The organism is Vannielia sp. ABF1_015 (genome assembly GCF_056160745.1).
In genome coordinates, this window is the sequence record NZ_JBSWXT010000003.1 from 269,674 (window position 1) to 325,334 (window position 55,661).

The window sequence follows — 55,661 nt, forward strand, 5'->3', positions numbered from 1 at the left end:
GTGGAAACGGCGGAAGATCTGGTGAATGACTTCCGCCTGCTCCGTGTCGCCCTCGGGGCCTTTGGCCTGTCGGATGATATCGGCAACAAATACTTCATCCAGAAGGTGCTTGAAGAGGGCACATCAGACCCTGCGGCACTGGCCAACCGCCTCTCCGACACCCGCTACCTGAATCTCGCCGAAGCCTTCGGCTTTGGCGCTTATGGAACGCCCAACAACGGCTTCGCCGCCGTCGAGGCCCAAATCCGCGCAGGCACCGATACTCTGCCGCCCAACCAACGGCAGGAGGCTGGCGATCAGGCCATGCAGCTTGTCGACCGGCTCAAAGCCCTGTCCGACGAGATGAGCAGCGCGCCGGGCTCCAATGAGGTGGCCGCGCTGCGCGACGAGGTTGATGCGCTTTGGCCGGAGGTCATGGGCAACCGCAGGATGCGCAAAGCGATGCTCTCTGCCTTCAACGTGGCCGAGGGATTTGACGCGCTCGATCAAGGTGTGCAGATTGAGGTGATGCGCCAGCAGGTCTTCGGCCTCTTCGAAGACAGGCCAACCGAGCAGCTCACCGCCTTTATCGACCGGATCAAGCAAAACTATACCTCGCGGCAGTTTGAGGTGGCAGTTGGCGAGCAGGCCTCCGAGCTGCGCATCGCCCTCAATCTTGAGCGCGAACTGCCCGCCATCGCCGCCGATCCGGACGACAGCAATGATACCAGCTGGCTCAAGATCATGGGCAGCGCCGCCCTCCGCGAGGTGTTCGACAAGGCCTTTGGCCTACCCACAGCCTTCGCCGCCCTCGATCTTGATCGCCAGTTGGAAACCTACAAGGCCCGCGCCACTTCGCTCTTCGGGTCTGACGAGGTTTCCCAATTCGCTGATCCGGAGCAGCGAGAAAATCTGATCCGCCGCTACCTCGTGCAAACCGAGCTGAGCGGCGAGGCTTCGGGCGCAACCTCCACCAATGCGGCGCTCACCATCCTCAGCGGCGTCAACAGCAACAACCTGTTCAGCCTGCTGACCTGACTGCCACCGCCCGAGGGTTAGCTCCCAAGCGCTACAATCCTCTGGCTATAAGCCGCCCGAAGGCAGGGCACGCTGGCCCCACAGCCATTGCGCTGTGCCAGCCAATCCCTCTGCCCCGCATCAAGTTGCCGTTTCCCGGCAGCGCTCAAGCGCCCGCGACGGCTGTAAAATAGCGAGGCCATCCGCTTGTCGAGATCGGCCAGTTCGACGCTGCCGCAAATGGCATATTCGGTTGGCGTGCCTGCCCGGTCGCAATTGAAGCTCGGGTCAGGGTCGCGCCCAGTGATCCGCGGATCCGGGTCGGGCACGGGCGCCGGGTCTGGTTCGGCGGCCACACGTGGCTCCGTCACAGGCACCCGCGGCGTGGCCTCAAGCCGGGGCGCGGGCGGTTCTGCCAAGCCCGGCAAGGCAGCGTATCCCTCAAGCTCTGGCCCGAAGGTCGAAAAAGTTTCAATCCCGCTGTCGCGCAGCTCATCGGGCGGAAACCAGTAAATCCGGTCATTCGGCGTTTCCAGCATCCGCACCATGAACAGGCTCGGCACATCGTATTCCTTGAGGTAGTCGAAGATCTGCGCCGCAACCGATTGCGCATCGGCCTCCGCCGCCGGCCCCGTCACCGCGCCGCCCGAGGTGAATTGGTGCACCCCCAGCCGCCCATAGGCCCGCCGCGCCTTGCCTGCCACAAAGAGGAAGGAGCAGGCCGAAGCGCAATCGGCCTCCGGCGGGATCACCGTCGAAAGCGCCCGGTCAAAGACAATCGCCGAAAGCTCCAGCCCCTGATGCACATTCCCACCCGGCGAGGTCAAAAACAGGGTGTCCACCTCGCCATGCTCACGCAGCGCCTTGCGCAAATCGAAGGTCGCGCCGCGTTTGATCTGGCCATTGAGCACCAGCACATTTGGCAGTGCAGGCGCGTGGCGAAACGCGCCGTAGGTCTTGACCTCTTGCGCCACACCCGGGGCCGCGAGAGCCAAGAGCCCCGCGACGATGCCAGCAAAGGTCAAAACCCGGCGCATCTCTTCTTCCCCCCTCAGCCCTGCTGCGCGCGCCGCAGCTGATACACCCCTTCGGGCAGGTCCAGTGCCGCCGCAAGATCGCGGAGCTGGCTCAACGACAGGGTGATTTTCTGCACCTCGTCCTGCCGCGGATCGAGTTGCTCGATGGTCACGCAATCCTCAAAGGCCTGAATGGTCACATCTTCCTGCAAATGTGGGCCCGGCTCATCGACCAGCGTTATCACCGTCGCGTCAAAATCGTGTTCGATGGTAAACATGCCCCCAGCCTAGCCCGCCGCCCTGCCCCTGTCAGCCGCGAAACGCGCAGGCACCCTCTCTGGGCATCAAGGGGCTACAGCGCAGTGCAACGGCCTGCTATTCTGCCCGGCGAAAGAGCAGTCAGGCAGAGTCAGAGGCCCATGATTAAACATCTATGCGCAATTTTAGCGCTGGCATCCCTCACCGCATGTGTCGAGGTGCCCTCCGAGCCACAGCAGCCCCCAAGCCAACCCACACCCTCCGCCGCGCCCGCCAGCCTCGACGCCAACCGCGCGGCGCGCAACTTTGTCACCGTCGTCAAACGTGTGGAGCCGGTGGCTGAGCGCGAGTGCCGCGCCCGCCTGCCCCGCGCCGACTGCGATTTCCTCATCATCGTCGATGACCGGCGCGGCCAGCCCGCCAACGCCTACCAGACCGAAGACAAAAACGGCCGCCCGGTAATCGCCTTCACACTCGCGCTGATTGCAGATGCCCGCAATCAGGATGAGCTGGCCTTTATCCTCGGCCACGAGGCCGCGCACCACATCAAGGAGCACATCCCCCGCACCCGCGAAAGCGCCACCTTCGGTGCGCTGGTGCTGGGCACGCTGGTCGGCGTGGGCGGCGGCGGCGATGCTGCGGTGGAGGCCGCCACGCGAGTTGGTGCAGGCATCGGCGCGCGGCGGTTCTCCAAGGAATTCGAGCTGGAAGCCGATGCGCTCGGCACGATCATCGCCAAGAAAGCGGGCTTCAACCCGGTGCGCGGCGCGCAGTATTTCACCCGCATTCCCGACCCGGGAGATGTGTTTCTCGGCAGCCACCCGCCCAACGCCTCGCGGATCGAAACCGTGCGCCGGACCGCCGCCAACATGTAGCGCCCTCGCGCCACCACCTGCCCCATTTGCAGCCCTATGCTGCGGCAGGCTTCAAAAACCGCGCCTCCGCCGCTATCTGAAAGCAGGGGCGAGAGGTCAGACGAGGGCAGCGGATGTTCAAGCAGCAAGTGAAGCGGATCTGGCTCCGCGCCAAATGGTCGTGGGAGGGCTTCGCCCACGTCTGGAGCACCGAGCATTCCCTCAAGCAATGGATCGTCACCTACCTCGCCTCTTCCCTGATGGCACTGATCCTTCCAATCTCGGCCGGGGAGAAGGCCCTGCTGCTGATGGGCGGCATCCTCGTCTTTGCTTTCGAGTGCCTCAACACGGCCATCGAGCGCACCGTTGATCACATCTCGATGGAGCGTCACCCGCTGGCCAAACAGGCTAAAGACACCGCCTCCGCCGCCGTCGCCCTCGCAGCCATCGCCGTGGGGCTGGCCTGGCTGGTGATTCTACTCGGGCTTGCTTTTTAAAGCACGTCGCGGGCAAGCTTAGAGGCATTTAGCCCCAAGCCCTCAGGAAAAAGCCCATGTTCACACGCTCCACCGCTTTCGCCACCGCCAGCCTCCTCTGCCTCGCCCTACCCGCCTTCGCCGAAGGCCTCTCTGGCCGCTACGCCGTGGCCGGGATGAACCCCGATGGCAGCAAGTACACCGGCACTGTCGATCTGGTCGAAAATGGCGGCGCCGTCAGCATGACCTGGCAGGTTGCGGGCAGCAATTACGCCGGTGCAGGCCCGGTGGACGGCAAGGTCATCACCATCCGCTGGGGCGATCCGGAGCCGGTGTATTACGTCATCACCCCAACGGGCGAACTCCACGGCACATGGGCCGGCGGCACCGCGCTGGAAAAACTCACGCCCCTGCCCTGATACCCCGGTTTGACCTGAGTCAAAGACGGTCGCCGCCCGTTTTGCAAAACCTGTCCTGCGAACCGGAACAAGGACAGGCCGCGATGAAACCTCTCGGAGACGAACGCACCCACTACCTGCTGGCCATGGGCATGGCCAAGGCCACCCGCACCGATCTGGCGCAGGCGATGGAAGAGGGCGCGCTCGACAGCGAGGCATGGTCCGCCATGGTTACCCGCTGCCGCGGTTGCGGCTGGGCCGAAGACTGCGGCAAATGGCTCGACACCGCCATCGAAGACGGGGCCTCTTGCCCCCCCACCTGCGTCAATCAGCGCCGCTTCCTTGAGTTGCGTAAAAAGTCCGAGAAGGCCCGAAGAGACTCTGGCATGGCCGTCGATCGCGCCAGCCAGGCACTGGCCCGCGTGAAGGCGCTGCGCCAAAGCCGTTAAACTTTAACTCAGAGACATGCCGGCAGGGAGAGAGAGGCGGGACAGGGACCCGCTTCGCCGGCATCGCGAGGGGTCGGTGACTGGGGAGCCACCGACCCCGTTACCTTCCTCTAGCACGGCATTCGGCACGATGGACTTGGCAGAAAACCAGCCAGCGGAGCCCGGTGATGCGCCCGGGCCTCGCCCTCCGCGCTGCGAAGTTTTACTTGAGCCGAATCTTTGCGTCCTGTCACTCTGACAATGACAGCGGAGGACGGTTGCGATGGACCATGTGTGGGAAATCTTTCAGGAAAGTCACGCGGTGCAGTCCGCCTTCACCGGCAGCCTCACCCGCACCCGGCAATTCGTGGAGGATCACGGGGAGGATGCGCTCGTGGCCATGCGGGGCGTCGTGACGCAGGCGCCCCTGCCCGAGCGCTTCGGCACGATGTCCGACGCGGGCGATGCTGTCGATGCGCTCGCGTTGCTTGCCGCCGCCCCTCACGGCAGCCGCGCCCGTCCGCGTGACCCCGACAAGATCGACCTTGCGATCTCCGAGCCCGATCCGCGCGTCGACAACCTCATCGGCTGGTGGGCCGCCACCTTCGGAGCCTTCGAAAAGACCGGACGCACCTCCAAGGTGCTCGTCTACGTCCCGGTTATCGACTACGAGGCCCATGAGGATGTCGAGAAGGCGCTGAGCATCGAGGTCGACTTCCGCCGCAGCGAGGCCCAGAACGGCAAGCTCAGCCTGAAGCTGCACAACGTCGGCCTTACGGCCAACGCCGGCACGAGCCTGACAGTCGACATGCACATGGCCCCCCGTTACGGCCGCTTTCAGGTGGCCGTGCCCGTCGAGATGGACTTGATCGAATACAGGGATCAGGCCACCGGCGATCTGCGCCACAGCGCGCAGGTCACGCATTACTCCCCGCCGACAGTGCTGACGCCCGAGGACGGCCGCGCCTTCGTCACCGTCGCGCCACGCGCCAAGCCGCTCCTGCCGGTGCTCTTCCTGGGCGGCGCGGAGCCCGACAGCACGTCGCTCAGTATCGAGGAGACGCGCGGACTGGAGGCGACGGCGGAGCACAGCCTGGGTGAAAAGATCAAGCTGGAACTGGAGTACAAGGTCACCGCCGATAGCCGGGTTTCCGTGAAGGCCCTGAAGAACAAAGAGCGCGACGACCGGCTCCAGCTGCATCAATGGGCCGACTCCGCCGGTTACTTCCGGGTTTCCGCCGCCACCTGAGGCGGGCGACCGCCGGTTACGAGCTGGCCCCAGAGGTCGTATTCGCTGGCCTCGTCCACATCGACCGTCACGATATCACCGGGGCTCAGCCCTTCCGCGCCCTCGTCGATAAAGAGGTTGCCATCTATCTCCGGCGCATCCGCCTTGGTCCGGCAGGTCGCCACGCCGTCCGCGTCCACCTCGTCCACGATCACATCCATCCGCTGGCCGACCTTCGCCGCCAGCTTGGCCTCGCTGATCGCTTGCGCCTTCTCCATGAACCGCGCCCAGCGCTCTTCCTTCACCTCGGCGGGCACATGATCGGGCAGGTCGTTGGAGCGCGCCCCGGCGACATTCTCGTATTGAAAACACCCAACACGATCCAGCTGCGCCTCATCCAGCCAATCCAGCAAGTGAGCAAACTCTTCCTCGGTCTCACCCGGGTAGCCCACAATAAAGGTGCTGCGCAGGGTGATATCGGGGCAAATGCTCCGCCACTCCGCAATCCGCTCCAGCGTCTTCTCGCCATGCGCCGGCCGGGCCATGCGCTTCAGCGTCTCGGGGTGGGAGTGCTGGAAGGGGATATCAAGGTAGGGCAGCACCAGCCCGTCCGCCATCAGCGGAATGACCTGCCGCACATGCGGATAGGGGTAAACGTAATGCAGCCGCACCCAAGCGCCGAGGCTGCCCAGATCGCGCGCCAGATCGGTGATATGCGCCCGGTGCCCGCGCTCTTCGGCGTGCTTGATGTCCACGCCATAGGCCGAGGTGTCTTGGCTGATGACCAGAAGCTCCTTTACCCCTGCCTCCACCAGCCGCTCCGCCTCGCGCACCACCGCATGCGCCGGACGGCTCACCAGCCGGCCGCGCATGTCGGGGATGATGCAGAACTTGCACTTGTGATTACAGCCCTCCGAAATCTTCAGGTAGCTGTAGTGGCGCGGCGTCAGGCTCACGCCGCTCGCAGGCAGCAAATCCACAAACGGGTCGGGCGCGGGGGGCACCGCCGAATGCACCGCATCTAGCACCTGCTCGTATTGGTGCGGCCCGGTCACCGCCAGCACCTTCGGATGCGCCCCGGTGATGTATTCCGGCTCCGCGCCAAGGCAGCCCGTCACGATCACCCGCCCATTGGCCGCCATCGCCTCACCAATCGCATCGAGGCTCTCGGCCTTGGCCGAGTCGAGAAAGCCGCAGGTGTTCACAATCACCGCATCGGCCCCGGAGTAGTCGGGCGAAATCCCGTAGCCCTCGGCTCGCAGCCGGGTCAAAATCCGCTCGCTGTCCACCAGCGCCTTCGGGCACCCGAGCGAGACCATGCCAATGCGCGGCTGCCCCTCACGGGGCGCCTCACCGAATTTCGGGCGTGGGGCAAGGTCGGGGCGCAGGTCGGGCGGATTGCTGGACATGGAGCGCGCTATACAGGCGCTTGCCCCTTGGCGGAAGGGGGCACGACGCGGCGAAAGGTGATCGAGGTCGGCCTGTCGTAGCCTTCATGCGCCGTGCGGGCGACCTCCTCAAAGCCCAGCGCCGCAAAGGTGGCGTGGTTTTCCACCAGTTCCACCCGGCTCTGCAATTCCAGCGCCTCAAAGCCGCCGTCCCGCGCCATCTCCTCGGCCAGCGCCACCATCTGCCGCAACAGCCCGCGCCCGCGCAGCTGTTCGGTCACCGCCAGCTTGCCAAGATAAAGCACCGGGCGACGCGGCGCGGCAAAGCCGCAGGCCACCACGCGGGCGCCGTAGCGCACCAGCATCAGCACCTCCCGCTCCGCCTTTTCCGCCAGCCCCTCCGGGGTGAGCGCAGCAAGCGAGGAAGGCGGGTCAATCCGCCCCTCCATGAAGGCAAAACTCTCCACCAGCAGCCGGTGCACCCCAGCCCAATCGGCAAAATCCTGCCCAGCCACCTCGGCCCGCATCTTCAAATCGCGCCTCCGCATCCCCATATCATTCCTGCGCAGCGGAAATTCAGGCCGCACTCGCGCTTCAAGTCATAGCAATCGCCCCGCTTCGGGCGAACCCAATTGAGAGAGATGTTAAAATGTCTTTGATACAAGACGTCGATCGCGCGATCTCGACAGCTGCCATGCAGCACCTCCGCTTCACCGTAGCCGGTCGCAACGTGACCCCCGCCATCTACCAGCCCGTCCGCGACAAGATCGCCGATAACACAATCACCGCACGGCGGGCCGGCCCGGCTGGCGTTTGCGGCGTTTACCGCTTCGGGCCCAACAGGTTTGATCTCGGCTTCACCGCGGTGGACGGAGACCCGTTCAGGGCCGCGCTGGTGGTGCATGAGTCCACCCATGCCGCCTTCGACTACATCGCCCAACCAATGCCGGTGAAGGTCTCCGAGGCGCTCGCCTACATTGCCCAAGCGCTCTACTTCTATCATTCCAATCGGCAGGCCATCGAAGAGTCAGACGAGCTGACCCTCTCCGAGCCGCTCAACACCGCCTACGCCGTCTCAGAACCCGCCCGCAGCGAGGCGCACACCTTCACCGATGAAGAGTTGGCCCCGCTCTACGAGGCGATTGATGCCGATTCGCACTACCACGGGCGCGGCGACGACGATGAAGGGATAGACGGGATCGAATGATCCTGTCTCAGCGCGCGGGCCGCCCGTCCTCCCCCAGCGGCCCGCGCCTATAATTCACGGCTTGATGCGCCAGCCGGTCTTGAAGATCGCATAGATCGCCACGAGGCAGACCACAAAGAAGCCCGCCACCGCCACCAGCGATATGCCCACCGGCACATCGGAGATGCCAAAGAAGCTCCAGCGGAAGCCGCTGACAAGGTAGAGCACCGGGTTGAAGTGGCTCACCGTCGCCCAAGCTGGCGGCAGCATCGAGATCGAGTAGAACGACCCACCAAGAAACACGAGCGGCGTGACCACCAGCAGCGGAATGAGCTGCAGCTGCTCGAAGTTCTTCGCCCAGATCCCGATGATGAAGCCCAGCAGGGCAAAGCTCACCGCCGTCATCACCAGAAAGGCCAGCATCCACACCGGATGCAGAATGTTCAGCTCAACAAAGAAGCTCGCCGTAATCATGATGATCCCCGCGATAAACAGCGCCTTGGTCGCCGCCGCGCCAACATAGCCGAGAACCACCTCGATAAAGCTCATTGGCGCGCTCAGAAGCTCGAAGATCGTGCCGATGAACTTCGGAAAGTAGATGCCAAAGCTCGCGTTGCTGATCGACTGTTGCAGCAGCGTCAGCATCACCAGCCCCGGCACGATGAAGGCGCCGTAGCTCACCCCCTCCACGCTCTCGATCCGCCCGCCAATGGCCGAGCCGAAGACCACGAAGTAGAGCACCGTCGAAAGCACCGGCGACACGATGCTCTGGGTCACGGTCCTGAAGAACCGCGTCATCTCAAATCGGTAGATCGCCGCAATCGCCCGCCAGTTCATTGCGCGGCCTCCTTCTGGTCCTGGTTCTCTTCGACCAGCGAAAGGAACACATCCTCAAGGCTCGACTGGCGGGTGGAGAGATCGGTAAATTTCAGCCCGGCAGAGGCTAGATCGGCCATCAGCCGCGTCACCCCGGTCGACCCGGCGGTGGTGTCGAAGGTATAGGTCAGCCGCGTGCCGTCCAGCTCAAGGTCATAGCCCTGCAGGCTGTCAGGCAGCGCCGCGGGCGCTTCTGCCAGTTCCAGAACCAGCTCCTTACGGCCAAGGCTCTTCATCAGCTTGTCCTTGTCTTCCACAAGCAGCAGCCGGCCCTTGTCGATCACCCCGATCCGGTCGGCCATCTCCTCGGCCTCTTCGATGTAATGGGTGGTCAGGATGATGGTCACGCCCTCGCTGCGCAGCTCGCGCACCAGCGCCCACATGTCCTTGCGCAGGTTCACATCCACGCCCGCCGTCGGCTCGTCGAGGAACAGCACGCGCGGCTCGTGGCTGAGCGCCTTGGCAATCAGCACCCGCCGCTTCATCCCGCCCGAAAGCTCGTTGTTGCGGCTGTCCTTCTTGTCCCAAAGGCTCAGGCTCTTCAGCACCTTTTCCAGATGCGCCTCGTCCTTCTTCTTGCCGAACAGCCCGCGCGAAAAGCGCACCGTGTTCAGCACCTTCTCGAAGGGCTCAATCGAAATTTCCTGAGGCACCAGCCCGATCATCTCGCGCGCCGCGCGGTAATCGGTTGCAATGTCATGCCCGCCCACCGTCACGCTGCCGCCCGTGGGCGTCACCAGCCCGCAGACTGCCGAGATCAGCGTGGTCTTGCCCGCGCCATTGGGCCCGAGCAGCGCAAGAATCTCACCTTCTTCGATATCCAGATCGACGCCATGCAACGCGGTGAACCCGTCGTCATAGGTCTTTTGCAATCCCTTGATGGAAATGATCGGGGCCATGATGCGGCCTCCTTCCCTCGTTATGTCAGGGGGAAAGGTGTAGCGCCGAAAGCCCCCACGGCAAGACCGACCGGTTCAGTTTCTTGCGCCCTGCTGACAAGGGACTGTCAGCATTCCGCCAACAGGGCGGTGCTTTCCGGCATATGTTTCAGCGTCTTGTCGATCAGCGCACACCATTTCGGCCCACCGGCCCGCGCCTCGTCCCAAGCCTCCGCCAACTCGCCCGGCCGGTCCTCCGCCAGCGCCGCGATCAGCAGCGCCGCCTGCGCGCGGTCCTTGCGCGCCTTGATCGCATCCCGCCCCTCCCGCCGGGCCGCGACGATAAGCTTGTGAATCGCAAAGGCCTCGGGTCGCGGGATCTGCACCAGCACGCCCGAGCGGTAGAGCCCAACCGCAGGGATGGGCCGCGCCAAGAGGAAGTTCAGGTAATGCAGCGATTGTGCCGATACGCCGAGAGAAGGCAGCGGCTTAAGCCCCTCGTCCGCCTCGAAGGACGGCGTGAGGAACTCCACCATGGTGCTCTTGTCCGTCTGGCGCCACTTCCAGACCTTGCCCTTGTTCAGCGACGGCACGGGATCAAACGACAGGTCAGAAAGAACCTTTGCCATCGGTTCGGAAACCGTGTCGGCCACCGCGACCGAAAGCCGTTCGAAACTGGCGATATCCACATCGCCCGTCATCGCGGCAGCGTCGGTGCCGACCCTCAGGCCAAGTTCGCCCTCATAAAGCCGGAACGCCATTGTGCCTACCAGCGTTCCGCCAAGGCGAAACACCCCGATCCGGGCCATCGCGGCCAGTAGGCTTCCGGTGCCCGCATCCATCTGGGTCAGGCCCTCGGCCCTGAGCAAACGCACGAGACGGATGCGCTCCTTGTCACGTGCCGCAGCCTCGGCCTTGATCTCTGAAAGACGCTCCAGACGGGTGCGAAGGTCTTCGGTGTCTTCCCCGATATAGGCGTGCTTCATCTGATTACCGACGCGGTAACTGTCGTACCAGAAGGACTTTCCGCCCCGCACATGCTGGGTCGCCTTCCCCTTCAACTCCGCAACCGCATCGTCACGATGCAACCGAAGCAGGTCGTGGTAGGCAACATTTGCAGTGGCAGAAGTTCGGATCAGAGCAGCCATGCATAGCAAAATACATTTTTGATATGCAAAGCGTCAACGGCTTTGCATATCAAATTCTATTTTTGCTATGCAAGCGCCCGTCAGCGGCGGCGGTCCCGGCGCGAGCTCATCGGCTGGAAGGCCACACCAACGTGGGCTTCGCAGTAGGGCTTGCCCTGTTGCACAGAAAGCCCGCAAAACCAGAAGTCTTCAGTCGCCGGGTCGCCGATCGGCCATTTACAGGTCCGCTCGGTCAGCTCCATCAGGCTGAGTTTCTTGGCCTTCTTCTCAACCTCGCGCACCGAGGCCAGCGCCTCGGGGCTGATCTCGTTGGCCGAGGGCTGTGGCGGCAGCGGCTGGCCTGCGGGGATGATCGCCTTGCGCGCGGCACTCATCGGAGGCGCGGCGCTCTGGGTTGCAGGCTCTTCCTTGGCGGGCTTTTCCTTGGCCGGTTCAGCAGCCTTCTGCGGCTTGGCCTTCGCCTTCGGCTTTGCAGCCGCCGGCTTTTCCTTCGCGGCGGGTTTTGCCGCCGGCGCGGGCGAAGCCCCCGTCGCACGGTTCGAAAGCCCAAGCCGGTGCACCTTGCCAATCACGGCATTGCGGGTCACCCCGCCCAGCTCCTTGGCAATCTGGCTGGCCGACTGGCCTTCGCCCCACATCCGTTTCAGGGTTTCCACGCGCTCATCGGTCCACGACATTGGCCCGTCATCCTTTCAACTGAAAAGCGGCCCGCCACCGGGCCGCTTGTTTCCCTTATTTTACTACGCCAGCGCCCGGGTGCAACCCAACCGGGCGCTTTCTACCTTCTCTCCAGGCCAGCAGTAGCGCGCCCGCCACGATCACGCCCGCGCCAAGGTAGCTCACCCAGCCGGGCAAAACGCCAAAGACCACCGCATCGAAGATCGCGGCAAAGACCAGCGTGCCGTAGGTGAACGGAGCGGCAAAGGAGGCTTCGGCCCGCGCCATCCCGTTGATAAAGAGAGTCTGGGTCAGCGCCATCGTTACCCCAACCCCCGCCGCCGCGCCCCATTGCAGCCCGGTCGGCATCTGCCATCCCGCTGCCACGGCAGCCACCGAGGCAATCACCACGCCGATGCAATTGTTCACCAGCAGAATTTGCAGCCGCCCCTCCCGCCCGGTGAGCTTCTTGATCCAAATCGCCTCCAACCCCATCGAAACCGCCGCCCCCATCGCCAGCAGCGCCGCAGGCTGAAAACTCGCCGGGGTGGGCCGCAGCAGAATGGTCGCGCCGGTCAGGGCAATCGCCACCGCGCCCCAGCGCACCCAGCCCACCCGCTCACCCAGCAACAGCACCGCAAAGATCAGCGTAAAGACAGGGCTGGTGAAGGTGAGCGCCGTGGCGTCGGCCATCGGTATATAGGCCACCGCCGCGAACATTAAAGTCACCCCGCCCCAACCGCAGCCGGTGCGGGCGACATGCAGCCCCATATGCGGGCGCGTCAGCCGCGGCCGCATCACCGCCGCCGCCATCGCAAACACCATCAGCGCAAAGACAAAGCGCCCCTGGCTCACCTGAAAGGGCGAAAGTGCCGGGCCAAGCGCGTCGGTCGTCAGCGACTTGGCAAACAGCGTGGAAAGCGCAATGAAACAGGTCGAGGCCACGATGCAGATCGCCGCAATCAGGTTGTCCGGCTTGACCGGGATAAAGGTGGCGTCACGCATCAGGGATCCGGGGGTTTTATGCTCCCCGCATAGATCGTGCTTCCCAAGGCCGCGTCAATGCGCTATCTGCCCCGCCATGACCACTTGCGCCAATATCCGACGCCGACGCCGCGCCTGATTATTCTCGGGCCGCTCCGCCGTGCCCGCCCGCAACCCGGTCCAAACCCCAAAAATCGTTGACGAAAGCCCTTCTCTGAGCCATTTCGGGGCTTCATTCCAGAAAGGACGATCCGATGATCCCCTCCATCCTGCCGACCTACAATCGCGCACCCCTCACCTTCGTGAAGGGCGAAGGCGCCTGGCTGGTGGAGCAGGATGGCCGACGCTTCCTGGATCTCGGCTCCGGCATCGCCGTGAATGCCCTCGGCCACGCCGCGCCCGAGCTGGTGCAGGTGCTCACCGAGCAGGCCGGCAAGCTCTGGCACGTGTCCAACCTCTACACCGTGGCCGAGCAGAAGGCGCTGGCAGACAAGCTGGTGGAGGTGAGCTTTGCCGATACCGTCTTCTTCACCAACTCCGGCACCGAAACCTGCGAGCTGGCCGTCAAAATGGCCCGCAAGTTCCACCACGCGGCGGGCAACCCCGAGCGCATCGAGATCCTCACCTTCGACGGCTGCTTCCACGGCCGCTCCTCCGCCGCCATCGCCGCCTCGGGCTCCGAAAAGATGGTCGGCGGCTTCGGCCCCGTCCTCCCCGGCTTCCGCCACCTCGCATGGGGCGACATGGAGCAATTCGAGGCCGAGGTCGCCAAGCCCGATGTGGCGGCGGTTCTGATCGAGCCAGTGCAGGGCGAGGGCGGCATCCGCGTGCTGCCCGACGACCAGCTCAAGGCCATCCGCGCCGCCTGCACCGCGCATGGCGTGCTGCTGATCGCGGATGAGGTGCAATGCGGCATTGGCCGCACCGGCAAGTTCTTCGGCTTTGAATGGGCCGGGATCGCGCCCGATATCGCCATGTCCGCCAAGGGCATCGGCGGCGGCTTCCCCCTCGGCGCGGTGCTGGCCACCGAGGCCGCTGCGGCGGGCATGGTCGCAGGCACCCACGGCTCCACCTACGGCGGCAACCCGCTGGGCTGCGCCGTGGGCAAGGCGGTGGTCGATGTGGTCTCCGACCCGGCGTTTCTCGACGCGGTCAACCGCAAGTCCGGCCTCCTGCGGCAAAAGCTGGAGGGGCTGATCGACGCCCACCCCGAGGTTTTCGAAAGCGTCCGCGGGCAAGGCCTCATGCTCGGCATCAAGTGCAAGGCCCCGGTGGCCGACGTGGTGAAGGCGGGCTATGACGCCCTCGTCATCACCGTGCCTGCGGCCGATAACGTGGCACGCCTGCTGCCGCCCCTGAACATCACCGAGGAAGAAATTTCCGAGGCCATCACCCGGCTCGACGCCGCCGCAACTGCCGTGGAGACCGCGCAATGAACCACTTCCTCGACATCAACAAAACCGACATCACCGACCTTCGCGCGATGATCGACAATGCCGCCGCCATGAAAAAGGCCCGCGCTGGCCGCCTCAAGGGCCTGCCCGATGACGAGCAGCCGCTGGCGGGCCATATCGTTGCGCTGGTGTTTGAAAAACCCTCCACCCGCACCCGCGTCAGCTTCGACGTGGGCGTGCGCCAGATGGGCGGGCAAACCATGGTGCTCTCGGGTGGTGAAATGCAGCTCGGCCACGGCGAAACCATCGCCGACACCGCCCGCGTGCTGTCGCGCTACGTTGATCTCATCATGCTGCGCACCTTCGCCGAAGATACCCTGCTTGAGATGGCCGAGCACGCCTCGGTGCCCGTCATCAACGGGCTGACCGACCGGACCCACCCCTGCCAGATCATGGCAGACGTGATGACCTATGAGGAGCATCGCGGCCCGATTGCGGGCAAAAAGGTCGTCTGGGCGGGCGATGGCAATAACGTCTGCGCCAGCTTCCTGCATGCGGCAGGCAAATTTGGCTTCGATGTCACCTTCTGCGGCCCCGAACAGCTTGATCCCGAGCGGGTGTTCGTCGACGAGGCCCGCGCCGCAGGCTCCAAGGTCGAGTTCGACCGCGATATCTGGTCCGCCGTCGAAGGCGCCGATCTGATCGTGGCCGATACATGGGTGTCGATGCACGATGCCCAAAGCACCCGCGAACGCCGCCACAACCTGCTGCGCCCCTATCAGGTGAACGAGGACGTAATGGCCGCCGCAGGCGAGCAGGCGCTGTTCATGCACTGCCTGCCCGCGCACCGGGGCGAAGAGGTCACAAGCGCGGTGATGGATGGCCCCCAGTCGGTGATCTTCGATGAGGCCGAGAACCGCCTGCACGCACAAAAGGCCGTTCTGCGCTGGTGCCTCAGCGCCTGAGGCAAGGCAACTCATCAAGACCCTCCGGGCCTTTCTTCGCAGCTGCAAGGAGGGCTCAAACGGCCAGCGCGCCACCCCGAAAACGCAACCACCGGCCGCCTGTTCTTGGAAACGGGGGGCCGGTGGCTTTGGGGGCGTGACTGGTTATTCTGCTTACTCTTTCGCCCTTCGGATGTGCTGTCTCAGCCGGCTGGTATCGTCAGCCGCTGGCCCGCACGGATCTTGTCGGGGCTTAAAAGCGCTTCCCGATTTGCTTCGAAGATCATCGTGTAACGGCTGGTCACGCCGTAGAAGCGATAGGCAATCGCCGCAAGGCTGTCGCCCCGCTTCACGGTGTAGGTCACCGGCGCGTCAAGCTGGCGGACCACGGGGCGCTGCACCGGCGTTGGCACTGCGGCTGCGGCACCGTTTGCGGCCTGTTGGCGCGCACCCGCCTCGGCCCCGGCCCGTGCCGTGGAGGCACTGACCAGCGCGTTCAGCACCAGCGCCGAGTCCACCTGCCCGTCGGGCCGCAACAGGGCCGCCGGCGCGTCAAGCTGCCCGGATGCCGAAAGCCGGTCGATCAGCTCGATCAGGTCTTCATCCGACCGACCCTCTTCGATCGCCTGCGCAATCACGTCTTCCAGCGCCACCACAGGCCCGGCCCCGTTGCCCGCATCCGCCTCTTGTGAAAACTCGGCCCCGAGCCCGTTCAGCACATAGGCTGTCGACCACTCTTGCGCGTCTTCCAGTGCCGATGTCACCTTGCGCGGCCCTTGGCCAAGGCCGATCAACACGTAATCCGTCGTCCAAGAGGCTGCGTCTCTCAGGGCCCGGTCGGATGACGCGCGGGACTTCGTGCTGCGCTCCACGTTCACCAGCGGGCCGCCCATGGCCTCCGGATCGGGGGTGGACGCCACATCGGCAGCGGGCTGCTCCTCTGGCAGCTCATGGCCTAGCCCGGCCAGCACACCCCGGCTGAGCGCTTCCACATCGACGCTTGCGCCCGGCGCCGTGTCTTCGATTGCAGGGGCCGAGAGGGCCACTGCCGCCGCAAGGGCATTCTCATCCGCGAGCGGCCCCTGTTCTTCGGCCGCCACGGTGGCAACCTGCGCCACCTCCAGCGGCTGCACCTCGGGCTCCGGCATCACCGCCGCAGCCTCAACCGGCTCTGCGGCCACATCCTCGGCCCCGCTCGCAAGCTCACCGCTCCGCAGCATCTCGCCGGTGCTTACAGCCTCCGCCGCGCCGCTGTTGCGCCCGATCCCGGGCATGAAGAGCACCGCCGCAAGGGTCGCCGTCAGCAACGCAGAGGCCACAACCAGAGCTCTGAACATGTTATCCTGCCCCCGCATCGCCATCAGGGTTGTGCCACGTTCAGGCCAAGCATCTGCCAAACCTGAATCCCACCACGGTAGTAATGCAGCTTCTCTGCCGGGTAGCCCGCCGAAGAGAGGCTGGCGATGGATTTGGCGGTCTGGTCGCAGCCGGGCCCGGCGCAAAACAGCGTCAGCTCCATTGCGCCATCAAAGTTCCAATTGCCACCGTTCTCCTTGGCCCCCAGCGCCCTCAGAATATCCTTGCGATAGGGATTTTCGGGATCGAGCGTGGTGTAGGGCACGTTCACCGCGCCGGGGATGGTGCCGTTGATGAATACGTCAGGCATCCGGCTGTCGAGCAGCAAGCCCTTGCCGCTGGCCACCGTGTTTTCGAGAAAGGCGATAACCTCCAGCTCGCCCACGGTTTCCACGCCTTCAGCCACATAGACGGGCTGGATGCAGGCGGGCGGGCAGTTCTGCGCCCCCGCGGCTTCGTCTTGCGTTCTTTCAATGGTGATCGCTTCGCCCTTCAGGTCGAAGCTCTTTGAAAGCATGTCTTCCGTAATCCGGATCGGCTCCGCCGCGAGGCTCGAAGCCCCTGTGGCAAATGCCGCCGCAATCGCAACCGCGATCATGCGCATAATATGTCCCCCAACAGCCGGAGCGCCCTTGATTATGGAAATGGCAGACGGACGCGCCTATCCTATACACCGCAAAATGTAGCGAAGTTTCGCCTATGCGGTCAATATAAAGTGTAGCTTTCAAGATACGGTGGCTCGCCCGTCGGCGAGTTTGCGAGTCGTTCCAAGGGGTTACCAGACGCCTAAATTTCAACCGGCTCCGGCAAACTCCCGCCATGGCAGCCACGCGGGCTGATTGCGCGGCTCAGGCCCGCCCGCCGAGCACCGCACCCGCAAGGTAGAGCGAGCCGCAAATCACCACCCGCGCCTCGGGAGAGGTGGCTGCAATTCGCGCAAGAGCCCCCGCCAGATCCGGGGCGATCTCGGCCTGCAACCCCAAAGCTGCCGCCGACTGCGCCACAGCCTCGGGCGGGTGGGCCTTTTCCTCTCCGGGGATCGGCACGGCCACCACTCGGCCCGCCACCTCGGCCAACGGCGCGAGAAACGTCTCGACCGGTCGGTTGGCCAGCATCCCGACCACCAACACCGTCTCCCGGGCATGCAGGTCCGCCAGCCCGGCAGCGAGCACCTGCGCAGCGGCGGGGTTGTGGCCACCATCGAGCCACAGCTCCAGCCCCTCGCGCGGCTCCAACCGCTGCATCCGCGCGGGCCACTCGGCCCGGCTCATCGCCGCTTCCAGCGCCTCTTCGCCCTGGCCCAGTGCCCGCAGCGCCACCACGGCAACGCCCGCATTGGCCACTTGATGCGGCCCACGCAGCACCGGCAGCGGCAGATCCACAAGGCCCGTCTCATCCTGCACCACCAGCCGCCCGCGCTCTAGCGCGCCGTGCCAGTGCTGGCCCTCAACCAACAGCGGTGCGTCCACCCGTGCAGCCGCCCGCTCAATGGCCTCTTCCGCCTCTTCGGCCTGTCGCGCCACCACGGCCCGGATGCCGCGCTTCAATATCCCGGCCTTCTCGCCCGCAATCTCACCCAGCGTCTCGCCCAGATATTCCTGATGATCCAGCGCCACCGGGGTAACGACGCAAAGCGCCGGGCTGTCGATCACATTGGTCGCATCCAACCGACCACCAAGGCCCACCTCCAGCAGGCACCAATCGGCAGGCTCGCGTGCCATGGCAACAAAGGCCGCCGCTGTCGTCGCCTCAAAAAAGGTGATCTCCTCGCCCGCGTTGGCCTCGATCACCTCTTCCAGCACGCCACATAGCGCCTCTTCCGAAATCTCGTGGCCCGCCAGCCTTATCCGCTCGTGGAACCGCACCAGATGCGGCGAGGTATAGGCATGCACCCTCTGCCCGGCCCCCTCCAGCCCGGCCCGCAGCATCGCCTGCACCGAGCCCTTGCCGTTGGTGCCCGCGATATGCACCACGGGCGGCAACTGTCGCTCGGGGTTGCCGAGGGCCGCGAGAAGCCGGTGCATCCGGCCCAATGTCAGGTCAATCTCCGCCGGGTGGAGCCACATCAGCCGCTCCAGCAGGGCCGCGCTTGTCACTTCTTCTGCTCTTCCATCGGCGCAGCCTCATCGCCCGCCGCAGCCTGCGAGGGCTCTGGCTGCTCCGGTGCGGGCAGTTCAGGCTCGGGCGGCGGTGCAGGCAGATCGCCCACCACCGGCGGCTCCATCCCCATCAGCATCCGGCAGAGCGAAACCAGCTCTTCCTTCATCTTCTTGCGATGGGTCACCCGGTCCAGCATCCCGTGATCCAGCAGGTACTCGGCCCGCTGAAAGCCCTCGGGCAGTTGCTCACGAATGGTCTGCTCAATCACCCGCGTGCCAGCAAAGCCGATCAGCGCATTCGGCTCAGCAATGTGGATATCGCCCAGCATCGCGTAAGAGGCCGTCACCCCGCCCGTCGTCGGGTGGGTGAGCACCACGATGTAGGGCAGGCCCGCCTCTTTCAGCATCTGGATCGCCACGGTGGTGCGCGGCATCTGCATCAGGGCCAGAATGCCCTCCTGCATCCGGGCACCGCCAGCGGCGGAAAATACGATATAGGGCCGCTTCATCTTCACCGCGCGCTCCGCGCCCGCGATGAAGGCATTGCCCACATACATGCTCATCGAACCGCCGATGAAGCTAAAATCCTGCGCCGCCGCCACAACCGGCGTGCGCCCCATCTCGCCCTCGACCACCAGCATCGCCTCATGCTCACCAGTCGTCCGCTGGGCCGCCTTCAGCCGGTCCGGATAGCGCTTCTGGTCCCGAAACTGCAGCGGGTCCGCCACTGGCTCGGGCACCTTCACCTCGGTAAAGATCCCGCCGTCAAACAGCGCCGTGAACCGCTCGCGCGGGGTGAGATGCATGTGATGGTCACAGCTTGTGCAGACGTTCAGATTGTCGCTCAACTCCCGGTGGAACAGCATCGTGCCGCACTCGGGGCACTTCTTCCACAGGTTCTCGGGCACCTCTCGGCGCGAGAAGAGCGAGTTGATCTTCGGGCGAACGTAGTTGGAAATCCAGTTCATCGCACCTTTCCGAGGCTGCCTGCTGCTGCTTCGTGAGATAGGCCGAGCGCGGGGGAATTGCAATCAACCCCGCTGATGAGCCACCACGGCGGTGCCGAGCGCTCCGAGCGCGAGCGCAAGCAGGGCACCAAGCAGGGCCACCGGCGTTGGGCTCACCGCCACCAACGCGCCAATGCCCGCCGTCACCACCGCACCCACCGCCACCGTCAGCGCGCCCAGCAGGCCCGAGGCCGAGCCTGCCAAGCCTTCCACCGCCGCCGTCGCGCCCGCGTTGGCCGAAGGCATGGTCAGGCCATTGCCGAGCCCGATGAAAAGCACCGAGGCCACCACTCCCGTGGCCGAGAGCGGCCCGATCGCCAACGCCCAGAGCAGCCCTCCCGCAAGCCCGGTCACGGCGCAGAGCCGCCCCGCCAGCATTATCCGCGTCAGCCCTATGCGTTCCACCCAACGGGCCGAAAGGAAGGCCCCAGCCATGAACCCGCCGGTGATCGCCCCCAGCGCCGCGCCCGTCGCCGCTTCCCCCAACCCGAACCGGGCCTCCGAGACGGCGGGGAAGCCCGCGATATAGCCGTAAAAGCACGCGGTCGAGAGCGCGGTGCAGCTGGCAAAGGCCCAAAAGCCCCGGTCGCCCAGCAGGCGGCGGGCGCTGTGCCGGAGTGGCTCGCGCGGGGCGTTCTCCCGGGTTTCGCTGAAGTCGTGCCAGCACTGCAGCAGCAGCGCCGCGCCCAGAGCTGCATAAAGCCCAAAGATCGCCCGCCAACCCAGCACCTGCGCCACCGCGCCGCCCAGCAGCGGGCCGAGCAGCGGAGCCAGCGCCATTGCGCCCGAGATTGTGCCCATGATCCCCGCCGCCTTGCCCGGCGCTGCAGTGTCGCGCACCACGGCGAGGGTCACCACCCAGCCCGCCGTGATCGCCGCCATCGGCATCCGCCAGCCCAGAAAGCCTGTCGCGCTGCCCGAAAGCGCCACACCCGCCGAGGCCAGCACATAAAGCGCCAGTGCCCCCAGCATCACCGGGCGGCGCCCCAACCTGTCGGCCAGCGGCCCCATCACCACCTGCGCCACCGCCGTCACCGCCAGATAGCCCGCAATCGCAAGGTTCACCGTGGCATAGCTCGTGCCCAGCTCCGCCGCGATGGCGGGCAGTGCCGGGACAAACATGTTCAGCGATACGGTCGAAAGGCCGGTGAGCAGGATCAACGTGATGAGCCGTGGCGGGCTGCGCATGGCCATGGCTCCTTCTGGCCGAGAAAAAGCCCGGCACAGAACGGGCTGGCCGGGCGCTCCGGAAGGCGGCGAGCCGCGCTCCCACGGCAAAGTTTAGGTCTTCTCACCTTTATGGCTCATTCTACATCGCGGCCCGAATCCGCGCAAGCCTCAGCGATCGAGCAAGCCCTTGATGATCCACCAGTTGCCAAACACAAGCACGATCGAAACCACCAGCCCGAGCGAAACCACGCCCTCCTCCGCAAGGCCCCACGGCGTTACGTAAAGCGCAAGGCCGGTGATGGTGCCCTCGATGCTCAGGATGAAGAGCGCGAGCAGGTTGTTGGCGAAGTGAAAGCCCATCGCCGCGCCCAGCGAGCCGGTGCGCTCGGTCAGATCGGCAGCGACGAGGCCGAAGGCGAAGGCCGAGAGCAGCACCAGCGGCAGGTTGCGCCCCGCTTCCGGATCCCAGTGCAGCAGGCCAAAGGCCAGCGCAGGCAGGGTGAACCAGATCCAGCGAGCCGCAAAGCGGGCGGCGAACTGTTGCATGAGATACCCGCGAAACAGGATCTCCTCCGCCGCGATCTGCAAAAACAGCAGCGGCAGCGCAAGCGGCATCCACATCAGCCAGCGGCCCATCTCGAGGTTCGCCACCGGCGGCCAAATCGCAGCACTGGCCACCACCAGCCCGCCAAAGACGAGGGCGACAACCCCAAAGGCGGTGACAAACCCGCGCCACCAGTCTCCCCACGGCCCGAAGATCGTGCTCGGCCCCCTGAAGTGCAGCGCCGCCGCCGCCAGCACCGGGCCCAGCGCCATGCCGCCGAAGGTCAGCAGCAGCAGGGCCACAGATCCGGGGTAACGGCCAGCCTGAAGCTCTTGGAAAAACGGCATCACGCCCCAAAGGCCCTGCTCTGCCGCCACCACGCCCACCGCGCCGCCCAGCACGATGAGGGTCCATGAGATGTAGATGAAGACGATCAGCAGCACGCCCAGAAGCAGCCGCCAGATCTGCGGATAAACCCGTGCGGGCACCAGCATCGCCGCAAATTCCGGATGTCTCATCTTGCGCTCTCCTGCCGGTCGGGGCCTGCCCCGACGCTTCCTTTCGCCAATACCCGCCTCACGCCCGGATCGCCACCCGCGCCGCCAGCCATGCAACAAGCAGCAGCGCAAATTCCACCGGCATCAGCCCAGGAATAACACCTGCATCAGCTGCAAACGGCGTGTGATACAGCGCCAACCCGGCCGCCGGTCCGGGCAAGGACACGCCCAACAGGGCCACCGCGTTGTTCACGATGTGCAACGCCAGCGCCGGGCCAAGGTTTCCCGCCCGCGCCGTGAGATCGGCGGCGACAAGGCCAAAGCAAAGCGCCCAGAGGCAAAACCAGATGGCATTGTCGCCCGAGCTCGCCGTCCAGTGCAGCAGCGCAAAGAGGATCGCAGGCACCGCCATCCACGCCCAGCTGCCCTCCCGCGTGCCTGCCGAAATCTGCTGGGTGAGATAGCCACGAAAGAACACCTCCTCCGTGCCCGCCTGCACCGCCACGGCAGCCAGCCCGAGCGGCAGATAAAGCAACCAGCGGTTCGTCGGCATCAGCGCATTGGGCACCACGTCATAATCGGTCGGCAAAATCGCAATCGCGCCGATGTAGAGCGGCACAAGCCAATAAAGCACCCGAAAGAAATCTCCCGCCGCATGGGCCCCCGGCCCGAACAGGCTGAGAAATCCACGCCAATGCATCGCCCGCAGCGCCACCACCAGCCCCAGCGCAAACAGCCCATGCGAGAACAGCGCCGCCAGCGTGCGCCCCGCCGATGTGCCGTCCGACTGAAAGATCGCCTCCACCGCATCCGGGCCGCCAAAGCCCGCGACGACGATGAAAACCAGCTGCTGCAACACCATCACGGTAACAAACATCAGCCCCAGCACTGCCCCGATCCGCCAAAGGTCGGGGGTGGCTTGGGCCGGTGCCGCAAACTCGCTCAGCCGTTTATATGCCATGGTTGCACCCCATCCCTGTGAGATAGGCGAGCGCGGCAGGGGGCGCAATCCGGCTTGCCCCTCCGTCGCGCCGGGCTTATTCCGACAGGCGACTGAGAACGGGAGAGAAACCATGCTGAAACGCCAGGCCGACAAATCCAAATTGCCCAGCCGCCACGTGACCGAAGGGCCGGAGCGCGCGCCGCACCGCTCCTACCTCTACGCCATGGGCCTCTCCGAGGATGAAATTCACCGCCCCCTCGTCGGCGTCGCCACCTGCTGGAACGAGGCCGCGCCCTGCAACATCTCGCTCAACCGTCAGGCCCAGGCCGTGAAGCTCGGGGTGAAGGCCGCAGCGGGCACACCGCGCGAGTTCACCACCATCACCGTGACGGATGGCATTGCCATGGGCCACGAGGGCATGCGCGCCTCGCTGGCGTCCCGTGAGGCCATCGCCGATACCGTAGAGCTCACCATGCGCGGCCACTGCTACGATGCCATCGTTGGCCTCGCGGGCTGCGACAAGTCGCTTCCCGGCATGATGATGGCCATGGTCCGCCTCAACACGCCCTCCGTCTTCATCTACGGCGGCTCGATCCTTCCGGGCAAAGCGCCCCAAAACAACGAGATCCCCGAAGATTTCCGCACCCGTGACCTGACGGTGCAAGACATGTTCGAGGCCGTGGGCCGCCACCAGAACCACGAAATGTCCGACGCCGCGCTCGATATGCTCGAGCGCGTGGCCTGCCCCTCCGCCGGCGCCTGCGGCGGCCAGTTCACCGCCAACACAATGGCCTGTGTGTCGGAGGCCATCGGCCTCGCGTTGATGAACTCTTCCGGCATGCCCGCGCCCTACGAAAGCCGCGACCAGTATTCCGAGGCCTCCGGCCGCGCGGTGATGAACCTGATCGAAAAGAACATCCGCGCCCGTGATGTCGTAACCCGCGAAAGCCTCGAAAACGCCGCTCGCGTTGTCGCCTGCACCGGCGGCTCCACCAACGCTGGCCTGCACCTCCCGGCCATCGCCCATGAAGCGGGCATCGACTTTTTCCTCGAAGACGTCTGCGACATCTTCAAAGACACCCCCTACTTCGTCGATCTCAAGCCCGGCGGCCAATATGTCGCCAAGGATCTCTATGACGCGGGCGGCATCCCGGTGGTGATGAAAGAGCTGCGCAAGGCGGGCCTCATCCATGAAGACTGCATGACAGCCACCGGCAACTCCATCGGTGAAGAGCTTGACCAGATCTCCCGCGAAGCCGATGGCAAGGTGATCTACCCGATCGAAACGCCGCTGACCGAAACCGGCGGTGTTGTTGGCCTCAAGGGCAACCTCGCCCCCGATGGTGCCATCGTGAAGGTTGCGGGCATCCCAGCAGAAAACCAGGTTTTCACCGGCCCGGCTCGCGTGTTTGAAAATGAAGAAGAAGCCTTCGCCGCCGTGAAGGCCCGCGCATATGAAGAGGGCGAGGTGATCGTCATCCGCAACGAAGGCCCCGCAGGCGGCCCCGGCATGCGCGAGATGCTGGCGACGACAGCGGCGCTCTCCGGTCAGGGCATGGGCAAGAAGGTGGCGCTGATCACCGATGGCCGTTTCTCCGGCGCGACGCGCGGCTTCTGCGTCGGCCATGTCGGCCCGGAGTCGGCACACGGCGGCCCCATCGGCCTGCTGAAGGATGGCGACGTCATCACCATCGACGCGGTGAAGGGCGAGCTTTCGGTGGACCTTTCGGATGAAGAGCTTGCTGCCCGCCGCGAGGCATGGCCCGGGCCCCGCAAAACCGATTACGCCTCCGGCGCGCTGTGGAAATACGCCCAGCTCGTGGGGTCTGCCAAATACGGCGCGGTGACCCATCCGGGCGCCAAGGAAGAAACCCACATCTACATGGACCAATAACATGCGGCTTGGGCGGCTCTTTGCGGCGCTCATCGCGCTGGCAACCCTTGCCGGATGCGAAGGCACCGAACTGCCCGGCTTTCTCGCCGGATCGGCCGAGACAGCCGGCGCGGCGGTGGCGGGCGGCGCGGCTCCGGCCAGTTCGATCCCGCCCAAGCCGCCCACCCGCCTCACGGTGACGGGCGTCACGGTGGCCGCGCCCGAGGGCTATTGCGTTGATACGAGGGCGCGCAAGGGCGGCTTCGTGCTGCTTGCGGCCTGCTCTGCCATCAGCCAATCCCCCGAGCACCCCGCGCCGGGGCGGATGGGGCTGCTGACGGCAACCATCGGCAAACGCGGCTCCGGCGCAGATCCGGTGAATCCGGGCCAGCTCGCCGCCTATTTCCGCTCCGCTGCGGGCCGCGCCGCGCTGTCCTACGCAGGTGAGGCTTCGAGCGTGGTCATCACCGAAACCGTCGAGCGCCCCGGCCTCTTCATGGTCGCCCTCGTCGACAGCGCCGCTCCGCCCCGCCCAGAGCTTGGCACCGCGCGCTGGCGCGGGTTCTTCACGGTAAACGGGCGTCTGGTTTCGGTGGTGCTGCACTCGCTGAAGGACGATCCGGTCGGCAAACAGGCAGGCCTCGGCCTGTTGCAGGAGTTCGTTGCGCGAATTCGCGCGGAAACTGCAGGTTGAGCGCCGCCCGCGCGGGCAAGGGTGCGACATCCGCGCCGCAGCCGGGATTTGCAGTATTGAAACACTTTCCCGTCAGTATCATACCGGCGTAGAGTATCCGCACGCCCCGGACGAACCGCCGCACGGCACAACGAGCAAGCAAGGCGCCCGAGAGCATGGCCAAACCGATGGACAGCCTGATCGACCGTGTCGCACACCGCCGCGCCCTGCGCCGGTGGGGGCGTGCTGCCGATGCCGCGGCCTCCGTCGATCTGGCGCATCTGCGCGGGCTGCGCACCCGCGCCCGGCAACTCCGTCGCCAGCTTGATCGGGTGATGCACGAGGCCGAGAGCCGGCTCACCCTGCCCTTGATCGACAGCAACGCAATCCGCAAGCCGCTGGGCACCGAATGGGCCTGGCGCCCCGAAATCTGGCGCGGCCCCATCTCGCCCCCCGGCGTCGCGGCGGCCGAAACCCGCACCATGCTCGGCGGCGAAACCACGCTGCACCACGATTGCGCCGTCAGCGAGCTGACCCTCCGCCAAATCCGCAACACCTCGGGCGAAGATCTCGCCCCCTTCGGCCTGCGGATGGATGTGTTCCGCTTCGACGGCTCCTTCCTCAGCCTCGTCATCGAGCTGCCGCACGGCGCGGTCGACGGGCTGAAGCGCAAGCACATCATGTCGCTGGACGTGCAGGTTGAGGCCGAGAAACCGCTAGAAATCTTCGCCCGCCTCAACATCAAGCACGGCCCCAACACCGAGCAGGTGGTGCGCGAGCTTCCAATGGGCACCGATGGCCCGCAGGTGGCCGAGTTCGACCTTGCCTATTCGGATCTCAACGAAAAGCGGGTAGAGAAAGCCTGGATCGACCTGATCTTCGAAGGCCCGCAGATGAACCAGATCATGCTGCGCGATGTCACGCTCACGCGCAGACCACGCGCCGAAATCTGACGAGGACGCAGGCCGATGCCCGATACAGCCACAAGCAGCCAGCTCACCCTGACCAAAACCCGCATCCACGCTGGCGTGTGGGAAGGGATGCTGATGGCCGAGGCCACCGGCACCGTTCAGCCGCAAATCGAGGTGCTACACCTCGATACAGCGCTGCCCGGGGTGGAGTTGAAGGCCGATGGCGAAATGCAGAACCTCTGGCAACTCCGCGTGCCCATCCCCGCCGAGCTGCTCTCAGAAGGGGTACAAACCTTCACCATCCGCGACGCCCGCACCGGTGCCACCCTTGAGCATTTCACCATCGTCACCGGCCAGCCGCTGGAAGATGACATCCGCGCCGAGGTCGACCTGCTGCGCGCCGAGCTCGACATGCTGAAAAAGGCCTTCCGCCGCCACTGCCTCGAAGTGCTGGGCCGCTAACGCGCGCGCTCACCTACCGCGGCTTGATGTGCTCGCCGTATGACTTGGTCACCCCGTCAGGCCACGCCCGCACCCATCTTCCGGCAAAATGCCCCGTCGGGCGCTTGACCACGAGGCTCCCCAACTCAATCGCCGCCAGTTGAATTTGATAGGGCGCATTCACATGCACCCCGGTCGCCTTCGCCATCTTGACCATGAACTGGTGGCCAACCCCCTTCTTCTCGATCCCCGTGTCGTTGAACAGCGAATACCCCAACGCCACCGTTGTGCCGTAAGTGCTCTCCACCTCGCGCACGTCAAGTTTTATCCCAAATGCCGCCACGTTGCAGGCATGCACATCTATCCCATTGTGCCGCTTGGCAAAGTTGCCCTTCAAAGGCGCAAGGTCATCCACCGTGCTGAAAGAGATCTTCTTGCCCAGCTTGATCTCCCCCGGAGCCCCGTGAGAGTTGATGACGATCCCACCAATCTTCGCGCCTTCCTTGGTACAATGCGCGACGATCTTCTTGGCCAGTTCCTTGGCCGTCATGCTCTTCTCAATCGTCCAATGCAGCACGCTCCAGCCAGCCGGCGGGTCTTTGTCGATTGAGAAGGTTACACCGGCCCCGGGCACGTCATGCCCGTGCAGGTAAAAAATTATCGCGCTTTCAGCCAAGGGTCTGCCTCACTGGTGGTTTCGCGCCGCAGGGCGCTGAATGACTTCGGGTTCAATAATTGCCCAAAGTCACCGCACAGCCCTTGCCTGTCAACCTGGCCAAGGCGGCCCCGCAATGATCGCACCGGTAACGCAGCGTCGGCACGTGACATCCCCATTCCGCCACGGCACTCTCCGGCGCAGGAGGACGCCAAAGATGACCAGCTACCCCCACCTGCTCAAGCCGCTGGAGCTTGGCCACGTGACCCTGCCCAACCGCGTGCTGATGGGCTCCATGCACACCGGGCTGGAAGAAACCGGCGATTGGGCCCGCGTCGCCGCCTTCTACGCCGCCCGCGCCTCCGCCGGGTTGATCGTTACCGGCGGCATGGCCCCCAACCGCGAGGGCGGGGTGTTTCCCGGCGCGGCGGGCCTCTACACGCCCCAAGACATCGCCAACCACCGCTCCGTCACCGATGCGGTACACGCCAATGACGGGCGCATCGCCATGCAGATCCTCCATGCGGGCCGCTACGCCTACGGCCCCGATTGCGTCGCCCCCTCCCCGATCAAATCCCCCATCTCCCCCTTCCCCCCCAAGGAACTGGACGAAGAGGGCATCGAAAAGCAGATCGCCGATATCGCCACCGCCGCCGCCCGCGCTCGCGAGGCGGGCTATGATGGCGTTGAGGTGATGGGCTCCGAGGGCTACTTCCTCAACCAGTTCATCGTTCGCCACACCAACAAGCGCGAAGATCGCTGGGGCGGCTCCTACGAAAACCGCATCCGCCTGCCCATCGAGGTCGTCAAACGCGTCCGCGAGGCCGTCGGCCCCGACTTCATCGTCATCTACCGCCTCTCGATGATCGACCTCGTGCCGCAAGGCTCCACCACCGAAGAGGTCATCCAACTCGCGCAGGAAATCGAGAAGGCCGGCGCCTCGATCCTCAACACCGGCATCGGCTGGCACGAGGCCCGCATCCCCACCATCGCCACCTCCGTCCCCCGCCGCGCCTTCGCGTGGGTGACGCAAAAGCTGATGGGCCACGTGGGGATCCCGGTCATCACCTCCAACCGCATCAACACGCCAGAAGTTGGCGAGAGCGTGCTGGCCGAGGGCTGCGCCGATATGGTCTCCATGGCCCGCCCCTTCCTTGCAGACGCTGACTTCGTGCAGAAGGCCGCCGCAGGCGAGGCCGATACCATCGCGCCTTGTATCGCCTGCAATCAGGCCTGCCTCGATCACACCTTCTCCGGCAAGCTCACCTCCTGCCTCGTCAACCCGCGCGCCTGCTCCGAAACCGAGCTGGTCATCACACCCACCGACACGCCGAAAAACATCGCCGTTGTCGGCGCAGGCCCGGCCGGGCTTTCAGCCGCCCTCACCGCCGACGAGCGCGGCCACAAGGTCACCCTCTTCGACGCCGCAAACGAGATCGGCGGCCAGCTCAACATGGCCAAGGCGATCCCCGGCAAGGAGGAGTTCCACGGCCTCGTCGACTGGTATCAAACCATGGTCGACCGCTCCAACATCACCCTCAACCTCGGCACCGAAGCGACGCCAGCGGCCCTCGCCCCCTTCGACGAAGTGATCGTCGCCACCGGTGTCACCCCGCGCGATCCGGGCATCCCGGGGCAAGACGGCCCCAATGTGCTCTCCTACATCGACGTGCTGCGCGGCAAAGCCCCGGCTGGCGAACGCGTCGCCATCATCGGCGCGGGCGGCATTGGCTTTGACGTGGCCGAGTATCTCTCTCACGAGGGCGAAAGCCCCACCGAGCACCTGCCGGAATGGATGGAAATGTGGGGCGTGGCAGACCCGGCCACCCACCGCGGCGGCCTAGCCCCCGAAGGCCCCCAGCCCCCCGCCCCGGCGCGTGAAATCACCCTGCTCCAACGCAAAGACGAACGCCCCGGCAAGCGACTGGGCAAAACCACCGGCTGGATTCACCGCGCCGCGCTGAAAATGGCCAAGGTGAAGATGCTCGGCGGCATCAGCTACGAGCAGATCACCCCCAAAGGCCTCCACGTCACCCAGAACGGCGAACCCAAGCTGATCGAGGCCGACACCATCGTGCTTTGCGCCGGGCAGGTAAGCCGCCGTGATCTGCTGGAGGCGCTCGAAGCATCGGGCAAACCCATCCATGTCATCGGTGGAGCCGACGTGGCCGCCGAGCTTGATGCCAAGCGTGCCATCAATCAGGGCACACGGCTGGCCGCCGCTCTTTGATCGGATGAGGCGGGGGCGGAGGCAGGCACAGCGCCCGCCGCGTTAACGCTCCGGGCTTTGCGCCATCTCATAGGTATGGGTTGTGCATAGGATGTGCATAGGATGTTGCCCATGCAATTGCCGGGTTAACGGCGCCTCCCTCGGCGCCGCACCGGCATTTTCGCAAAGCCCGTTTTCCGGTCAGTTCACTGGCGTCAGCAGGTCGTTTCCGGCCAGAAAAGCGCTGATATTGTCGCGCTGAAGCTGCCCCATCGCCGCCCGTGTCTCCACCGTGCCCGAGCCCTGATGCGGCTGGATCACCACGTTCGGGAAGTCATAGAACCGGGGGTCGATCTTCGGCTCGTTCACAAACACATCCAGCCCCGCCCCATAGATCCCGCCAGATTCCAGAGCCGCAAAAAGCGCCTCCTCATCCACCGTCGACCCGCGCGAGATATTGATCAGGATGCCGCGCGGCCCGAGGGCCTCAAGCACCTCTGCCGAAACGATATTTTCCGTCGCCTTGCCGCCCACCGTCGCCACGATGAGGTAGTCCACCGCGGCCGCAAGCGCGGTCGGGCTATCGTGATAGGTCCAGCCCGGCGTCTCCTTTTCGGAGCGGCTCCAGTAGTGCAGATCCATCTTGAAAGCCGTCAGCCGGTCGGCAATATCGCGCCCGATCCGGCCAAGGCCGAGGATGCCCGCCGTGCCGCCGCTGACCTTGCGGTTCAGCCGATATTCACCCTTTTCGGCCCATGATCCGGAGCGCGCCCACTGGCTCGCATGCTCCATCTCGCGCCCGCACATCAGCAGCATCGCCACGGCAAGGTCTGCCACGTCATCGTTGAGCACATCGGGCGTGTTGGTCACACGGATATCGCGCTCCGAAGCGGCCGCCACGTTAATACTGTCGTAACCAACGCCGAAGTTGGCGATGACACCGAGGTTCGGCAACAGGTCCATCGCCTCGGGCCCAAACGGCTTGTGCCCCTTGAACCCGGCCGCCACGATCCCGTCCCGGGTGGCCTCATCGAGGCTGCCAAGGTCGGTCGTTTCGGCCACGAAAACCGGGTCGAAGGTCTCTTTCATTCGGGCCAGATCAGACTCGCTGTAATTCCCGATTGCGATCACCTTGCTCATAGCCTGTTCCTCCCCGGCGGCGCGTAAATGGTATACCATTTCCTCGCAGCGCCCCGCCGGAGAGTCAACCTCGGATCACCCCGCGCAGATGTCCTGAACGGACTTCTTCACTGCCTCCAGTGAAAAGACCTGCTCCACCCAGTCCTCCTTGAAGATCACGCTCTTGGCCTGATCAATCGCCATCAGAGCGCCGTCGCTAAACTTCCCTTCCGGAAAAATCCCGAAGGCAATCGCCAGCTCGATCTTCAAGTGCCCAAGCACAAAGTCATGCGCCGCCGCCTCCGGCACCCCCATAGACACCGCCTTGTCCGTGGCCTCCCGCAGAGCCATGCACATCGTCGCCGCCACGGTCTCGCTCAGCGCAGGCTCCAGCACAGCGATGTTTTCCAGCGTGCAACGATGGCTCCGCGCAACCGGCGCATAGATGATCTTGGCGATCTCCTCGCACAGCTCATAGTGCTCCTCCGGCCCCTGAATCAGCGCGCAAACAATCCCCTGCGGCGCGTCGATCCCGCCGAAGTAGTCCTTCTGCGCCGCCTCCGTCGCCTGCACTTCAAGGATATGCGGGTGGCACGGATGGCTGCAGAAATAGGTCACATCCTCCCGCTCCGGCATCTCGCCCGCATAGGGCGCCGCCGCATCCAGCACGATCACCGCCGCACCGGGCTTCAGCTTGTCAACGAAGCCATGGGCGATCTTGCCAATCAGCCGGTCCGGCACTGCCATCAGCACCACATCGGCATCGGCAATCGCGTTGTCGCCATCGGTCACAGCCTCAACGCCCACCTCGTCCAACAGCCGCTTGCGGCCCGCCTCGGACACCTCGATATGGTCAATCTCAAACCGTGTCGGCTTGAGGTTCTGCGCCAGCCGCACACCCATCTTTCCGCCCGCACCGAGCAAAGCAACCTTCGTCATTTCATTCTCCTCCTGCGGCACCACCGCCGCGTTTGATCCATCCAAAATAATCGTCCGAGCCCATCTGCCCGCCCTTCAGCGCCAGTTGCAGCCCGGCCAAATCCTCATCCTCCGAATGCGCCTGCAGCAGCGCCGCGCCCGGAATCGTCGGGGCCAGCGCAGTAAAGGCAAACAGCCCCAACTCCCGGCTCGCATGGCCGCTTGTATCGCCGCCCGAAATCACCGCGCGCCTCACGCCCGTCTGCCGCAATAGCCGCGCCAGAACCTTGCCCAAGGCCGCCCCGATCCGCGCATTGGCCTCTTCCATGCCGCCCGCTGGCACTGCCGCCCGCAGCCGCGCCACCGCCGGGTCATCCGGCCCCTTCGCCGTGTAAATCAACGGGTCGCGCCCCGCGTTGAGCGCCGCAATCGCTGCCTCGAAAACGCCGGTTTCCCCGCCCTGCACAGCCGCCGCCGCATCCAGTTCGATCCCCTCAAACCCATGCGCCTCAGCCCAGGCGATCTGCGCCGCCGTGACGGGCGAAACCGAGCCCGACACCGCCAGCATCCGCTCCACCGGCCCCGCGCTCTCAACCCGGTCTTCGGCGCCAATCCACCCCTGCGCGCGCCAGTGCTCCACCAGCGCGTATTCCACCCCCTGCGAGCCCACGGCGAGCACTGGCGAGGCATCCCACATCCGCCGCCCGACCACGCCCATATGCGCATCCGTCATCGCATCCAGCGACCAAACCTCAGCCTCCGGCGTGGCCTCCAGATCCTCCAGCGAAACCAAGCCAAAGCTCTTCGCCGTCTGCTTGCCCAGATGTTCCGCCACATCGCTTTCATCCATCGGCGTCACCGGATGGCGCGCCATAACCGGGTGCCGGTCCAACCGAAACACGCCCCCCGGCCCGCTTGCGAACAAGTGACCGAACGCCTGATACCGCCGCATCTTCGGCGCGGCCAAAAGGCAAGGGATGAACGGCCCCCGCACCACCTCTGCGCCCAGATCAATCGCCTTGCCGATCGAGCCGACCTCGGGGGCAGAATCCAGCGTGGAGCAGGTCTTGTAATGCACCACCCGTGCGCCGGATTGCGCCAAAAACCGGAACACCCCCGGCAATTCCCGCTCCATCCACGCAGGCGAATGCGACCGCGCCGTGGTTGCCACGCCCACCGCCCGCACGCCGGGAAACCGCGCCAATTGCGCCTCATTCGGCACGTCCAAAAACAGCACCGAGGGCACACCGGCAAACTCCAGCACCTCCATGCTGGCCGCCGAGCCGGTGAAGTCATCCCCCACCCAGCCGATCATAATGCCCCCCGGCAGGCTCACCCGAAGGCCTCCAACGCGCCCGCCAACGCGGGCCGCGTGGCCGCATACTCCGCCGCCGGAACGCCAGCAACAGCCGCCTCCCAGGCTTGCCGCAGCGAGGCCACCCCTTCCGCCGGGCCGCCCGGATGCGCCATGATCCCGCCGCCCGCCGCGTGGATGCAATCGGCATGGCCGACCCGCGCATAGGTCTCCGCCGCCTGCACCGCCGTCTGCCCCGAAGAAAACACCGGCATCGCCACGCAGGGCTTGTCGTCCCAAAGCGGCGTGCCAACCGACAGGGCCGAAGCCACCACGCTGTCATCCCCCTCAGAAAATTTGTTGCGCAGCCCGTTCACATGCATGTGGTCCGCCCCAGCCAGCCGCCACAGCTTGCTCCACGCCGGGTAATCCCACCCCAGCATCGGCGCGCGGTTCAGGTAGCCCCAGCCGTTGCGATGGGCGTGGATCGGCAAGTCAGAATGGCGGGTGAGCGCCAGCAGGCCCGAGAGGCCAACCGAGTTGAGGCTCACCATCGCGCAACTCGCACCAAGCTCGATGAGCAGATCATGGCGGCGGCGCATGTCATCCACCTCGCCCGTCAGGTTGAAGGCATACATCACCCGCTTGCCGGTGCGCTCAGCATGCGCGTTCAGCACGCCCATTACCGCGCGGGCGCGGTCGTCAAACGGGCAGTTCGGCCCGTCCGCCTGCAACTCGTCATCCTTGATAAAGTCGATCCCCGCCGCCGCCAGCTCCCCTACCAGCGCGGCGGTGTCTTCCGCCGTCAGCCCTACCGAGGGCTTGACGATGGTGCCAATGAGCGGCCCGCTTTCTACCCCCGCCATCGCCCGCGTGCCCGCAATCCCGAACTTTGGCCCCGGGTAGGCGCCACCGAAGGCGCGCGGCAGGCGAATGTCGGACAGCCTCAGCCCCGAGAATTGCCGCAACTCAAAGAGATTGCCGGCCACCGTCGCCACAAGGTTCGGCAGGTCCGGCCCCAGTGTAGCAAGCGGCCACGAGAGCGTCACCTTCGCCCGCGTGTAGCGCTCTCCTGTCAGCCCGCCGCCCAGCGATGGCTCGCCGACCTCGCCCACAATCTCGAGCGCCTCCACCCGCGCGGCCGATCGCTCGCGCAGCTCCGGTGTCTCGCCCGGAACGGCCACGAAGGTGCCAGAAGATTGCTCACCCGCCATTGCGGCAGCAGCCCTTTCCGGCTCCACCGGGGTTTCGATCAGATAGTCGGCTTCGATGCGTTCACTCATTGGAAGTGATCCTGATGATAAAGTGCGTTTGCCCGCTCCAGATGATCGCGCATCGCTTTCGCAGCGGCTTCCGGATCGGCGGCGATGATCGCGTCGAGGATCGCGCGGTGCTCTGTCACCGTCAGCGCCTCAAGCCCCACCTTGCGCACCCCTTCCACGTGGAAGTCGCGCATCCAGGCAAAGATGCCGGCGGCGAGGGTCTCAAAGATTGGGTTGGCAGAAATGGCGGCGATACGACGATGAAACTTGCCGTCGATTTCGAGGAAGCGTTCGGGCTCCTCCGTGGCCAATTCCTGCGCCGCGAGCAGGGCTTCCAGCGCCCCGATGTCCGCCTCGTTGCGGCGGCGGGCGGCAATGCGGGCCATCTCGGCCTCGAGCGCGGCGCGGGCCTCCTTGAGGTGGTCCATTGAGGAGGTATGGGCCAGCAGATGCTGAACACCGGTGCCGAGCTGGGCGATAAGCCCGTCAAGCGAGGGTTCTGCCACACGCGGGCGCCCGCCGTGGCGGATTTCGATGATGCCCCGGTGCTGCAACGTCTGCATCGCCTCGCGGATCGCCGGGCGGCCAATCTCGTAGCGCGTCATCAGCTCGCGCTCCGAGGGCAGCGCATCGCCGGGTCCAAGGCCCTCCGCGCGAATGAGCCGAAGCAGCCGCTCCTGCACCTCGTCGGCCAGCTTGCGCGGTTTGATACCGTCGGATCTATCGTGATCTGGTAAACTCATCATACCAGTTGGTAACGCAAGCGCCCGCCACAGACAAGGCCACCGCCTAAGTCAGACCTCTTGCGCCGCTCTCAACCAGCCCAGCGTTGGCTCTGTCGGCCCGCCCGGCTTGTATTCCGCCCCCAGTGGTGCAGACCAGCCCAGCGCCTTCAGGTGCCTGTAAATATGGTCGAAATTCACTTCCCCATGGTCCGGCGCACCCCTGTCTGGCGCAGCAGCAATCTGGATATGCCCGATCATCGGCAAGAGCCGCTCAAGCCGGTGGCTAAGGTCGCCCTCCATGAGTTGCACATGGTAGCAATCGAACATGATCTTCAGGTTCTCAGCCCCCACCTCGGCCAGAATCGCCTCGGCCTGCACGGTGGTGGAGAGGAAATATCCCGGTGCATCGTAATGGTTGATCGGCTCGATCAGCACGGTCTTGCCCAGCTTCGCCGCGCCCTCGCAAGCATAGCCTAGCGCCTCAACAAAGGTGCCGTGATCGCCGTCGAACCCGGCCATCACATGCACCGCTCCGGTGCCCGTCGCCTCGGCATAGCTCAGCGCCTGATCAATTGCGTCCCGCGCCTCGGCCTCACGCCCCGGCACCGCCGAAAAGCCCATCTCGCCAATCGAGGCATCACCGCGCGAGGCGTTCAACCCAAGCATTTCAAGCCCGGTTTCGGCCAACGCATCGGCCACCTCTCCGGCAGGGATCGCATAGGGCCAATGGCATTCCACCGCATCAAACCCGGCGGCCTTCGCGGCGCGGATCGCATCTGGCAGCGGCAGCTCGCTCCACAAAAACCCGAGATTGGCCGAAAACTTCATGCGTCCCACTCCAGGTTGAACTTGCTGACCAGCGCCTGAACCTGGCCATCATCCAGCCCCCGCGCGTTCATGCCCCGCGTCATCAGCGCCAGCTTCGCGGTAGCTTCCAGTTCTTCCACCGCATTGCAGGCCGCCTCCACATCCTTACCCGCCACCACCGGCCCGTGGTTGGCCAGCATCACCGCAGAGCGCTTGCCTGCCAGCCCGCGCACCGCCTCGCCCATCGCCGGATCGCCCGGCAGGAAAAACGGCAGCAGCTTCACCCGGCCCAGCTGCATAACGCCATAGGGCGTGAGCGGCGGCAGAAAATCATCCTCATCTGCCTCAAGCATCGACAGCGCCACCGAATGGCACGAATGCAAATGCACCACCGCCCCCGCCGTGCCGCGGGTGTCGTAAAAGGCCGTGTGCAAAGGCATCTCCTTGGTCGGCTTGTCGCCACCCACATGCTGCCCCGCCCCGTCGAACCGCGCCAGCCGCGCAGGGTCGAGCCGGCCAAAGCTGGTGCCCGTGGGCGAAACCAGCAGCCCGCCGTCCTCCGTCCGCGCCGAGATATTGCCGGTCGACCCATGGGTCAGCCCCCGATCAAACAGCGATTTTGCCAGCAGGCAAATCTGCTCTCTCAGCGCCGTCTCGCTCATGGCAACATTCCCAGCGCGTCGGAAAAGAAGCTCTCGGCCCCGAAGTTGCCCGACTTCAGAGCCAGCGCAATCTCTTCACCGCCGGAAACGCAGCCACACCACGGCACCCCCGGCGCAATCTCGCGGCCCACATCGAGCCGCGTGACGCCCAGCGCCTTCGTCACCGCGCCAGAGGTTTCCCCCCCCGCCACCACGATCCGCCGTGCGCCTTGGCCCCGCGCCTGCACCGCCAATGCGGCCAGCGCCTCTTCGACAACCTCGCCAGCCCGCGACGTGCCCAACTCGCCCTGCGCCCGGCGCACCGCATCGGGCTCCGCCGTGGCATAGATGATAGGTGCCGCGCCCATTTCCTGCTTTGCCAACCACCTCGACGCCGCGCCATGACCCTCCGCCGCCAACACCAGTGGATCGAGCTTGAACGCCGGTCCGCCATAGGCCGCCACCTGCGCCCGCGTCATCGCCGAGCAACTGCCCGAGAGCACCACCGCCCCCGGCCCCACCTGCGGCACCGTGGCCTCGCGGGCGCTGTCATCCAGCAAGCCCGCCTCGCGGTAGAGCGCCGGAAGCGGCATGGCCAGCGCAGAGCCGCCCGTCATCAGCGCCATGTCGCGGCCCACGCGGGCAATCACCTGCAAGTCGGCATCCGCCACCGCATCCACCACCACATGCGCCGGAGCCTCTGCCAGCGCCGCCGCCAAAGCCTCCGCCCCGCGCGCCACGGTGAGGCGGTCCACCAGCCCAACCTCACCCTGCACCTGCGGTGCCAGAAGGCGCATCAGGTTGCTGTCGCGCATGGGCGTCAGCGGGTGGTCCTTCATGGGGCTTTCCGCCAAGGGCTGCTGCCCGACGAAAAGGTTGCCCATGAAAACCGAGCGCCCGTTTTCCGGAAACGCCGGGCAGTAAACCGTCTGCCGCGCTCCGAGCGCTGCCATCAGCGCCTCGGCCACCGGCCCAATATTGCCGTCAGCGGTGGAATCGAAGGTGCTGCAATACTTCCAGAAAAACCGCTCCGCCCCGGTGCCCTTCAGCCATTCGAGCGCCGCCAGCACCTCGGCCACGGCATCGGCCACCGGTTCAGTGCGTATCTTCAGGGCGATCACCTCGAAGGGCGCATCACTCTCGCCCTCCTCCGGCACTCCGATCCGCAGCGAAACCTTCGCCCCACTCCGCGCCAGCAAGCCAGCCAGATCGGTCGCACCGGTGAAATCGTCTGCAATCGCCCCGAATATCGCCATGCTATTCCTCGTGAATCCCGTCCGCCGTGAAGGCCCCGCCTTGGTAGACCACCTGCGGCGCGTCGATGGCAGGCATCTCCTCCATCTGCTCCACCACAGCGCGATACTCCTCCGAGCGGTCCTGCGGCTCCCAACCGAGATAACCGACCTCGCGATTATCCCACCAGCCGGTCGCGTTGTTGGATGCTCCATAAATGATCGGGCACCCCAGCTTGGGCACGCGGAAGACGCATTCGATCAGCCGAACAAAATCATCGTAGCTCATCCAACTCGCCAGCATCCGGCGGTTCTTCGGCTCGGGGAAGCAGGAGCCAATGCGCACGCTCGCCGTTTCGATCCCGAACTTGTTGAAATACATGCTCGCCATTGCCTCGCCGAACACCTTGCTCACGCCGTAAAGGCCATCCGGCTTGGTTTGCGCGTTCGCATCGAGCCGGGTTGTCTGCTTGTGAAAGCCCACCGCGTGGTTGGAGCTGGCAAAGATCACCCGGTTGCAGCCGGTCTTCCGGCAGGCCTCGTAGAGGTTGAAGACCCCGTCGATATTGGCGTTCGAGATCACCTCCCAGGTGTCTTCAATCGAGCGCCCGCCAAGGTGCACGATCCCGTCGCAATCCTTCACCAGCTCTTCCACCGCCGCCTTGTCGCCAAGGTCGCACACCACGACCTCTTCGTTCTCGCCGGCCGGTGGCATCTCGACCACGTCAGAAAGCCTTAAGGTTTTCGCCATATGTTTCAGACGGTCGCGGCACATCGAGCCAAGGCCGCCAGCGGCGCCGGTAATCAGCAGTCGGTTCATCATGGTTGTCTCTCCCTGTCGGTTTTATGAGCGTGGCGGGCGAGGAAGGCCAGAGCCGCCGCCCGCATTTCAGGTGTTTCTCCGTGGCCCGCCTTGGGCTGGAGGAAGGTTGTGAGCCTCGCGCGCGGCAGCTTGGCCAGCGCAGCATCGCAAGCATCTTTTGGTGTCAGGCCATCCTGTTCGCCATGCGCGACGAACATCGGGCGCGGCGCGATCGTCGCGGCCACATCGCCCTGATCGCCTTCGCGCAGCAGGCCGGGCACGGTCAGGTAAGGCCCGTGTCGATCATGCGTGCCGCAGGCGATGAGCGGCGCAATATCGGCGAGCATGGTGATGTTCACATGCCCCGCCACGCGCGGCTCCAATGCGGCCAGCCACATGGCCAGCGCCGCACCCATGGAGACGCCCCAAGTGTAAATGCGCGTGCCGTCCACGCGCGGATGGGCGGCGAGGTGCTCGAAAGCCCCGCGTTGGTCGGCCAGCATGCGGGCAAACAGCGAGCCGCCCCGCCAGGCTTCCGCCTTGGCCAACGCAAATTCGCTTCCCTCGCCCTGCCGCGCGCCAAAGCCGGGCATGTCGACGCAATACACCGCAAACCCCGCCGCCAAGAGCGCCGCGCCGGGCGGGTCAGCGGTCCAGCGGGCGCCGCGGTTAACCTCTTCTTTGCCAAGCGCGTAGTCCCCGCCGTGGGCGTGGCAATAGAGCACCGCCGGATGCGGGCCATCCCCCTCAGGGCAAAGAAAAACTCCGCTCGACAAGGGCTCCGCCGCCGTCCATCCCACCAGCGCCTCGAAGCTCATCAGGTGTATCCGTAAGACCCGTCAGGCCGCACTGGCAGCTTGCGCTCCCAGTGGATGTAACGGTCGGAGGCCAGATACTCCTCGTCGATCTCCACCCCCCAGCCGGGCCGATCAGGCCGCAGCTCCAAATGGCCGTCCACCGGCAGGTAAGGGTCCGCGACATAGGCCGCCTTGTCTTCCGGCTGCCCCATCTCGCGGCTGAGGTAGGCCACGGTGCCGGGCAGCCGGTATTCGAGGATCTTGAAGTTGGGCTGCGCGGCGCAAAAGTGCACGTTCACCGCCGTCGCCAGCGGCCCCATCGGGTTGTGCGGCGCCACGTTAACGTAATGCGCCTCGGCAATCGCCGCGATCTTGCGCATCTCCAGCAACCCGCCCACGGCACAGATATCGGGCTGGATGATGTCCGCCCCCTTCACCGCGAGCAAACGATTGAATTCAAAGCGGGAGTAAAGGCTCTCCCCAGTCGCCAGCGGCACCTTGAGCTGGCGCTTCAGATCACCCCAGGCCTCGATGTTCTCCATCCGCATCGGCTCTTCGTAAAACAGCGGGCGGAAGTCGGCGAGCACATTGCCCATCTCAACGGCTTGGTAAGGCTCAAAGAGGCGCGCATGGGCGTCGAAGGCAAACTCGGCATCCGGGCAAAGCGCCCTGAGCTCGGCCACCCAGTCTTCCGTCGCCGCCACAACCTTGTGCCACGGCTCGGCATGGATATCGCAGCGATAGGGCGAGAGCTTGAAAGCGGAAAATCCCCACTTTTCTGAGTGTTCCACCACATGGTCGCGCACGGCCTCGGCCTCTGGCGCGGAATAAACGCCCTGATATACCCGCACCCGGTCCCGCACATGCCCACCGAGCAGCTTGTAAACCGGCACGCCCAGCGCTTTGGCCGAAATGTCCCAAAGCGCGTGGTCGATCCCGGCAATCGCGGCCAGCCCCAGCGCACCGGGCGGAAAGCGGCTTTGTTGCAGCAGCTTCAGCACCAACCGCTCAATTCGCGTCGGGTCTTCGCCTTCGATCTGCAGGTAGAGGTAGTCCAGCAAGGGCGGCAAGGCGCGATCCGGCCCGTGGTTGTAACACTCGCCCCAGCCGGTGATCCCCTCATCGGTATCAACGGCGACAATCACCCGAGGGCGATTGCCATCGCGGCTCATGAAACTGCGAAGCCCGGTGATCTTCATCCCGCAAACCTCGCCTGCGGCACCCCGGTTACGCCCAAGCCGGTGACGGCAAACAGGTTGCCATCCAGCGCATCCGGAGCGTCCGAGCCAATCGAGGTGACATAGAGCACATCAAGGTTCGCCCCGCCGAACATCGGCTTTGTCGGACGCTCCACCGGCATGTCGATGATCCGGTCAACCTTGCCCTGCGGCGTGATCCGCACCAACTGCCAGCCGCTGATCCCGGCCATCCAGTAGCAACCATCGGCATCCACCGTCCCGCCATCGGGCCGCCCCGCCACCTCGCGGGTATCAAAGAAAACCCTTCGGTTAGAGGGGGTTCCGGTTTCGGTGTCATAGTCACAAGCCCAGATAGTGCGCACCTTGGCGTTGCTGTCAGAGTAGTAAAGTGTGGTGCCATCCGGGCTGAAAGCGAGGCCGTTGGTGGTGTAGACCTTGTCGAAATGCTGGGTGACGGAACCGTCTGGATCCAAACGATAGAACTGCCCGATCTCTTCAGGGTCACCACCGTCCTTCATCGTCCCGGCCCAAAACCGGCCCTGCATATCGGTACCGCCATCATTGAAGCGGTTTCCCGGCATATGGGCCTCCGGGTCCGTGAGGAAAGTGCGCGTTAAGGTTTCCGGGTTAAACTGATAAAAACCTGACTTGGCCGCCACGATCAGCCCACCAACCTCGCGCCGTGCGATGCAGCCCACCGGCTCGTCAAAATCGAACACCTCATCGCTGCCGTTTTCACGCGTGCAATGGATCTTGCCGCCAGAAATATCAGCCCACCAAAGTGCCTGGTCGCCCACATCCCAAACCGGCCCCTCGCCGAGCTGCGCGCGCGCAGGCACCGCCACCTCCACCGAAACTGCCATGCCTCACTCCCCCTTGAAGACGCGCCGCTCGGACGCCTCGATATGCTCTGCCATTGCTTTCCGCGCGGCCTCCGGATCACCCGCCGCGATCCCGTCGAAGATGCGCCTGTGCTCGCTGACCATTGATATCTTGCCCTGCCGATACCCCGTAACACCGAGGCTGCGGACGAACTTCCCGATGAAGAACATGTGCGAGCGGAGCATCTGGAGAGTATCAAGCAGGAAGCGGTTGTCAGACAATTCTGCGATTCGCACATGGAATCGTGCATCCATCTCGATGGTGGATGTCTTATCGCGCACACTTTTCTCCATGCTCTCCAGCATCGCTTCCAAGACCGCCACCTCTTCCGGCCCGGCCTTCAGCGCTGCCAAGGCGGCGCTCTCCACCTCCAGCATTTTGCGAAACTCGATGTAGGAGGCGATGTCGTCGATGCTCTGAAGCGGCGCATATCCGTCCGACCCGCTCTGCCCGCCGCCGCTAACAAAGGATCCGGCCCCCTGGCGCGACACGATCAGGCCATCTTCGCGCAAGCGTGCAAGGGCTGAGCGGATCACCGGGCGAGACACACCATGCTCCGCCGAAAGGTCTTTTTCGGCGGGCAGCCTTTCGCCAAGCGTGTAGTGACCGCTGCGAATCTGTTCGAGCAAACGCTCGTACACCTCGCTCTCCAGCCGCCCTGCGCGCACTGCTTCGCCCCGGGCGGCGCCGTCGTTGGCCATAGTATCCATATGCAATTCTCCTGCCGCAGCTTTAGCACGGCCTGACAAATTACAACATTTGAAAATTTGTTTGACAAGTAGCGCCGCGGAATGTTGACCTTGCGACGCTGAGACTCGGAAGAGCGAAAGCACAGGGAGGAAAATCCATGAAACGAAATTGGCGATTCTCGTCAGTAGCCGCGCTTGCCGTCGGCGTATTCATCCATCCATTCATGGCCGAGGCGGGTGAAGCGCCTGCATTGGCCGAGGCCGTGGCGGCGGGCAACCTGCCCCCACTGGAAGAGCGGCTGCCCGCGCAGCCCGAAGTGGTGACAGGGCTCGAGAGCATCGGCTCTTACGGTGGCAAACTGCGCCGGATGCTGGGTGGCTCGAACGACCACAACTCTATCCTGAGGATCATCAGCCCACAGGGCCTCACCCGCTGGAAGGCCGACTTCTCCGGCGTTGTGCCGAACGTGGCCGAAAGCTGGGAGACCAATGAGGATGGCTCCGAGTTCACCTTCAAGCTGCGCGAGGGCATGAAGTGGTCGGACGGCGAGCCGTTTACCGCCGATGACATCCTGTTTTTCGTCAACGACCTGTTGAACAACGAAGAGTTCTATCCCAACGCCCCCGCCCGCTTTGTGGTGGCTGGCGAGCCGATGCAGGCCGAGAAGGTGGATGACCACACCATCACGCTGAAGTTCGCTGCGCCTTACGGCACCTTCATCACCGAGCTGGCCACGCCGCTCGCGCAGGAGCCGGTGCTTTGGGCCAAGCACTACTGTCAGCAGTTCCACCCCGCCTATAACGACAATGTTCAGGCCATGGTGGACGAGACCGAAGCGGTCGAAGACTGGCCCGCGCTCTACCGCCTGAAGTGTGGTGAGGTCGAGGCCCCCAACCGCTGGTCCAACCCCGAGCGGCCCACGCTCGACCCTTGGGTGGTGACCGGTGAGGGCTACTCTGCTGGTTCGACGCAGGTGGTGATGGAGCGCAATCCCTACTTCTGGCAGGTCGACGAGGAGGGCAACCAGCTCCCCTATATCGACAGGCTGGAGATGGGCGTGGCGCAGGATAACGAGGCCCTCGTGCTTGAGGCCATCGCTGGCAACATCGACTTCCAGCGCCGGAAAATCTCGAACCCGGCCAACAAGCCGGTCTTTGCCGAGAACGCCGAAAAGGGCGGTTTCGAGATCCTCGACATGATCAACTCGAACTCCAACTCGATGGCGATCCACTTCAACCATACGCACAAGAATCCGCAAATGCGGGAGCTGATCCGCAACAAGGATGTGCGCGTGGCGCTGAGCCTCGGGATCGACCGCGAGGAGATCATCGACATCGTCTATCAGGGCCAAGGCGAGCCCTACCAGATCGGGCCAAGGCCGAGCCACGTGCTCTACAACGAGCAACTGGGGCGTCAGCACACCGAGTACGACCCGGACCGGGCCAACGAGCTGCTTGATGCAGCGGGCTATGCCGAGAAGGACGATGAGGGCTACCGCCTCTTCCCCGATGGCAGCCGGATCGTGTTCAACGCGCAGTACACCGGCGTGGAGCAGCCCGATTGGGGTGACAGCCTTGAGATCATCAAGGAGCAGTGGGAAGAGATCGGCATCGAGCTGAACTCCACTTCTGTCGAACGGTCGATCTACTACTCGCGCGGCGAGGCCAACGAGCATGACTTCATGGTCTGGGGCGCACCCGGCGGGCTGGATCCGACGCTCTCTCCGCGTGACGTGCTTGCCGTGCATCCGCAGGCCAGCTGGTTCGGTATCCCGTGGACCCGCTGGTATCTGTCCGGCGGTTCGGAAGGCGAAGAGCCGACCGAGAGCATGAAGAAACGGCTCGCGCTCTATGACAGCTTCAAGCAGGAGGCCGATCAGGAGAAGGCGCTGGATATCTTCCGCCAGATTCACCAGGAGGCCGCCGACGAGATGGAAATCATCGGCATCTCGCTCGCTCCCAACCTTGTGGGCGTGGTGAATAAAGACCTGAAGAACGCGCCGCGCAGCCTGCCTTCGTCGTGGATGTATCCCGACCCGGGCCCGACCCTGCCGCAAACCTGGTATTGGCCCGAGAGCTGACCTGAACCAAGGGCGGGCCTCCGGGCCCGCCCTACCCACGGCCCCCGCAGGATGGGCAGTCTGCCCACCTTCCGCGCCCAACTGACCAACCACAGGCAAACCCCATGATCTGGCGTTACATCCTGAAACGCATCCTCTGGATGGTGCCGTTTCTCTTCGGTGTCTCTATCGTCGCCTTCCTGCTCATTCAGGCTCCCCCCGGCGACTATCTGACGACCTATATTGCCAAGCTTGGCGAGAGCAACGAGGTGCTGGATCAAGCGTCGATCCAGAACCTGCGCGAACGCTTCGGCCTCGATCAGCCGCTTTATGTGCAATATTTCAAATGGGTTAGCCGCCTCATGGTGGGTGACTTCGGCATGAGCTTCGAGTGGCGGCAGCCGGTGTCTGACCTTGTCTGGGGCCGCATGGGCCTCACCCTCTGCCTCTCGATGGCCACCCTGCTCTTCACCTGGGCCGTGGCCTTCCCGATCGGCGTCTACTCCGCCGTTCGCAAGTATTCTTTCGGCGACTACCTCGCCACGACCATCGGCTTCATCGGCCTTGCCACCCCGAATTTTCTGCTGGCGCTGATCCTCATGTATATCGGCGTGGTTCACTTTGGCACCGATGTGGGCGGCCTCTTCTCCAACGAGTACAAGAACGCGCCCTGGAGCATGGCCAAGGTCTGGGATCTGGCCAAGCACCTTTGGTTGCCGGTCGTCGTGCTCGGCACCTCGGCCACCGCCTCGCTCATCCGCATCATGCGGGCTAACCTGCTGGATGAATTGAACAAACCTTACGTCGACACCGCCCGCGCCAAGGGGCTGTCGGAGTTTTGGCTCATCATGAAGTACCCGGTGCGCGTGGCGCTTAACCCCTTTGTTTCGACCATCGGCTGGGTGCTGCCCAACCTCGTCTCCGGCGCGGTTGTCACCGCCATCGTGCTCAGCCTACCGACCGCCGGGCCGCTGATGCTTCAGGCGCTGCTGGCGCAGGATATGTATCTCGCCGGGGCCTTCGTGCTGATGCTCTCTTCTCTCACGGTGATCGGGATGCTGCTTTCAGACATCCTGCTCGTCCTGCTCGACCCGCGGGTGAAATATGACTGAGACACCCTCAAAAGCCCTGCCCGATCAGCCCGACGAACCGCTCGCTGTGGCGGAAGCCCACGCGCCCGACGAGGTGGCCATCGCCTCGCAGTGGCAGCTCACGTGGTGGGCCTTCAAGAAGCACCGGCTCGCCATGATTGGCCTCTGGGTCATCGGCTTCATGTATCTGATGTCGCTCTTTGCCGGCTTCGTTGCACCGAACGATCCGACCGACAGCAACCGCCGCGCGGTTTATCACCCGCCGCAGATGATCCACTTCATCGACAGCGACGAGGATGGTTGGCGCATTCGCCCCTACGTTTGGGAAATGGACCGCGAGCGCGACCCGGAAACGCTGGCGGTGACCTACACGCCCTCGGGCGAAAAGATATACCTGCGGCTCTTCGGGCGTGGGCAGGAGTATAAATTCTGGGGCCTTTGGGAAACCGATATTCACCTGCTGGCCACCGTGAAGCCGCGTGACAACTTCTTCCTCTTCGGGGCGGACAGGCTGGGGCGCGATATGTTCTCGCGGGTGGTTTACGGCACTCGGATTTCGATGAGTATTGGCCTTGTGGGCGTGGTGATTGCGCTTGTGCTGGGTATCACGCTGGGCGGGATTTCGGGCTATTACGGCGGGCGGACCGACACGGTTATTCAACGGCTTATCGAATTTGTCCTGAGCCTGCCGACCATCCCGATCTGGCTGGCACTGGCCGCCGCGCTGCCGCCAAGCTGGCCGATCTACCAGCAGTATTTCGTGATCACCCTGATCGTCAGCCTCGTCGGATGGACGGAGCTTGGCAGGGTGGTTCGCGGGCGCTTTCTGGCAATGAAGCACGATGATTTCGTGATCGCCGCTCGGCTCGACGGGGCCAGCGAACGGCGGATCATCTTCCGCCACATGCTACCCTCGCTGACCAGCCACATCATCGCCTCGCTCACGCTGGCGATCCCGCTGATGATCCTCGCCGAAACCGGCCTCTCGTTCCTTGGCCTCGGCCTTCAGCCACCGGCCATCAGCTGGGGCGTATTGCTGAAGGAGGCGCAGAACATCCGATCCATCTCACAGGCCCCTTGGCTGTTTATCCCCGGCGGGTTCGTCGTGGTGGCAGTTCTGGCCTTCAACTTCCTTGGAGACGGCATGCGCGATGCCGCAGACCCTTATGGCCACTGAAGCAAGCAGCCGACCTATACTATCGGTCGAAAACCTTAACGTCGGGTTTAATACCCGGAAGGGCATGTTCGATGTGCTCCACGGCGTGAGCTTCGAGCTGCACCGGGGCAAGACGACGGCCATCGTGGGCGAGAGCGGCTCGGGCAAATCCGTTACGGCGCGGGCGATCCTGAACATGGTGCCGCGCCCCGGCCAGATCAACGGCGGGCAGGTTCTGTTTCGGCCATCCAAGGGCAGCGAAACCGACACCACCGCGCTGGACCCGCGCGGCAAGGAGATCCGCGATATTCGCGGCGGCAAGATCGGGATGATCTTTCAGGAGCCGATGAGCAGCCTGAGCCCGGTGCATACCATCGGCAACCAGATCATCGAGGCGATCCGCCTGCATCGGACCTGCACCAAGCAGGAAGCCCGCGAGATTGCCCGGGGGATGCTGGAACAGGTGGAAATCCCGAAGCCCGATAAGGCGCTGGACCAATACGCCTTCGAGTTTTCCGGTGGGATGCGCCAGCGCGCGATGATTGCCATGGCGCTCTCGTGCCGCCCCGATGTGCTGATTGCCGACGAGCCGACCACGGCGCTGGATGTGACCACGCAGGCCGAGATCCTCGACCTGATGCGCAAGCTGCAAGTGGAGCTGGACATGGCGATCATGTTCATCACCCACGACATGGGCGTGGTTGCCGAAATCGCCGATGAGGTGGTGGTGATGGAAAAGGGCCATGTGGTGGAAACCGGCGAGACCGCGCCGCTCTTTGCTCACCAACAGCACCCCTACACTCAACGTCTTCTCGGCGCGGTGAAACGGCTTGAAGAGCCCGCCGCCGCCAAGGTGCGCCCGGCAGCCGATGCGCCCGAGATTTTGCGGGTGGAAGACCTGAAGCTGAAGTTTGAAAAGCGCGAAGGCTTCCTTCAGCGGGTGACCGATGTGACCAAGGCGGTTGACGGTGTGAGCTTTTCGCTCCGTGAGGGGGAGGCGCTTGGGATCGTTGGCGAATCCGGCTCGGGCAAAACGACCGTTGGGCGCTGCATTGCGCGGGTTTATGACCCGGAAGGCGTGGTGGATTATCGAGGGTCCGACCTTGTGAAGGCGGGCCGCGCGGAGATGCAGAGCTATCGCCAGCAAATCCGGATGATCTTTCAGGATCCCTTCGCATCGCTCAACCCGCGCATGACCGTGAAGCAGCTGATCGCGGAGCCTCTGGTGGTGAACGGGGTGGCCAGCGGGCAGGAGCTGGAGGACCGGGTGGCCAAGCTGCTCACCGAGGTTGGCCTGTCGCCCGAGATGATGGAACGCTACCCCCATGCCTTTTCAGGCGGGCAACGGCAGCGGATCGTGGTGGCGCGCGCGATTGCACTGGAGCCCAAGCTGGTGATCGCAGATGAGCCGACCTCGGCGCTAGATGTGTCGATCCGCACGCAGGTGCTCGACCTTCTGCTGCGCCTTCAGGCCGAGATGGGCCTCAGCTTTATCTTCATCAGCCACGACATGGCCGTGATCCGCTATTTCTGCGACCGGGTGGCGGTGATGTACCAAGGCAAGATCGTCGAGATCGGGGAGACCGAGCAGATCATCACCGATCCGCAACATCCCTATACCAAGGCCCTTCTCAGCTCGGTGCCCATTGCCGACCCAAGCCTGCGCGGCACCCGCCAGCGGCATCGCTACCTGGGCAACGGCGCATGAAGTTTGCGAAAGGCATAGACGAGGTTATCGCGCTGGGAGACTTCCCAACGCCCGAGGCGGCCGCCGCCTATTGGAATGAGGGCGTGGCCAAGGCACCCTTTGAAGACCTGACCTATGAGGGTGGCGCGGGCCAGCCGCAGGCGGCGCGGCTCTACCAAGGCGGGGATGCGGGCACACTGCTTTACATTCATGGTGGCGGATGGGCCGGAGGCTCGATTGCCCTGCATGAGCCCTCTGCTGCCGGGATGGCGCTGGAGAGCGGTTGGGACGTGCTCAGCATCAGCTACCGCCTCGCGCCGGCTCACCCCTACCCTGCCGGGCTGGAAGATTGCCGCGCGGCGCTGGCATGGCTGGCGGCGAAGGGCGGCAAGGTGGCGATTGGCGGCGCCTCGGCGGGGGCCAACCTTGCGCTCGCCACGGCCCTTTCAACCGACGCTGAGCTGGCCGGGCTGGTGCTGTTTTATGGCGTGTTCGGCGATGACTTCGAGACAGAAAGCTATCGCCGCCACGAGAATGGCCCCGGCCTTACCCGCGCCCGGATGCGCGAGCTCTTCGCCATGTATGACCCCAAAGAGACGCGCGACGAGTTGATCGCGCCCCTCAAGGCCGACCTGCGCGGCCTTCCTCCCGCGCTGCTTATCGCTGCCGAAGTTGACGTGTTGCTCAGTGAAAACAGTGCCATGGCGCAGGCGCTCAACAGCGCGGGAGTGCCTACACGATGGCACGTCGAACCGGGCGTGACCCACGGATTTATCAATCGCGGCAGGCTCGTGCCCGCCGCCAATGCCTGCATCAGCCGGGCTGCCACATTTCTCAGGGAGACCCTCAAATGAAAATCGAGCGCGTCGAGGCAATCACCTTCACCCATCGGACCTATACCCAGCGTGACAGTGACGGGCACAACCACCCCGGCCCTGAGGGCACCGGCACCTCCTCGCTGCTGCGGATCATCTGCGAGGACGGCAGCGAGGGCCGTGCCGTGTGCCGCCCGGTGGATGTGCGCGAGGATGTGCTGGAGCGCTTTGTGCGGCCCAATCTGATCGGGGAGGATCCGCTGCTGATCGACCGGGCGTGGTATGCGATTTATCACTGGCAGCGGCTGAGTGGCGGCGCGCTGAGCGACCGGACGCTGACGGCGGTGGACCTTGCCCTGTGGGATCTTCTGGGCAAACAGGCCGGCCAGCCGGTGTGGAAGCTGCTGGGGGCCGTGCGCCCGAAGATCCTCGCCTATGGCTCGACCATGTGCGGCGACGACATGGAGGGTGGGCTTGCGACGCCCGAGGATTATGCCCGCTTCGCCGAGTGGCTGATGGGTCGTGGTTACAAGGCGATCAAGCTGCATGGCTGGATGACGCCCATGCCCGGCGCGCCGGATGTGCGGCTGGATTACAAGGCCTGCGCCGCCGTGCGCGAGGTGGTGGGCGAGGGCTTTCCGCTGATGCTGGACCCGCATCACTTCTACTCGCGCTCCGAGACGCTCTGGATGGCCAAGAAGCTGGAAGAGCTGGACTTTCTGTGGATGGAAGAGCCGATGGAGGAGGCCTCCATGAGCTCTTACAAATGGCTCACGGCCAACACAGGGCTCAACATTCTTGGCCCCGAGACCATGACCGGCAAGCATTGGACGCGGGGCGAATGGGTAAAGCATGACGCCTGCGACATGGTCCGCACCGGGGTGTGGGACGTGGGCGGGATCAGCCCTGCCATGAAATGCGCGCATATGGCCGAGTGCTTCCACATGGCCTGCGAGGTGCATGGCACAGGCGCGGGCAACCTCGCGGTAGCATTGGCCTCACACAATTGCACCTATTACGAGCGCGGGCTGCTGCACCCTTTCACCGATTACGACGCGCCTGCCGACTACCAGAACCGGATCGACGACGAGATGGACGAGGACGGCTATGTGCGCGGCCGCGAGGAGCCGGGGCTGGGGCAGGACATCAACATGGACTACATCGAAGCCAACCGGGTGAACCATGACTGACCTGCGCATCGCGGATGTTCGCGTTACCCCCATCGCCTTTTTCGACCCGCCGCTGTTGAACAACGCGGGATGCCACCAGCCCTTCGCGCTGCGCTCGGTCATCGAGGTGGAGACAGAAGACGGCGTGGTGGGGCTGGGTGAGAGCTATGGCACCAAGGCCGTGGTTGATGGCATCGCCGCCGTGGGCGCGGCGATGGTGGGGCGCAAGGTGACGGACCTTAACGCGCTTTGGGCCGCAGCACGTGCGCCGGGCGAAGCGCGGGCTGAGGGCTACACTGGCAAGGAAGCGATTGTGCCCCGCGTGGTGGCGGCGATCGAGGTGGCCATGTGGGACGCGCTCGGCAAGGCGACCGGGCAGCGCGTGGTGGACCTGCTCGGCGGGCAGGTGCGCGACCGCGTGCCATTCTCGGCCTATCTTTTCTACAAGTTCGCGGCCCATGCCGATGGCACCGGGGATGACTGGGGCGAGGCGCTTACGCCCGAAGGGCTTGTGGAACAAGCGCGGAAGATGATTGCCGAAAATGGCTTCAAGGCGATCAAGTTGAAGGCGGGCCTGCTGGAGCCGGAGGAAGAGATTGCCGGGCTGGAAGCGCTGCGGGAGGCCTTTCCAGACGCGCCATTGCGGATTGATCCAAATGGCGGCTGGACGGTGGAGACCACACTGAAGCTGTTGCCCCGGCTGACAGGGCTGGTGGAATACCTCGAAGATCCAACCGCCGGCCTGAGCGAGAATGCCCAGGTGCAGACGGCAACGGATATTCCGCTGGCGACCAATATGTATGTGGTTGAAAGCGCGCATCTTCCGCCGAACATGGCGCAGGATGCCTTTCGGGTGATCCTGAGCGATCATCACTATTGGGGCGGGCTCGCGGCCTGCCGCCAGCTTGCGCATATCTGCGATCTCTGGGGGCTGGGGCTTGGGATGCATTCCAACTCGCACCTCGGGATCAGCCTTGCCGCGATGACCCATCTGGCCGCCGCCACGCCGAACCTGACCTATGACTGCGACACCCATCAGCCGTGGCAGACGGATGAGGTGATTGAGGGTGGCAAGCTGGCGTTTGAAGGCGGCTCGCTGACCGTGCCAGAGGGGCCGGGGCTGGGGGTGACGCTGGATCGGGAGGCGCTGAAGCGGCTGCATGGCAACTACAACGCCTGCGGCTACACGGTGCGCGACGACGCGAGCGAGATGAAGAAGCACTGGCCGGACTGGACCTTCGGGCGGCCCAAGTTCTGACGATCAATCAGGGAAGTAGGTGGGATGTTCGGCGCGCAGCCTGTCGAGGCGCTTGATGGTTTGGCTGAGGTGCGTCCGCACGGCGCTGACGGCGCCATCGGCATCGCCGGAGCGCAGGGCTTCGATGACCTGCTTGTGCTCGCGGATGATGCGCTGAACCTTCTCGTCATCCCACATATCAAGGCGGCGCAGGCGGTTGAGATGCCCCGAGCGGGAGCGGATCAACCGGTGCAGCCCGCCATAGCCCGCCGCCGCGAGCAGGGCTTGGTGGAAGGCGTCGTCTATGTCCTGAAAGGCAGAGATGTCATCGCCATTGGCGACCACCATTTCCTGCATGGACACAAGGGTTTGCAGGCGGGTCAGGGCGCTGTCGCTGATCTGGCCGGCGAGCTTGCGGACCACCTCGATCTCGACCGAGCGGCGCAGAAAATGGGCCTCTTCGATCTCGTCAGGATTGATCCGCGTCACCACCGTTTTGCTCTGCGGAAAGATATCGACAAGCCCCTCGGCTTCGAGCTTTTGCAGCGCGTCGCGCAGCGGGGTCTGGCTGACGCCGTATTCGCGGGCCAGTTCGGAGCGGGTGAGCACGGTATCGGGCGGGAGCTGGAGCGAGATGATCCGGCGGCGCAGGGAATCGAGGGTGCGGGCCGCAGCGGTTTGCGGCGCGGTCTTGGTATCACCGCCGATGCCGAGACGGGTGATAACGTCTGTGAAACTGTCCTGATCGTTCATGTTAGCGGTCACATCCTCGGGATTGACGCATCCTGTCAGCCTAGAGGGGGCATTGCAAGTTTCAAAGCACTAATATATCAGTTGCCGCGACACAGCGATGAACACAGGAGATTGAGCCATGTCGTTCACTGAGGAAATTCGCGAGCGGCTGATGGGCGTCTCCGTCGCCACACTTGCCACAGCGCTCTACAAGCGCGGCTTGCGCAACCAGGTGCTGCAGGATGTGCATCCGGTTGCCGTGAAGGGGCGCAACATGGTCGGGCCGGCGTTTACGCTGCGCTACATTCCGGCCCGGGAAGATCGCAATCAACTGGTCGTCTTCCGCGACCCGGACCATCCGCAGCGCCAAGCGATGGAGCAGTGCCCGGAAGGCCATGTGATGGTGATGGACAGCCGGAAAGACCCGCGCGCCGCATCATCGGGCGACATTCTTATCACCCGGTTAATGGTGCGCGGCGGCGCGGGCGTGGTCACCGATGGCGGCTTCCGCGATTCGGGCACCATCGCCAAGCTCGACATCCCGGCCTACCACAACCGCCCCTCCTCCCCGACCAACCTCACACTGCACGAGGCGATCGAGATCAACGGTCCGATCGGCTGCGGTGACGTGGCCGTTTTTCCCGGCGACGTGATCGTGGGCGACTACGACAGCGTCATCGTGATCCCGGCGGAGATTGCCGAGGAGGTGAGCAAGGAGGCGGTGGAGATGACCGCCTATGAAGATTTTGTGGTGGAACAGGTGAAGGGCGGCGCGACGATCATCGGCCTCTACCCGGCCACCGACGAAAGCAACCTGGCCAAGTTTGAAACTTGGCGCAAAGAGAACAATCGCTGAGGACAAGACATGCTCGACAACAACGACCTTCAGGCCCGCATTCGCACCGGGCTGCTCTCCTTCCCTGTCACGCCGTTTGGCGCCGATGGCGGATTTGCGGCCGATCCCTTCCGCAAGCACCTTGAATGGCTGAGCGACTATGAGGTGGCCGGGCTGATCGTGGCGGGCGGCACCGGGGAGATGTTTTCGCTTACACCGCAAGAAATTGTGGATGTGGTGAAGGTCGCCAAGGCGGCCCAGCCGGGCCAGCCGATCATTGCCGGTTGCGGCTATGGCACGCGGATGGCCTGCGAGTTGGCGCAAGGGATTGAGGCCGCCGGGGGCGACGGCATTCTGCTGCTGCCGCATTACCTGATCGGCGCGCCGGAGGCCGGGATCGAGGCGCATATCAAGGCCGTTTGCGACAGCACCAAGATGGCGGTGATCGTTTACAATCGCGGTCAGGCACGGGTGACGGAAGGGATGATCGAGCGGCTGGCAGAGCAGTGCCCGAACATGATCGGCTTCAAGGATGGCACCGGCGATATCGACACCGTGCGCCGCATCACCGTGCGGATGGGCGAGCGCCTCAGCTACATCGGTGGGATGCCGACGCATGAGCTTTTTGCCCAAGCCTACCGGGGCGCTGGGATGCCGACCTACAGCTCGGCGGTGTTCAACTTTGTGCCCGAGACGGCGCTGGAATTTCATGCCGCCTTCACTGCCGGCGACGATGCCAAATGCGAGCAGATGCTGACGGATTTCTACTATCCCTTCGCCGAGATCCGCGACCGGCAGACGGGCTATGCCGTCTCTGCGATCAAGGCAGGCGTGCGGCTGCGGGGCTTTGAGGCCGGGCCGGTGCGCAGCCCGCTCACAGACCTGACCGACGAGGAAATGGGGCTGATGGAAGAGCTGATGTCGGGCCGTAAATAATTCGGCCGAGAAGGTTAATGCGCCTTATCTTCACGGCGGCGTGAAGATGCACAACCCATGCACATCCTGTGCACAACCGATACCTACGAGAATTTGGCTTCGTTGTAGAAAGGCCCTTTGTTGCCACAAGGCACGGGGGCCTTTCCCTTTGGTAAGGTTGCGGGAGCGCTGGGGCGTGAGAGGGTTGCCTGCATTGGGTCACTAATATATCAGTGAGAGAGTCGGAGCGCCGGGGGGAGGCCGGGCGCGCGGCTTCAACAGATATAACGGGAGGACACCAATGACTTTTAGAACCCTCGCCAAGACCGTCAGCACCCTAGCGGTGGCAGCGGTTGTGGGCGCCATCGCCACGGGCGCCATGGCGGCCGAGCGCACGCTGAAAATTCAGACCAGTTCCAACGCCAGCCACGCCTCGCTGGCCTATCTCAACGAGCAGTGGGTGCCCAAGCTGGAGACCATGACCGGCGGATCGCTGGGTGTGGAGCTGCTGCCGGTGGATGCGGTTGTGCCGCGCCGCGAAACCGCCGAAGCCATCGGCGTTGGCATCCTCGACGGGGATCTCACCTCGATCAACTATTTCGCCGGGGTCGACCCGGCCTTCGCGCTGATGGGCGACCTGATCGCGGGCTACGACAGCGCCGACCAGATCCAAGCCTATTGCGCGCAGGGTGGCGGCAAGGAAATGCTGCAGAAACTCTTCGACGCCCATTACCCGGGTGTGCACGTGGTTGGTTGCGGGGCCTATGCCCGCGAGGCCTTTGTTTCGAAGGTGCCGGTGCGCACGGTCGAAGACCTGAAGGGCCTGAAGATCCGCTCGCCCGAGGGGCTGGCTGCCGATGTGTTCAAGCGGGCTGGCGCTGCGCCGGTTTCGATGAGCGGCTCGGAGACCTACGGCGCGCTGGAGAAGGGCGTGATCGACGCCGCCGACAACAGCGCCTATGCCAACAACGACGCCAACGGGATGCACAAGATCGCCAAATACCCGATCTTCCCCGGCATCCACTCCACCCCGATCCTGCAGTTCACCGTCAGCCAGCAGGCATGGGACGAGATGAGCGAAACCGAGCAGGTGGCGCTGGAGACGTGGTATCTGGCCGCCTACAACGGCCTACGCCGTCACATGGACCGGCTCGACCGTCAGCTGGTGGCACGTGACAAGGCCGCCGGTGAGCTGGAAGTCATCGACTGGAGCCAGGAAGAGCGCGACAAGTTCCGCGTGATCGCCCAGGAAGCCTGGAGCGACTTTGCCTCCCAGACCGAGCTGGCGCAGGAAGTCTATGACAGCCACATCGCCTTCATGAAAGAAGCCGGGCTGCTCTGAGCCTTGCTGATGCCTGCGCCCCCTTGAGACGGGGGGCGCAGGCCACGCTGCCCCGTGCCAGATGGCGGGGCCAAGAGATTTTTTGCGAGAGGGACGGCCCCCAAGCGGGCCAGGGGAGCGCGCGCAGATGAGCCAGCGATACGAAGAGGCCGTGCAGGCCGCCCACACGGGCATAGCCGATCAGGATCCGCTGCATGAAGAGCAGGACGTGGCGATGGAGGAGTATACTCCCGTCGACCATTTCAGCCACATCAGCGGCATTGCCGTATCGACCTTTTACATGGTCGCCGCGCTGGCCACCCTTTGGGAAGTGTTCTCGCGCTACGTGCTGAACGAACCGACCTATTGGGCCTTTGAAACCGTGATGGTCACCGTCGCCGCCGCGTGGATGCTCTCGGCCGGTTACGTGACGATGAAGCGGCGGCACATCGCGATCACCGTTGTCCACAACATCGCCAGCCCCGGCGTGCGCTGGTGGCTGGACCTCTTTGCCATGGTCGTCGGGGTCTTTGCGCTCTACATGCTGCTGACCGACGCCTCGGTGCGGGCCTATGACAGCATCCTGCGGGTCGAAAAATCGGGCTCTGCCTTCAACTCGCCGCTGCCCTTCATGATGAAGGGGCTGATGGTTGTTGGCGCCTTCATGTATCTCGCGCAGCTGATGGTAAACCTGAACCGGCATCTGTCGTCGGGCTGGACCAAGCTGATCGTCAAGGCGGTGGCGCTCTACTTCATCCTCTACTTCTCCGCCGCCTTCCTCAGCCATGT

At 64.5% G+C, this 55,661-nt stretch carries 56 protein-coding genes (2 of these 56 only partly in view); 25 read left to right on the forward strand and 31 right to left on the reverse strand.

Annotation, left to right across the window (positions count from 1 at the left end; translation table 11 throughout):
• Positions 1-1,017, forward strand: the 3' portion of a protein-coding gene (locus ACXAG6_RS18635; protein ID WP_475339384.1) for a DUF1217 domain-containing protein. It extends 141 nt beyond the left edge of the window; the window shows 1,017 of its 1,158 coding nt (coding positions 142-1,158); its start codon lies off the left edge, out of view; the stop codon is at positions 1,015-1,017.
• Positions 1,018-1,034: 17 nt separating this feature from the next.
• Here the strand turns inward: ACXAG6_RS18635 and ACXAG6_RS18640 are convergent, their stop codons facing one another.
• Together ACXAG6_RS18640 and ACXAG6_RS18645 are read right to left on the reverse strand one after the other, a co-directional pair.
• Entirely contained in the window at positions 1,035-2,033 is a 999-nt protein-coding gene (locus ACXAG6_RS18640; RefSeq protein WP_475339385.1) for a hypothetical protein, read from the reverse strand.
• A gap of 14 nt (positions 2,034-2,047) precedes the next feature.
• A complete protein-coding gene (locus tag ACXAG6_RS18645; protein WP_475339386.1) occupies positions 2,048-2,290 on the reverse strand; it encodes a hypothetical protein in 243 nt (80 codons plus the stop codon).
• A gap of 141 nt (positions 2,291-2,431) precedes the next feature.
• Between ACXAG6_RS18645 and ACXAG6_RS18650 the strand changes: the two genes are divergently transcribed.
• The 5 genes from ACXAG6_RS18650 (at position 2,432) to ACXAG6_RS18670 (ending at position 5,675) form a co-directional block, all read left to right on the forward strand.
• Entirely contained in the window at positions 2,432-3,145 is a 714-nt protein-coding gene (locus ACXAG6_RS18650; RefSeq protein WP_475339388.1) for a M48 family metallopeptidase, read from the forward strand.
• A gap of 113 nt (positions 3,146-3,258) precedes the next feature.
• Positions 3,259-3,621 (forward strand): diacylglycerol kinase, encoded by a 363-nt coding sequence (locus tag ACXAG6_RS18655; RefSeq protein ID WP_475339389.1) that lies wholly within the window; start codon positions 3,259-3,261, stop codon positions 3,619-3,621.
• Positions 3,622-3,677: 56 nt separating this feature from the next.
• Positions 3,678-4,019, forward strand: coding sequence for an LIC10280 family protein (lfb1, locus tag ACXAG6_RS18660; protein ID WP_475339390.1), 342 nt, complete (start codon positions 3,678-3,680; stop codon positions 4,017-4,019).
• 83 nt (positions 4,020-4,102) lie between these two features.
• Entirely contained in the window at positions 4,103-4,447 is a 345-nt protein-coding gene (locus tag ACXAG6_RS18665; protein WP_475339391.1) for a DUF6455 family protein, read from the forward strand.
• 262 nt (positions 4,448-4,709) lie between these two features.
• Positions 4,710-5,675, forward strand: coding sequence for a hypothetical protein (locus ACXAG6_RS18670; RefSeq protein ID WP_475339392.1), 966 nt, complete (start codon positions 4,710-4,712; stop codon positions 5,673-5,675).
• Here the strand turns inward: ACXAG6_RS18670 and rimO are convergent.
• Complete coding sequence (gene rimO, locus ACXAG6_RS18675) at positions 5,648-7,063, reverse strand: 30S ribosomal protein S12 methylthiotransferase RimO (RefSeq protein ID WP_475339393.1); 1,416 nt, start codon at positions 7,061-7,063, stop codon at positions 5,648-5,650. The two genes, ACXAG6_RS18670 and rimO, sit on opposite strands and share 28 nt — an antisense overlap.
• Positions 7,064-7,071: 8 nt before the next feature.
• Positions 7,072-7,590, reverse strand: coding sequence for a GNAT family N-acetyltransferase (locus ACXAG6_RS18680; protein WP_475339395.1), 519 nt, complete (start codon positions 7,588-7,590; stop codon positions 7,072-7,074).
• A 101-nt stretch (positions 7,591-7,691) separates the two neighbouring features.
• Here ACXAG6_RS18680 and ACXAG6_RS18685 point away from each other — a divergent pair, with 101 nt between their 5' ends.
• Positions 7,692-8,249 carry a hypothetical protein gene (locus ACXAG6_RS18685; protein ID WP_475339396.1) on the forward strand — a complete coding sequence of 186 codons (558 nt, stop codon included), beginning with the start codon at positions 7,692-7,694 and terminating at the stop codon, positions 8,247-8,249.
• Between the two features lie 54 nt (positions 8,250-8,303).
• Here ACXAG6_RS18685 and ACXAG6_RS18690 read toward each other — a convergent pair whose 3' ends face one another.
• The 5 genes from ACXAG6_RS18690 to ACXAG6_RS18710 form a co-directional block, all read right to left on the reverse strand.
• Positions 8,304-9,065 (reverse strand): ABC transporter permease, encoded by a 762-nt coding sequence (locus ACXAG6_RS18690; RefSeq protein ID WP_475339397.1) that lies wholly within the window; start codon positions 9,063-9,065, stop codon positions 8,304-8,306.
• Entirely contained in the window at positions 9,062-10,003 is a 942-nt protein-coding gene (locus tag ACXAG6_RS18695) for an ABC transporter ATP-binding protein (RefSeq protein WP_475339398.1), read from the reverse strand. Before ACXAG6_RS18695 ends, ACXAG6_RS18690 begins: the two co-directional genes overlap by 4 nt.
• Before the next feature lie 107 nt (positions 10,004-10,110).
• A complete protein-coding gene (locus ACXAG6_RS18700) occupies positions 10,111-11,130 on the reverse strand; it encodes a nucleotidyltransferase family protein (RefSeq protein ID WP_475339400.1) in 1,020 nt (339 codons plus the stop codon).
• An 80-nt stretch (positions 11,131-11,210) separates the two neighbouring features.
• Entirely contained in the window at positions 11,211-11,807 is a 597-nt protein-coding gene (locus ACXAG6_RS18705; protein WP_140015663.1) for a GcrA family cell cycle regulator, read from the reverse strand.
• A 55-nt stretch (positions 11,808-11,862) separates the two neighbouring features.
• A complete protein-coding gene (locus ACXAG6_RS18710; RefSeq protein ID WP_475339401.1) occupies positions 11,863-12,792 on the reverse strand; it encodes a DMT family transporter in 930 nt (309 codons plus the stop codon).
• 233 nt (positions 12,793-13,025) lie between these two features.
• Between ACXAG6_RS18710 and ACXAG6_RS18715 the strand changes: the two genes are divergently transcribed.
• A complete protein-coding gene (locus ACXAG6_RS18715; protein ID WP_475339402.1) occupies positions 13,026-14,207 on the forward strand; it encodes an acetylornithine transaminase in 1,182 nt (393 codons plus the stop codon).
• Positions 14,204-15,130, forward strand: coding sequence for an ornithine carbamoyltransferase (argF, locus tag ACXAG6_RS18720; RefSeq protein ID WP_475339404.1), 927 nt, complete (start codon positions 14,204-14,206; stop codon positions 15,128-15,130). The genes ACXAG6_RS18715 and argF overlap by 4 nt, the downstream gene beginning before the upstream one ends.
• A 182-nt stretch (positions 15,131-15,312) precedes the next feature.
• On the opposite strand, the gene ACXAG6_RS18725 is transcribed toward argF, so the two are convergent.
• The 7 genes from ACXAG6_RS18725 to ACXAG6_RS18755 form a co-directional block, all read right to left on the reverse strand.
• Complete coding sequence (locus ACXAG6_RS18725) at positions 15,313-16,446, reverse strand: LysM peptidoglycan-binding domain-containing protein (RefSeq protein WP_475339405.1); 1,134 nt, start codon at positions 16,444-16,446, stop codon at positions 15,313-15,315.
• Between the two features lie 23 nt (positions 16,447-16,469).
• On the reverse strand, positions 16,470-17,069 hold the full coding sequence (locus ACXAG6_RS18730) for a rhodanese-like domain-containing protein (RefSeq protein ID WP_475339406.1): 600 nt from the start codon (positions 17,067-17,069) through the stop codon (positions 16,470-16,472).
• A gap of 244 nt (positions 17,070-17,313) precedes the next feature.
• Complete coding sequence (locus ACXAG6_RS18735; protein ID WP_475339521.1) at positions 17,314-18,531, reverse strand: bifunctional folylpolyglutamate synthase/dihydrofolate synthase; 1,218 nt, start codon at positions 18,529-18,531, stop codon at positions 17,314-17,316.
• 26 nt (positions 18,532-18,557) lie between these two features.
• Positions 18,558-19,532 carry an acetyl-CoA carboxylase, carboxyltransferase subunit beta gene (accD, locus tag ACXAG6_RS18740; RefSeq protein WP_475339407.1) on the reverse strand — a complete coding sequence of 325 codons (975 nt, stop codon included), beginning with the start codon at positions 19,530-19,532 and terminating at the stop codon, positions 18,558-18,560.
• Positions 19,533-19,595: 63 nt separating this feature from the next.
• Complete coding sequence (locus ACXAG6_RS18745) at positions 19,596-20,759, reverse strand: MFS transporter (protein ID WP_475339408.1); 1,164 nt, start codon at positions 20,757-20,759, stop codon at positions 19,596-19,598.
• Positions 20,760-20,909: 150 nt separating this feature from the next.
• Entirely contained in the window at positions 20,910-21,803 is an 894-nt protein-coding gene (locus ACXAG6_RS18750; RefSeq protein ID WP_475339409.1) for a lysostaphin resistance A-like protein, read from the reverse strand.
• A 58-nt stretch (positions 21,804-21,861) separates the two neighbouring features.
• Complete coding sequence (locus ACXAG6_RS18755) at positions 21,862-22,743, reverse strand: lysostaphin resistance A-like protein (RefSeq protein ID WP_475339410.1); 882 nt, start codon at positions 22,741-22,743, stop codon at positions 21,862-21,864.
• A gap of 112 nt (positions 22,744-22,855) precedes the next feature.
• Here ACXAG6_RS18755 and ilvD point away from each other — a divergent pair, with 112 nt between their 5' ends.
• The 4 genes from ilvD (at position 22,856) to ACXAG6_RS18775 (ending at position 26,644) form a co-directional block, all read left to right on the forward strand.
• A complete protein-coding gene (gene ilvD / locus ACXAG6_RS18760) occupies positions 22,856-24,619 on the forward strand; it encodes a dihydroxy-acid dehydratase (protein WP_475339412.1) in 1,764 nt (587 codons plus the stop codon).
• Position 24,620: 1 nt separating this feature from the next.
• The gene (locus ACXAG6_RS18765) at positions 24,621-25,292 is read left to right on the forward strand and encodes a hypothetical protein (RefSeq protein WP_475339413.1); all 672 of its coding nucleotides are present in this window, start codon (positions 24,621-24,623) and stop codon (positions 25,290-25,292) included.
• A 155-nt stretch (positions 25,293-25,447) separates the two neighbouring features.
• Entirely contained in the window at positions 25,448-26,224 is a 777-nt protein-coding gene (locus ACXAG6_RS18770; protein WP_254695369.1) for a DUF6478 family protein, read from the forward strand.
• A gap of 15 nt (positions 26,225-26,239) precedes the next feature.
• On the forward strand, positions 26,240-26,644 hold the full coding sequence (locus ACXAG6_RS18775; protein ID WP_140015673.1) for a hypothetical protein: 405 nt from the start codon (positions 26,240-26,242) through the stop codon (positions 26,642-26,644).
• Between the two features lie 13 nt (positions 26,645-26,657).
• Here ACXAG6_RS18775 and ACXAG6_RS18780 read toward each other — a convergent pair whose 3' ends face one another.
• Positions 26,658-27,299 carry a hypothetical protein gene (locus ACXAG6_RS18780; RefSeq protein ID WP_475339414.1) on the reverse strand — a complete coding sequence of 214 codons (642 nt, stop codon included), beginning with the start codon at positions 27,297-27,299 and terminating at the stop codon, positions 26,658-26,660.
• 196 nt (positions 27,300-27,495) lie between these two features.
• Here ACXAG6_RS18780 and ACXAG6_RS18785 point away from each other — a divergent pair, with 196 nt between their 5' ends.
• On the forward strand, positions 27,496-29,508 hold the full coding sequence (locus ACXAG6_RS18785; RefSeq protein ID WP_475339415.1) for an oxidoreductase: 2,013 nt from the start codon (positions 27,496-27,498) through the stop codon (positions 29,506-29,508).
• A gap of 180 nt (positions 29,509-29,688) precedes the next feature.
• Here the strand turns inward: ACXAG6_RS18785 and ACXAG6_RS18790 are convergent, their stop codons facing one another.
• The 13 genes from ACXAG6_RS18790 to ACXAG6_RS18850 all read right to left on the reverse strand — a co-directional run bounded on the left by ACXAG6_RS18790 (position 29,689) and on the right by ACXAG6_RS18850 (position 41,875).
• A complete protein-coding gene (locus tag ACXAG6_RS18790; RefSeq protein WP_475339416.1) occupies positions 29,689-30,627 on the reverse strand; it encodes a 2-hydroxyacid dehydrogenase in 939 nt (312 codons plus the stop codon).
• A 75-nt stretch (positions 30,628-30,702) separates the two neighbouring features.
• Complete coding sequence (locus ACXAG6_RS18795; protein ID WP_475339417.1) at positions 30,703-31,545, reverse strand: phosphogluconate dehydrogenase C-terminal domain-containing protein; 843 nt, start codon at positions 31,543-31,545, stop codon at positions 30,703-30,705.
• Position 31,546: 1 nt separating this feature from the next.
• Positions 31,547-32,860, reverse strand: a complete 1,314-nt coding sequence (locus ACXAG6_RS18800; protein ID WP_475339419.1) for a four-carbon acid sugar kinase family protein — start codon at positions 32,858-32,860, stop codon at positions 31,547-31,549.
• Positions 32,857-34,101, reverse strand: coding sequence for a ribulose-bisphosphate carboxylase large subunit family protein (locus ACXAG6_RS18805; RefSeq protein ID WP_475339420.1), 1,245 nt, complete (start codon positions 34,099-34,101; stop codon positions 32,857-32,859). Before ACXAG6_RS18805 ends, ACXAG6_RS18800 begins: the two co-directional genes overlap by 4 nt.
• On the reverse strand, positions 34,098-34,823 hold the full coding sequence (locus ACXAG6_RS18810) for an FCD domain-containing protein (protein ID WP_475339421.1): 726 nt from the start codon (positions 34,821-34,823) through the stop codon (positions 34,098-34,100). The genes ACXAG6_RS18805 and ACXAG6_RS18810 overlap by 4 nt, the downstream gene beginning before the upstream one ends.
• A 51-nt stretch (positions 34,824-34,874) precedes the next feature.
• Positions 34,875-35,633, reverse strand: a complete 759-nt coding sequence (locus ACXAG6_RS18815; RefSeq protein ID WP_475339423.1) for a hydroxypyruvate isomerase family protein — start codon at positions 35,631-35,633, stop codon at positions 34,875-34,877.
• Positions 35,630-36,274, reverse strand: coding sequence for a 3-oxo-tetronate 4-phosphate decarboxylase (gene otnC, locus ACXAG6_RS18820; protein ID WP_475339424.1), 645 nt, complete (start codon positions 36,272-36,274; stop codon positions 35,630-35,632). Before otnC ends, ACXAG6_RS18815 begins: the two co-directional genes overlap by 4 nt.
• Positions 36,271-37,509 (reverse strand): 3-oxo-tetronate kinase, encoded by a 1,239-nt coding sequence (gene otnK / locus ACXAG6_RS18825; RefSeq protein ID WP_475339425.1) that lies wholly within the window; start codon positions 37,507-37,509, stop codon positions 36,271-36,273. The genes otnC and otnK overlap by 4 nt, the downstream gene beginning before the upstream one ends.
• Before the next feature lies 1 nt (position 37,510).
• Positions 37,511-38,308 (reverse strand): NAD-dependent epimerase/dehydratase family protein, encoded by a 798-nt coding sequence (locus tag ACXAG6_RS18830; RefSeq protein WP_475339426.1) that lies wholly within the window; start codon positions 38,306-38,308, stop codon positions 37,511-37,513.
• Entirely contained in the window at positions 38,305-39,105 is an 801-nt protein-coding gene (locus ACXAG6_RS18835) for an alpha/beta hydrolase family protein (RefSeq protein WP_475339428.1), read from the reverse strand. The genes ACXAG6_RS18830 and ACXAG6_RS18835 overlap by 4 nt, the downstream gene beginning before the upstream one ends.
• Positions 39,105-40,283 carry a mandelate racemase/muconate lactonizing enzyme family protein gene (locus ACXAG6_RS18840; RefSeq protein ID WP_475339429.1) on the reverse strand — a complete coding sequence of 393 codons (1,179 nt, stop codon included), beginning with the start codon at positions 40,281-40,283 and terminating at the stop codon, positions 39,105-39,107. The genes ACXAG6_RS18835 and ACXAG6_RS18840 overlap by 1 nt, the downstream gene beginning before the upstream one ends.
• Positions 40,280-41,146: an SMP-30/gluconolactonase/LRE family protein gene (locus ACXAG6_RS18845; RefSeq protein WP_475339430.1), complete on the reverse strand. Its 867-nt coding sequence runs from the start codon at positions 41,144-41,146 to the stop codon at positions 40,280-40,282. The genes ACXAG6_RS18840 and ACXAG6_RS18845 overlap by 4 nt, the downstream gene beginning before the upstream one ends.
• 3 nt (positions 41,147-41,149) lie before the next feature.
• Positions 41,150-41,875 carry a FadR/GntR family transcriptional regulator gene (locus tag ACXAG6_RS18850; protein WP_475339431.1) on the reverse strand — a complete coding sequence of 242 codons (726 nt, stop codon included), beginning with the start codon at positions 41,873-41,875 and terminating at the stop codon, positions 41,150-41,152.
• A 137-nt stretch (positions 41,876-42,012) separates the two neighbouring features.
• Here ACXAG6_RS18850 and ACXAG6_RS18855 point away from each other — a divergent pair, with 137 nt between their 5' ends.
• The 7 genes from ACXAG6_RS18855 to ACXAG6_RS18885 all read left to right on the forward strand — a co-directional run bounded on the left by ACXAG6_RS18855 (position 42,013) and on the right by ACXAG6_RS18885 (position 51,090).
• Positions 42,013-43,935 carry an ABC transporter substrate-binding protein gene (locus tag ACXAG6_RS18855; protein WP_475339432.1) on the forward strand — a complete coding sequence of 641 codons (1,923 nt, stop codon included), beginning with the start codon at positions 42,013-42,015 and terminating at the stop codon, positions 43,933-43,935.
• Positions 43,936-44,039: 104 nt separating this feature from the next.
• A complete protein-coding gene (locus ACXAG6_RS18860; RefSeq protein ID WP_475339434.1) occupies positions 44,040-45,026 on the forward strand; it encodes an ABC transporter permease in 987 nt (328 codons plus the stop codon).
• Positions 45,019-46,182: an ABC transporter permease gene (locus ACXAG6_RS18865; protein WP_475339435.1), complete on the forward strand. Its 1,164-nt coding sequence runs from the start codon at positions 45,019-45,021 to the stop codon at positions 46,180-46,182. The genes ACXAG6_RS18860 and ACXAG6_RS18865 overlap by 8 nt, the downstream gene beginning before the upstream one ends.
• The gene (locus tag ACXAG6_RS18870) at positions 46,172-47,869 is read left to right on the forward strand and encodes an ABC transporter ATP-binding protein (RefSeq protein ID WP_475339436.1); all 1,698 of its coding nucleotides are present in this window, start codon (positions 46,172-46,174) and stop codon (positions 47,867-47,869) included. Before ACXAG6_RS18865 ends, ACXAG6_RS18870 begins: the two co-directional genes overlap by 11 nt.
• Positions 47,866-48,702, forward strand: coding sequence for an alpha/beta hydrolase (locus ACXAG6_RS18875; protein WP_475339438.1), 837 nt, complete (start codon positions 47,866-47,868; stop codon positions 48,700-48,702). Before ACXAG6_RS18870 ends, ACXAG6_RS18875 begins: the two co-directional genes overlap by 4 nt.
• Entirely contained in the window at positions 48,699-49,853 is a 1,155-nt protein-coding gene (locus ACXAG6_RS18880) for an enolase C-terminal domain-like protein (RefSeq protein WP_475339439.1), read from the forward strand. The genes ACXAG6_RS18875 and ACXAG6_RS18880 overlap by 4 nt, the downstream gene beginning before the upstream one ends.
• A complete protein-coding gene (locus ACXAG6_RS18885; protein WP_475339440.1) occupies positions 49,846-51,090 on the forward strand; it encodes an enolase C-terminal domain-like protein in 1,245 nt (414 codons plus the stop codon). The genes ACXAG6_RS18880 and ACXAG6_RS18885 overlap by 8 nt, the downstream gene beginning before the upstream one ends.
• Before the next feature lie 3 nt (positions 51,091-51,093).
• Here ACXAG6_RS18885 and ACXAG6_RS18890 read toward each other — a convergent pair whose 3' ends face one another.
• Positions 51,094-51,822 carry a GntR family transcriptional regulator gene (locus ACXAG6_RS18890; protein ID WP_475339441.1) on the reverse strand — a complete coding sequence of 243 codons (729 nt, stop codon included), beginning with the start codon at positions 51,820-51,822 and terminating at the stop codon, positions 51,094-51,096.
• 118 nt (positions 51,823-51,940) lie between these two features.
• Here ACXAG6_RS18890 and ACXAG6_RS18895 point away from each other — a divergent pair, with 118 nt between their 5' ends.
• The 4 genes from ACXAG6_RS18895 to ACXAG6_RS18910 all read left to right on the forward strand — a co-directional run.
• Positions 51,941-52,657, forward strand: a complete 717-nt coding sequence (locus ACXAG6_RS18895) for a ribonuclease activity regulator RraA (RefSeq protein ID WP_475339443.1) — start codon at positions 51,941-51,943, stop codon at positions 52,655-52,657.
• A gap of 9 nt (positions 52,658-52,666) precedes the next feature.
• Positions 52,667-53,572 carry a 5-dehydro-4-deoxyglucarate dehydratase gene (locus ACXAG6_RS18900; RefSeq protein ID WP_475339444.1) on the forward strand — a complete coding sequence of 302 codons (906 nt, stop codon included), beginning with the start codon at positions 52,667-52,669 and terminating at the stop codon, positions 53,570-53,572.
• A gap of 280 nt (positions 53,573-53,852) precedes the next feature.
• Entirely contained in the window at positions 53,853-54,893 is a 1,041-nt protein-coding gene (locus tag ACXAG6_RS18905; RefSeq protein WP_140015696.1) for a TRAP transporter substrate-binding protein, read from the forward strand.
• A 127-nt stretch (positions 54,894-55,020) separates the two neighbouring features.
• Positions 55,021-55,661, forward strand: the beginning of a protein-coding gene (locus tag ACXAG6_RS18910; RefSeq protein WP_475339445.1) for a TRAP transporter large permease subunit. Its footprint extends 1,435 nt past the window's final position; only the first 641 of its 2,076 coding nucleotides appear in the window; its start codon is at positions 55,021-55,023; its stop codon lies off the right edge, out of view.

Coding starts and splice junctions, on each gene's coding strand:
- ACXAG6_RS18640 (WP_475339385.1), bottom strand. CDS start 2,033: ATGCGCCGGGTTTTGACCTTTGCTGGCATCGTCGCGGGGCTCTTGGCT.
- ACXAG6_RS18645 (WP_475339386.1), bottom strand. CDS start 2,290: ATGTTTACCATCGAACACGATTTTGACGCGACGGTGATAACGCTGGTC.
- ACXAG6_RS18650 (WP_475339388.1), top strand. CDS start 2,432: ATGATTAAACATCTATGCGCAATTTTAGCGCTGGCATCCCTCACCGCA.
- ACXAG6_RS18655 (WP_475339389.1), top strand. CDS start 3,259: ATGTTCAAGCAGCAAGTGAAGCGGATCTGGCTCCGCGCCAAATGGTCG.
- lfb1 (WP_475339390.1), top strand. CDS start 3,678: ATGTTCACACGCTCCACCGCTTTCGCCACCGCCAGCCTCCTCTGCCTC.
- ACXAG6_RS18665 (WP_475339391.1), top strand. CDS start 4,103: ATGAAACCTCTCGGAGACGAACGCACCCACTACCTGCTGGCCATGGGC.
- ACXAG6_RS18670 (WP_475339392.1), top strand. CDS start 4,710: ATGGACCATGTGTGGGAAATCTTTCAGGAAAGTCACGCGGTGCAGTCC.
- rimO (WP_475339393.1), bottom strand. CDS start 7,063: ATGTCCAGCAATCCGCCCGACCTGCGCCCCGACCTTGCCCCACGCCCG.
- ACXAG6_RS18680 (WP_475339395.1), bottom strand. CDS start 7,590: ATGCGGAGGCGCGATTTGAAGATGCGGGCCGAGGTGGCTGGGCAGGAT.
- ACXAG6_RS18685 (WP_475339396.1), top strand. CDS start 7,692: ATGTCTTTGATACAAGACGTCGATCGCGCGATCTCGACAGCTGCCATG.
- ACXAG6_RS18690 (WP_475339397.1), bottom strand. CDS start 9,065: ATGAACTGGCGGGCGATTGCGGCGATCTACCGATTTGAGATGACGCGG.
- ACXAG6_RS18695 (WP_475339398.1), bottom strand. CDS start 10,003: ATGGCCCCGATCATTTCCATCAAGGGATTGCAAAAGACCTATGACGAC.
- ACXAG6_RS18700 (WP_475339400.1), bottom strand. CDS start 11,130: ATGGCTGCTCTGATCCGAACTTCTGCCACTGCAAATGTTGCCTACCAC.
- ACXAG6_RS18705 (WP_140015663.1), bottom strand. CDS start 11,807: ATGTCGTGGACCGATGAGCGCGTGGAAACCCTGAAACGGATGTGGGGC.
- ACXAG6_RS18710 (WP_475339401.1), bottom strand. CDS start 12,792: ATGCGTGACGCCACCTTTATCCCGGTCAAGCCGGACAACCTGATTGCG.
- ACXAG6_RS18715 (WP_475339402.1), top strand. CDS start 13,026: ATGATCCCCTCCATCCTGCCGACCTACAATCGCGCACCCCTCACCTTC.
- argF (WP_475339404.1), top strand. CDS start 14,204: ATGAACCACTTCCTCGACATCAACAAAACCGACATCACCGACCTTCGC.
- ACXAG6_RS18725 (WP_475339405.1), bottom strand. CDS start 16,446: ATGTTCAGAGCTCTGGTTGTGGCCTCTGCGTTGCTGACGGCGACCCTT.
- ACXAG6_RS18730 (WP_475339406.1), bottom strand. CDS start 17,069: ATGCGCATGATCGCGGTTGCGATTGCGGCGGCATTTGCCACAGGGGCT.
- ACXAG6_RS18735 (WP_475339521.1), bottom strand. CDS start 18,531: ATGTGGCTCCACCCGGCGGAGATTGACCTGACATTGGGCCGGATGCAC.
- accD (WP_475339407.1), bottom strand. CDS start 19,532: ATGAACTGGATTTCCAACTACGTTCGCCCGAAGATCAACTCGCTCTTC.
- ACXAG6_RS18745 (WP_475339408.1), bottom strand. CDS start 20,759: ATGCGCAGCCCGCCACGGCTCATCACGTTGATCCTGCTCACCGGCCTT.
- ACXAG6_RS18750 (WP_475339409.1), bottom strand. CDS start 21,803: ATGAGACATCCGGAATTTGCGGCGATGCTGGTGCCCGCACGGGTTTAT.
- ACXAG6_RS18755 (WP_475339410.1), bottom strand. CDS start 22,743: ATGGCATATAAACGGCTGAGCGAGTTTGCGGCACCGGCCCAAGCCACC.
- ilvD (WP_475339412.1), top strand. CDS start 22,856: ATGCTGAAACGCCAGGCCGACAAATCCAAATTGCCCAGCCGCCACGTG.
- ACXAG6_RS18765 (WP_475339413.1), top strand. CDS start 24,621: ATGCGGCTTGGGCGGCTCTTTGCGGCGCTCATCGCGCTGGCAACCCTT.
- ACXAG6_RS18770 (WP_254695369.1), top strand. CDS start 25,448: ATGGCCAAACCGATGGACAGCCTGATCGACCGTGTCGCACACCGCCGC.
- ACXAG6_RS18775 (WP_140015673.1), top strand. CDS start 26,240: ATGCCCGATACAGCCACAAGCAGCCAGCTCACCCTGACCAAAACCCGC.
- ACXAG6_RS18785 (WP_475339415.1), top strand. CDS start 27,496: ATGACCAGCTACCCCCACCTGCTCAAGCCGCTGGAGCTTGGCCACGTG.
- ACXAG6_RS18790 (WP_475339416.1), bottom strand. CDS start 30,627: ATGAGCAAGGTGATCGCAATCGGGAATTACAGCGAGTCTGATCTGGCC.
- ACXAG6_RS18795 (WP_475339417.1), bottom strand. CDS start 31,545: ATGACGAAGGTTGCTTTGCTCGGTGCGGGCGGAAAGATGGGTGTGCGG.
- ACXAG6_RS18805 (WP_475339420.1), bottom strand. CDS start 34,101: ATGAGTGAACGCATCGAAGCCGACTATCTGATCGAAACCCCGGTGGAG.
- ACXAG6_RS18810 (WP_475339421.1), bottom strand. CDS start 34,823: ATGAGTTTACCAGATCACGATAGATCCGACGGTATCAAACCGCGCAAG.
- ACXAG6_RS18815 (WP_475339423.1), bottom strand. CDS start 35,633: ATGAAGTTTTCGGCCAATCTCGGGTTTTTGTGGAGCGAGCTGCCGCTG.
- otnC (WP_475339424.1), bottom strand. CDS start 36,274: ATGAGCGAGACGGCGCTGAGAGAGCAGATTTGCCTGCTGGCAAAATCG.
- otnK (WP_475339425.1), bottom strand. CDS start 37,509: ATGGCGATATTCGGGGCGATTGCAGACGATTTCACCGGTGCGACCGAT.
- ACXAG6_RS18830 (WP_475339426.1), bottom strand. CDS start 38,308: ATGATGAACCGACTGCTGATTACCGGCGCCGCTGGCGGCCTTGGCTCG.
- ACXAG6_RS18835 (WP_475339428.1), bottom strand. CDS start 39,105: ATGAGCTTCGAGGCGCTGGTGGGATGGACGGCGGCGGAGCCCTTGTCG.
- ACXAG6_RS18840 (WP_475339429.1), bottom strand. CDS start 40,283: ATGAAGATCACCGGGCTTCGCAGTTTCATGAGCCGCGATGGCAATCGC.
- ACXAG6_RS18845 (WP_475339430.1), bottom strand. CDS start 41,146: ATGGCAGTTTCGGTGGAGGTGGCGGTGCCTGCGCGCGCGCAGCTCGGC.
- ACXAG6_RS18850 (WP_475339431.1), bottom strand. CDS start 41,875: ATGGATACTATGGCCAACGACGGCGCCGCCCGGGGCGAAGCAGTGCGC.
- ACXAG6_RS18855 (WP_475339432.1), top strand. CDS start 42,013: ATGAAACGAAATTGGCGATTCTCGTCAGTAGCCGCGCTTGCCGTCGGC.
- ACXAG6_RS18860 (WP_475339434.1), top strand. CDS start 44,040: ATGATCTGGCGTTACATCCTGAAACGCATCCTCTGGATGGTGCCGTTT.
- ACXAG6_RS18865 (WP_475339435.1), top strand. CDS start 45,019: ATGACTGAGACACCCTCAAAAGCCCTGCCCGATCAGCCCGACGAACCG.
- ACXAG6_RS18870 (WP_475339436.1), top strand. CDS start 46,172: ATGGCCACTGAAGCAAGCAGCCGACCTATACTATCGGTCGAAAACCTT.
- ACXAG6_RS18875 (WP_475339438.1), top strand. CDS start 47,866: ATGAAGTTTGCGAAAGGCATAGACGAGGTTATCGCGCTGGGAGACTTC.
- ACXAG6_RS18880 (WP_475339439.1), top strand. CDS start 48,699: ATGAAAATCGAGCGCGTCGAGGCAATCACCTTCACCCATCGGACCTAT.
- ACXAG6_RS18885 (WP_475339440.1), top strand. CDS start 49,846: ATGACTGACCTGCGCATCGCGGATGTTCGCGTTACCCCCATCGCCTTT.
- ACXAG6_RS18890 (WP_475339441.1), bottom strand. CDS start 51,822: ATGAACGATCAGGACAGTTTCACAGACGTTATCACCCGTCTCGGCATC.
- ACXAG6_RS18895 (WP_475339443.1), top strand. CDS start 51,941: ATGTCGTTCACTGAGGAAATTCGCGAGCGGCTGATGGGCGTCTCCGTC.
- ACXAG6_RS18900 (WP_475339444.1), top strand. CDS start 52,667: ATGCTCGACAACAACGACCTTCAGGCCCGCATTCGCACCGGGCTGCTC.
- ACXAG6_RS18905 (WP_140015696.1), top strand. CDS start 53,853: ATGACTTTTAGAACCCTCGCCAAGACCGTCAGCACCCTAGCGGTGGCA.